46 protein-coding genes (1 of these 46 running past the window's edge) are annotated in these 57,671 nt (G+C 56.9%); 23 read left to right on the top strand and 23 right to left on the bottom strand.

Annotated elements, in window-relative coordinates:
- Positions 1–642, top strand: partial view of a ribonucleotide-diphosphate reductase subunit beta gene (locus FHS27_RS25295; RefSeq protein ID WP_184308303.1) — the 3' portion only. 405 nt of this gene lie to the left of the window's left edge; the window shows 642 of its 1,047 coding nt (coding positions 406–1,047); its start codon lies off the left edge, out of view; its stop codon occupies positions 640–642.
- Positions 643–991: 349 nt separating this feature from the next.
- Here the strand turns inward: FHS27_RS25295 and FHS27_RS25290 are convergent, their stop codons facing one another.
- The 7 genes from FHS27_RS25290 to FHS27_RS25265 all read right to left on the bottom strand — a co-directional run bounded on the left by FHS27_RS25290 (position 992) and on the right by FHS27_RS25265 (position 9,457).
- Positions 992–1,381 (bottom strand): hypothetical protein, encoded by a 390-nt coding sequence (locus tag FHS27_RS25290; protein WP_184308301.1) that lies wholly within the window; start codon positions 1,379–1,381, stop codon positions 992–994.
- A gap of 55 nt (positions 1,382–1,436) precedes the next feature.
- The gene (locus FHS27_RS25285; RefSeq protein ID WP_246420903.1) at positions 1,437–2,651 is read right to left on the bottom strand and encodes a hypothetical protein; all 1,215 of its coding nucleotides are present in this window, start codon (positions 2,649–2,651) and stop codon (positions 1,437–1,439) included.
- Between the two features lie 94 nt (positions 2,652–2,745).
- Positions 2,746–3,027 (bottom strand): hypothetical protein, encoded by a 282-nt coding sequence (locus tag FHS27_RS25280; RefSeq protein ID WP_184308299.1) that lies wholly within the window; start codon positions 3,025–3,027, stop codon positions 2,746–2,748.
- Between the two features lie 78 nt (positions 3,028–3,105).
- Positions 3,106–3,294, bottom strand: a complete 189-nt coding sequence (locus tag FHS27_RS30840) for a hypothetical protein (protein ID WP_221225384.1) — start codon at positions 3,292–3,294, stop codon at positions 3,106–3,108.
- 35 nt (positions 3,295–3,329) lie between these two features.
- Entirely contained in the window at positions 3,330–5,630 is a 2,301-nt protein-coding gene (locus tag FHS27_RS25275) for a peroxidase family protein (protein WP_184308297.1), read from the bottom strand.
- 750 nt (positions 5,631–6,380) lie between these two features.
- Entirely contained in the window at positions 6,381–7,862 is a 1,482-nt protein-coding gene (locus FHS27_RS25270) for a sulfatase family protein (RefSeq protein ID WP_246420901.1), read from the bottom strand.
- Positions 7,863–7,990: 128 nt separating this feature from the next.
- A complete protein-coding gene (locus FHS27_RS25265; protein ID WP_184308293.1) occupies positions 7,991–9,457 on the bottom strand; it encodes a sulfatase-like hydrolase/transferase in 1,467 nt (488 codons plus the stop codon).
- Positions 9,458–9,895: 438 nt separating this feature from the next.
- Here FHS27_RS25265 and FHS27_RS25260 point away from each other — a divergent pair, with 438 nt between their 5' ends.
- Positions 9,896–11,200 (top strand): prepilin peptidase, encoded by a 1,305-nt coding sequence (locus FHS27_RS25260; protein WP_184308291.1) that lies wholly within the window; start codon positions 9,896–9,898, stop codon positions 11,198–11,200.
- Between the two features lie 117 nt (positions 11,201–11,317).
- Here the strand turns inward: FHS27_RS25260 and FHS27_RS25255 are convergent, their stop codons facing one another.
- The gene (locus FHS27_RS25255; protein ID WP_221225383.1) at positions 11,318–11,839 is read right to left on the bottom strand and encodes a malate synthase; all 522 of its coding nucleotides are present in this window, start codon (positions 11,837–11,839) and stop codon (positions 11,318–11,320) included.
- Between the two features lie 298 nt (positions 11,840–12,137).
- On the opposite strand from FHS27_RS25255, the gene FHS27_RS25250 reads away from it, so the two are divergent.
- From FHS27_RS25250 to FHS27_RS25240, 3 genes are all read left to right on the top strand, one after another.
- Complete coding sequence (locus FHS27_RS25250) at positions 12,138–12,332, top strand: hypothetical protein (RefSeq protein ID WP_044254068.1); 195 nt, start codon at positions 12,138–12,140, stop codon at positions 12,330–12,332.
- A 10-nt stretch (positions 12,333–12,342) separates the two neighbouring features.
- Complete coding sequence (tsaE, locus tag FHS27_RS25245) at positions 12,343–12,966, top strand: tRNA (adenosine(37)-N6)-threonylcarbamoyltransferase complex ATPase subunit type 1 TsaE (RefSeq protein WP_184308287.1); 624 nt, start codon at positions 12,343–12,345, stop codon at positions 12,964–12,966.
- A 94-nt stretch (positions 12,967–13,060) separates the two neighbouring features.
- On the top strand, positions 13,061–13,393 hold the full coding sequence (locus FHS27_RS25240) for a hypothetical protein (RefSeq protein ID WP_009098780.1): 333 nt from the start codon (positions 13,061–13,063) through the stop codon (positions 13,391–13,393).
- 184 nt (positions 13,394–13,577) lie between these two features.
- Here the strand turns inward: FHS27_RS25240 and FHS27_RS25235 are convergent, their stop codons facing one another.
- Entirely contained in the window at positions 13,578–15,020 is a 1,443-nt protein-coding gene (locus FHS27_RS25235; RefSeq protein ID WP_221225388.1) for a VWA domain-containing protein, read from the bottom strand.
- Between the two features lie 303 nt (positions 15,021–15,323).
- On the opposite strand from FHS27_RS25235, the gene FHS27_RS25230 reads away from it, so the two are divergent.
- Positions 15,324–16,835: a nitronate monooxygenase gene (locus tag FHS27_RS25230; RefSeq protein WP_184308283.1), complete on the top strand. Its 1,512-nt coding sequence runs from the start codon at positions 15,324–15,326 to the stop codon at positions 16,833–16,835.
- A gap of 11 nt (positions 16,836–16,846) precedes the next feature.
- On the opposite strand, the gene prmC is transcribed toward FHS27_RS25230, so the two are convergent.
- Genes prmC through rpmE form a run of 3 tightly spaced genes read right to left on the bottom strand, consistent with a single transcriptional unit; the run spans position 16,847 to position 19,117 of the window.
- Positions 16,847–17,743: a peptide chain release factor N(5)-glutamine methyltransferase gene (gene prmC, locus FHS27_RS25225; protein WP_184308280.1), complete on the bottom strand. Its 897-nt coding sequence runs from the start codon at positions 17,741–17,743 to the stop codon at positions 16,847–16,849.
- Positions 17,744–17,789: 46 nt separating this feature from the next.
- Positions 17,790–18,872, bottom strand: a complete 1,083-nt coding sequence (prfA, locus tag FHS27_RS25220) for a peptide chain release factor 1 (RefSeq protein ID WP_184308278.1) — start codon at positions 18,870–18,872, stop codon at positions 17,790–17,792.
- Positions 18,869–19,117, bottom strand: a complete 249-nt coding sequence (rpmE, locus tag FHS27_RS25215; protein ID WP_184308276.1) for a 50S ribosomal protein L31 — start codon at positions 19,115–19,117, stop codon at positions 18,869–18,871. The genes prfA and rpmE overlap by 4 nt, the downstream gene beginning before the upstream one ends.
- Before the next feature lie 462 nt (positions 19,118–19,579).
- Between rpmE and lepA the strand changes: the two genes are divergently transcribed.
- From lepA to FHS27_RS25200, 3 genes are all read left to right on the top strand, one after another.
- Positions 19,580–21,376 carry a translation elongation factor 4 gene (gene lepA, locus FHS27_RS25210; RefSeq protein WP_184308274.1) on the top strand — a complete coding sequence of 599 codons (1,797 nt, stop codon included), beginning with the start codon at positions 19,580–19,582 and terminating at the stop codon, positions 21,374–21,376.
- Between the two features lie 300 nt (positions 21,377–21,676).
- Positions 21,677–22,975, top strand: a complete 1,299-nt coding sequence (locus FHS27_RS25205) for a TCR/Tet family MFS transporter (protein WP_184308272.1) — start codon at positions 21,677–21,679, stop codon at positions 22,973–22,975.
- Positions 22,976–22,978: 3 nt separating this feature from the next.
- Positions 22,979–23,962 carry an NAD-dependent epimerase/dehydratase family protein gene (locus tag FHS27_RS25200; RefSeq protein WP_184308270.1) on the top strand — a complete coding sequence of 328 codons (984 nt, stop codon included), beginning with the start codon at positions 22,979–22,981 and terminating at the stop codon, positions 23,960–23,962.
- Here the strand turns inward: FHS27_RS25200 and FHS27_RS25195 are convergent.
- From FHS27_RS25195 to FHS27_RS25185, 3 genes are all read right to left on the bottom strand, one after another.
- Positions 23,949–25,289 carry an ATPase, T2SS/T4P/T4SS family gene (locus FHS27_RS25195; RefSeq protein WP_184308268.1) on the bottom strand — a complete coding sequence of 447 codons (1,341 nt, stop codon included), beginning with the start codon at positions 25,287–25,289 and terminating at the stop codon, positions 23,949–23,951. The two genes, FHS27_RS25200 and FHS27_RS25195, sit on opposite strands and share 14 nt — an antisense overlap.
- On the bottom strand, positions 25,290–26,495 hold the full coding sequence (locus FHS27_RS25190; protein ID WP_184308266.1) for a type IV pilus twitching motility protein PilT: 1,206 nt from the start codon (positions 26,493–26,495) through the stop codon (positions 25,290–25,292).
- A 215-nt stretch (positions 26,496–26,710) separates the two neighbouring features.
- The gene (locus FHS27_RS25185; RefSeq protein WP_184308264.1) at positions 26,711–27,112 is read right to left on the bottom strand and encodes an AtpZ/AtpI family protein; all 402 of its coding nucleotides are present in this window, start codon (positions 27,110–27,112) and stop codon (positions 26,711–26,713) included.
- Positions 27,113–27,422: 310 nt separating this feature from the next.
- On the opposite strand from FHS27_RS25185, the gene FHS27_RS25180 reads away from it, so the two are divergent.
- From FHS27_RS25180 to FHS27_RS25160, 5 genes are all read left to right on the top strand, one after another.
- Positions 27,423–28,796 (top strand): DUF4912 domain-containing protein, encoded by a 1,374-nt coding sequence (locus FHS27_RS25180; protein ID WP_184308262.1) that lies wholly within the window; start codon positions 27,423–27,425, stop codon positions 28,794–28,796.
- Between the two features lie 281 nt (positions 28,797–29,077).
- The gene (locus FHS27_RS25175; RefSeq protein ID WP_184308260.1) at positions 29,078–29,872 is read left to right on the top strand and encodes a ThuA domain-containing protein; all 795 of its coding nucleotides are present in this window, start codon (positions 29,078–29,080) and stop codon (positions 29,870–29,872) included.
- A gap of 68 nt (positions 29,873–29,940) precedes the next feature.
- Positions 29,941–31,314 (top strand): dihydroorotase, encoded by a 1,374-nt coding sequence (locus FHS27_RS25170; RefSeq protein WP_184308258.1) that lies wholly within the window; start codon positions 29,941–29,943, stop codon positions 31,312–31,314.
- 305 nt (positions 31,315–31,619) lie between these two features.
- Positions 31,620–32,729 carry an efflux RND transporter periplasmic adaptor subunit gene (locus FHS27_RS25165; RefSeq protein ID WP_184308256.1) on the top strand — a complete coding sequence of 370 codons (1,110 nt, stop codon included), beginning with the start codon at positions 31,620–31,622 and terminating at the stop codon, positions 32,727–32,729.
- A 184-nt stretch (positions 32,730–32,913) separates the two neighbouring features.
- The gene (locus FHS27_RS25160; RefSeq protein WP_184308254.1) at positions 32,914–36,264 is read left to right on the top strand and encodes an efflux RND transporter permease subunit; all 3,351 of its coding nucleotides are present in this window, start codon (positions 32,914–32,916) and stop codon (positions 36,262–36,264) included.
- 1 nt (position 36,265) lies between these two features.
- On the opposite strand, the gene FHS27_RS25155 is transcribed toward FHS27_RS25160, so the two are convergent.
- Entirely contained in the window at positions 36,266–36,502 is a 237-nt protein-coding gene (locus FHS27_RS25155) for a thioredoxin family protein (protein ID WP_184308252.1), read from the bottom strand.
- Between the two features lie 152 nt (positions 36,503–36,654).
- Between FHS27_RS25155 and FHS27_RS25150 the strand changes: the two genes are divergently transcribed.
- The 4 genes from FHS27_RS25150 to cydB all read left to right on the top strand — a co-directional run bounded on the left by FHS27_RS25150 (position 36,655) and on the right by cydB (position 40,308).
- Positions 36,655–36,969 (top strand): winged helix-turn-helix transcriptional regulator, encoded by a 315-nt coding sequence (locus FHS27_RS25150; protein WP_221225382.1) that lies wholly within the window; start codon positions 36,655–36,657, stop codon positions 36,967–36,969.
- A 63-nt stretch (positions 36,970–37,032) separates the two neighbouring features.
- Positions 37,033–37,770 (top strand): class I SAM-dependent methyltransferase, encoded by a 738-nt coding sequence (locus FHS27_RS25145; protein ID WP_246420899.1) that lies wholly within the window; start codon positions 37,033–37,035, stop codon positions 37,768–37,770.
- Between the two features lie 40 nt (positions 37,771–37,810).
- Entirely contained in the window at positions 37,811–39,280 is a 1,470-nt protein-coding gene (locus FHS27_RS25140; protein ID WP_184308251.1) for a cytochrome ubiquinol oxidase subunit I, read from the top strand.
- Complete coding sequence (gene cydB, locus FHS27_RS25135) at positions 39,280–40,308, top strand: cytochrome d ubiquinol oxidase subunit II (RefSeq protein ID WP_184308249.1); 1,029 nt, start codon at positions 39,280–39,282, stop codon at positions 40,306–40,308. Before FHS27_RS25140 ends, cydB begins: the two co-directional genes overlap by 1 nt.
- A gap of 146 nt (positions 40,309–40,454) precedes the next feature.
- Here the strand turns inward: cydB and FHS27_RS25130 are convergent, their stop codons facing one another.
- Complete coding sequence (locus FHS27_RS25130; protein ID WP_184308247.1) at positions 40,455–42,818, bottom strand: protein kinase domain-containing protein; 2,364 nt, start codon at positions 42,816–42,818, stop codon at positions 40,455–40,457.
- Between the two features lie 186 nt (positions 42,819–43,004).
- Between FHS27_RS25130 and FHS27_RS25125 the strand changes: the two genes are divergently transcribed.
- Together FHS27_RS25125 and FHS27_RS25120 are read left to right on the top strand one after the other, a co-directional pair.
- Positions 43,005–43,730 (top strand): hypothetical protein, encoded by a 726-nt coding sequence (locus FHS27_RS25125; RefSeq protein ID WP_009098738.1) that lies wholly within the window; start codon positions 43,005–43,007, stop codon positions 43,728–43,730.
- A 65-nt stretch (positions 43,731–43,795) separates the two neighbouring features.
- A complete protein-coding gene (locus FHS27_RS25120; protein WP_184308412.1) occupies positions 43,796–45,184 on the top strand; it encodes an HD domain-containing protein in 1,389 nt (462 codons plus the stop codon).
- Positions 45,185–45,239: 55 nt separating this feature from the next.
- Here FHS27_RS25120 and FHS27_RS25115 read toward each other — a convergent pair whose 3' ends face one another.
- From FHS27_RS25115 to FHS27_RS25105, 3 genes are read right to left on the bottom strand one after another with little or no spacing between them, the layout of a single operon-like run.
- Positions 45,240–46,322 (bottom strand): DNA polymerase III subunit, encoded by a 1,083-nt coding sequence (locus tag FHS27_RS25115; RefSeq protein ID WP_246420895.1) that lies wholly within the window; start codon positions 46,320–46,322, stop codon positions 45,240–45,242.
- An 18-nt stretch (positions 46,323–46,340) separates the two neighbouring features.
- A complete protein-coding gene (gene rpiB / locus FHS27_RS25110) occupies positions 46,341–46,856 on the bottom strand; it encodes a ribose 5-phosphate isomerase B (protein WP_390854559.1) in 516 nt (171 codons plus the stop codon).
- An 8-nt stretch (positions 46,857–46,864) separates the two neighbouring features.
- Positions 46,865–48,193: an arsenate reductase/protein-tyrosine-phosphatase family protein gene (locus FHS27_RS25105; protein WP_184308245.1), complete on the bottom strand. Its 1,329-nt coding sequence runs from the start codon at positions 48,191–48,193 to the stop codon at positions 46,865–46,867.
- 95 nt (positions 48,194–48,288) lie between these two features.
- On the opposite strand from FHS27_RS25105, the gene FHS27_RS25100 reads away from it, so the two are divergent.
- Positions 48,289–49,293, top strand: a complete 1,005-nt coding sequence (locus FHS27_RS25100) for an NHL repeat-containing protein (RefSeq protein WP_246420893.1) — start codon at positions 48,289–48,291, stop codon at positions 49,291–49,293.
- A gap of 99 nt (positions 49,294–49,392) precedes the next feature.
- On the opposite strand, the gene FHS27_RS25095 is transcribed toward FHS27_RS25100, so the two are convergent.
- Both FHS27_RS25095 and FHS27_RS25090 read right to left on the bottom strand, forming a co-directional pair.
- On the bottom strand, positions 49,393–50,445 hold the full coding sequence (locus FHS27_RS25095) for a DUF502 domain-containing protein (RefSeq protein ID WP_184308243.1): 1,053 nt from the start codon (positions 50,443–50,445) through the stop codon (positions 49,393–49,395).
- 192 nt (positions 50,446–50,637) lie between these two features.
- Positions 50,638–51,750: a ComF family protein gene (locus FHS27_RS25090; RefSeq protein WP_184308241.1), complete on the bottom strand. Its 1,113-nt coding sequence runs from the start codon at positions 51,748–51,750 to the stop codon at positions 50,638–50,640.
- A gap of 308 nt (positions 51,751–52,058) precedes the next feature.
- Here FHS27_RS25090 and FHS27_RS25085 point away from each other — a divergent pair, with 308 nt between their 5' ends.
- Positions 52,059–52,439: a hypothetical protein gene (locus FHS27_RS25085; RefSeq protein WP_184308239.1), complete on the top strand. Its 381-nt coding sequence runs from the start codon at positions 52,059–52,061 to the stop codon at positions 52,437–52,439.
- Between the two features lie 378 nt (positions 52,440–52,817).
- The gene (locus FHS27_RS25080) at positions 52,818–53,483 is read left to right on the top strand and encodes an RNA polymerase sigma factor (RefSeq protein WP_246420889.1); all 666 of its coding nucleotides are present in this window, start codon (positions 52,818–52,820) and stop codon (positions 53,481–53,483) included.
- Positions 53,484–53,648: 165 nt separating this feature from the next.
- On the opposite strand, the gene FHS27_RS25075 is transcribed toward FHS27_RS25080, so the two are convergent.
- Entirely contained in the window at positions 53,649–57,593 is a 3,945-nt protein-coding gene (locus FHS27_RS25075; protein WP_246420887.1) for a tandem-95 repeat protein, read from the bottom strand.
- Between the last annotated feature and the right edge of the window lie 78 nt (positions 57,594–57,671).

Genomic DNA, 57,671 nt, shown 5'->3' with positions numbered 1-57,671 from the left:
GGGCTCGACGAAGGAGAAGTCTTCAACATGTACCACGAAGTCCCCTCGATTGCCCGCAAAGATGCGTTTGAAACCGAACTCACCGCTGAGGTGCTCGATCCCAACTTCACCACATCGACGGACGAAGGAGCACAAACGTTTCTCAAAAACTTGATCGGTTATTACCTAATCATGGAAGGCGTGTTCTTCTACACGGGATTCGTGATGATGCTGTCCTTTCACCGGCGGAACTTGATGACCGGGATCGGAGAACAATTTCAGTACATCCTTCGCGACGAAACCATTCACCTGAACTTTGGCATCGACCTGATCAACGGCATCAAAAGCGAGAACCCCGGCTTGTGGACCGAAGAATTCCAGGTCGCGATGATCGATCGAGTCAAACAAGCGGTCGAGTTAGAAATCGAGTACGCTGCCGATTGTTTGCCCGGTGGAATTTTAGGGCTCAACGAATCGATGTTCCGCGACTACGTCCAATATATCGCCGACCGCCGTCTAGAACGCATCGGATTGGCCAAGCAATATGAATCGCAAAATCCGTTTCCGTGGATGAGCGAAACGATGGATTTGGCAAAAGAGAAAAACTTCTTTGAAACCCGAGTCACGGAATACCAATCCGCAGGCAGCCTGAACTGGGACTGAACGATCCGTTCTCCTCAGACTGGCGGTCGGCCGCCTAGTGGTCTGTGACAACTCAATTTCCTGATAGAGGACGAGGTAACGAGTCCGATTGATGCGACGTATGCAAAGGACTCGCGTGGCCCCCAAAAACCAGGCCACCTCACCCACACCAGCGTCAACGGCACGACAAGCCTTAGCCATGGACGTAAGTCCATGGTGCAAACCACCCTCCGACACCACAAGTACCGAAGGCATGACACGCGTCATTAGGTTACGTCCTGTCGTCCGCGTTGGAACCGTGAATAAAACGTCTTGGCCTGTCGCCAAGCTCTCATCCATCGCCGCCTTGTAGACTAAAAGCGACTCCCTCTCAACGCGTTCGGACTCGGAGGGCGTTGGCCTGGATTCGTGCCGCGTTGGTGGTGGTTCGTGTCGTTTGCCTTTGCATCATCGTCCGTAACGCCACGAGTGCGTTTTGCAATTCGGTTTGATCGAGCGTCCCGCTCTCGTCAGCGTCGTAGTTCGCTAACATCATCACCGCGAGTTCCTCGATCGTCGGCATCGTAACGGTTGCAGCTTCCGCTTGGCTGGCCAATTGTGCAGATCGAAGCGAGGCCTGATCCGCCGTCATGTCGCTGGCAGCCTGCGCCGGTTGCGGTCCCATTGGGCCGCCACCGCGTGGTGGACGTTGGGCTTGCACGGGCAACAGTACTGTCATGGCGACGACCAAAACGAAAGTGGCGACGAGTGATTTTCTCATGGCGAAATTCCTTAAAGCATCCAAATGGGTAATGGGTTAATCAACATCGAATCTTCTAGCATTGTTTGGTTCGCGCGTTTCCTGAACGCCCATGGCGTCGTCCGGTTTCGTCACGCGTGGCTTGATCAGTGAGGCCGAGACTGGTTTCAACCGAAACGATCGTGTCGTCATCGAGTTCGTCTTCGTCGCTGGTGCTGATCAAAAACGAAGCGTTTTCGACCGTTTCGTCGACCGAGTCGGTTTCATCCAGCGAGTCCGTTTCGCCATCGCTGGCGACGTCGCTTCCCGCATCACTTTCATCCGTCGTCTCGCCGTCGGCGTGACTGCACTCGCCACTTTCGAGTTCTTCATTTCGCATGCCGGGTTCAGGTCGACCGTGGAAACCGATCAAGTTCTCACCGGCGGCTAGCCCTGCGCCCATATCGCTTCCGAGGCTGTCGTCGCAGGCAGCCTCCGAGCTTTCCTCGTCTGCGAACTCAGAGCCGATCAATTCGCCTTCCACGGCACCGTCGATGGTGGCCGTATTTTCGCCATCACCCAACGACGCATTAACATTCCCTGCAACGATTGCTTCCGCGAGGACGGTGAGCGTGTCGTCATCAACGCCGCCGCGAAGGTTCAAATCGCCCGCAATCTGGCCCGCAACGTCAACGAAATTCTCGCCATCACCCAAGCCGATTCGCACGTCGCCACCGATCTCGGACTGCACACCGATGGCGATCGAATCGTCTCCGTTGCCATTCCATGCGGCGAGATCCCCCTCAATATCACCGTCGACAGCGAGAGTGTTGTCACCCTCACCAAGAACGGCCTCGACGTTTCCTTGCACGGTGGCTTCTCCTCCGATCACCACGGCGTCGTTGCCCTCTTCGGTCGCGACCACCAGATCACCTGAGATCGTTCCGCCATCGAGACTAACGGTGTTGCGACCGCTCCCGAGGGCGGCGAAGATCGAGTCAACGGTGACCGAGTTTGCCGACAAGTCGATCGAAACGGCGTCGTCCGCCCCGACGCCACTCGGGTCGAGGTGAATCAGAATGTCATCACTGACCCCTTCCACGACCTCGACCAAATCCCCACCGTCGGTGCCCGCACCACTCTCGGTCACCTGCAGCGTCCCATCACCGAGGTCGACGATCGCGATCTCCCCTTCGGCGTCACCTTCAACCAACAAGGAACCGTCAACAACCGAAATCGCAGCCGCCAGAACACGCCTTGTTTCAAGGCCTTCAATTCCGCGCAACCGGCGTCGAGTCATTCTACGTTTCATAGCTGAGGTCCTTCGATGAGGGGAATGAGTTGTGGACCACGGATTGCGTGGTGGATGGTATCTCTTTCTAGAGTCCGAACCACGCCGCCCTTTGTCACACACCAAATGGTTTCAATCGCTCATGTTGACTCCTAGCCGGCACGCGTTCGCAATCGACGGAGGAGTCGTCATTGCAGAACAGCGCCAACGACTGATCGAGCCTCGCGAGAGCATTCTCAGGCCACAAAACATCGCTGTCTAACGGCTCGACATCCACCGGATCGATCCCCGACCCCAAAGAGGCGAACCAATCGTCACATGCCACAACGTATTCGTCATCGCACCGGCCACGTTGCGGGGGAACGCCGGAGTGATTCGGTTGAGTTTTCAGGGACATCACAAATCGCCAGAGAAGTAAGAAGAGTTGGAAAAGCGAACGCATCTCTGATGAGAGGACGATTTCCCGCGTCAAACGTCACACCCACGACACGCAGAACGTCACGAATCGCATGAGAACACGAATCGAAACAACGGACCGTTGCAGCGTGCAGATGCGCCACACCAACACGCCGAACGTTTGCCTCGCGCAGAAGCCGTCATCCTCAAAACGACGAATGCCGATGGCAGCACCACCGGCATATCTCGCGAGATTCTTGAGAAGCACCCGTCGTCATCCATGACGACGCCACGCCCTGCAGCCTAAACGCTCACTTTGAAATCCATCGTGTCGAGATGAACGTCGCCGCTGCTGACGAGCACCTCAATCGTTTCTTCACCGAGGACATCGACATCGGACGACGCCATTCGAATCGAATACACGCCCGTTCGATCGAAGGAATCAAATTCATACCGACCATCGCTATCCGTCACCGCGGTAGCCACCACGTTGCCGTCACTGTCGAGCAGTTCCATCTCCATTCCTTCCATCGCAACATTGGTCGTTTCGTTGTCGCTCGGACTTCCACTACGTCGGTTGTTGCGATTTTGATTGGTGGCCTGCTGAGCCACGACTTGATCGGACGTCACGGTTCCCGCAATCGTAGGCGTGAAGAAGAACACATTGGATTGCAACGATTCGTTGTTCGTATTGCGTTCAATGACATCCGCCAGTGTGGTGTTCTCGATCTCTCTGAGTTCGCTGCCTGAGAACGTATTCTCATAATAGAACCGATCACCGTCACGCAATCGTTCGAATTGATCAGCGATGATCGTTGTCGCCGTTTCGCCCAATGAACTGCCGGCGGCATGATCCTCAGCGAGCAACCCCACCCAAAGATCGATGTTGTTCACATCACCGTAGAGTGTCTCGAGTTTTTCCTGCAACTCAACGTCGCTCGTGATTTCGGCGAAGGAATCAAATGTTTCCAAACCATACGCCTCACGCACGGAATTGAAGTCAGCGAGCCCATGATCGCGGCCACGCTGAATATTCAGCGAAACGAGATCGAGTCCGCCCGAACCAGGGGCACCGAACAGGAAGTTCCGCAAACTATCAACGACTTCCAAATCCGTTTCCTGAGACAAGGTTGACGCCCCTGCCTTCAAGATCGAATCGATCCCGGTCTCCTCTAGCATGGACGAGTTGAAGAACGCTTGCGCCAATGAAACGGCGTCTTGAACATCCAATCCGTCGTTGCCATAAAAACCAAGGGTGTCATTCAACGTCGTGTGCCCGAACCGGAACGCGGCGGTCGAGAATTCGTTCGCGATCGAAGGATCCACGCTCGAGTCATAACCGCTGTAGCTGTCTAATGCGTCCTCACCCAATAGCGCCGGCAGGAACTCGTTGTAGGTAATTGACTGCAACTCGGCGATCACAATCTCACGTGCTTGCTGATAGATCTCTTCATCGGTCAGATCCGGATTATCAGCAGCGATTTCGTCCGCGAGGCGGTTATGTTCACGCAGAAAAAGTGCGTGCATTGATGTCAGACCGATGTTTTCCGCGGCGCGAATATCGCCGGCGAGCAAACTGCCGTTCTCGTCCGTGGGCACCAGCCCGTCTTCGGTGATCAGCATACGCCCGCCTTCGAACTCACGCAGCGAATTCGCCACGTCTTCGGAACTGCCATAGACCTGCGAACCGTCGATCCAAGCGGTAATCGCATTGACCTGTTCAGCGGGATTCTCGACGGAAGTGCCAGTGCCTTCGGCGATTTCAGAACGCGTCAGGTGAATCGTTACTTCACCCGTTACAAAGGGATCAAACAAGGGATCGCCGGTGGGAACCTCAATGTCAAAGGACTCCGCGTCGGCATCGTCTTCGGGTTCGAGAGACAAATCGATGTCGTGATCGAGAAATTGCCCCCACATGAAGACGAACGAACTCAAGTCACGCTCGCTGCTGGTCCCCTCGGGATCGGCGGCCGATAGCGTGTTGCTGATTTCACGTGCGCTCGGCCGATCCTCGCCACCAGGTTCCGATATTCCATCTGCGTAGTCGTTGTCGGCAACCCGCAACAAAGCCGTGTTGGCGGCACCGAGTTCTGTGTTCTCGAGGTTGTTGCCGGTGCCATCGATCGAACGCACCTCCGTTTCATCCGCAGGTGTGTCTTCACCGGGTCGGTCGTCTCCCTGGTTTCGCCCATCTCCTGGAAGTTGCCCCGACCCAGGTTGCTGTGACGGGGGATCGAAACGGCCTTGCTCGCGGTTGAGCCGGTTGATCACCATCAGGGCATCGAGAGCTGAGTCACGACCATCGTTGTTAACGTCCGTCATCCGCCCACGCCCGCGAGCCTGCAAACCTCCGCCGTCGATCGATTGCCCCTCCGCTGTCTGCGTGTTGATTTGATTGATAATGGTCAGCGCATCGACCGCGGAAACGATCCCGTCTTCATTGACATCCTCGGGCATCGCTTCGTTGTGAAAGATATTTGCCGCGAGCAATTGGCGTGCTTCGAGAGATTCTGGTCGCAACCTCCGGTTCTGTGTTTTACGTTTGCGGCTGGTGGAAGAATTCGAACGAGAGCGACCGATCCAGCGATTCCAAACGGCTGACATGGCATCACCTATGCTTTGTGCGTGGGGACAGAGAAGAGAAACCAAATTCGCAAATCGTGATGAGGATGGGTCACGATGCCTGCGAAGTCGGCTTACTACTCAAGTACGAATCCCCCCGATGAACGTCACGCGGCAAATCAAATTTCACCTCAAACATTTCCCCCGTCCGGCACACGAGAGCCAACGTGCAGACGTCCAAAGTGCCACGTTTACGCAAAGAAAAAACGTTGAAGGAATTCTTGGGTCCAGCGAATTCTCAAAAACAAAAGTATCTGCTTAGGCACGCCCCGATTGTGAGCGTAGCGAGAATTCAGTAAACAGAGGTCATGTCAAACGATCACGCACCACCGCCAAAGAAGCCGCTCACCGAGCTCGAGCGTCAACCCAGCACCTCTCCGCGTGCATGCACATCGGCACCCGCCTGCCCGGTATGCGGCGGCCATCTGATCGACATCCGTGGCAAACTGCAATGCACGGCGTGCCACCGAATTTGCGAAACCTGCTGCGAAGGCGGACGGGGTTGAAGCAATTTCCAAACAGGTTTCGCCAGGCTTCGCGAAACTGAATTCGAACAAATCCCGCTACAGTGAAGGGCACGTCTTGCCGTCGCTGCGGGAGAGACGGCAGGGAGTGATCAAGCAGCTGAATCGTGGAGAGACTCGTCCACATCATGATCACCTGATGCGTGATTCGGATTTGGACGTATCGGGTACGTATGGCAGGGAACATGCGACCGATCCCTCGCAAGCGTTAGTCTTTTTTCTTTCGCTTGGCTGCGTTTTGCTTTTTGTTTTCGCTTTTCCACAACACGATGTCAGACGTATCGTTCTGGGACGGTTCACCTTGGGTACTTCGACCTCGATTAACGTCTTGCTCGAGAAGTTTCAATAGTTGAGCAGCGACCTCGGGTTTCTCGGTGTAAAGATTGTGTTGCTCACCGATATCGGCATCCATGTCATAGAGCTGCGCGATCGGTGAACCGGCGGGCGCATTGGCTTCGTTTGGCGCACTCCATCCACCGGACGCTCTGGCGAGCAGCAGCTTCCATTTGCCTTGACGATATGCGAAATGCCCACTGAAAGAATGATGAATGACTCCATTTCGGGTCGACAGAATCGGATCACCGGACAACGCCGGCAGGAAACTGACACTGTCCTCGCCACTGCCCGACGGCATATCGATGCGAAGGATTTCGCACGTCGTCGCGAGTAGATCCGTCAAACAGATGAGGCTGTTGTTCTGCGACCCCGCCGCGACTTTACCTGGCCAGCGGACGATGAACGGGATCCGGTGGCCTCCGTCCCACAGATCAGCCTTCGAACCGCGAAGATGCGCCGACACGATATGTCCTTGCCCAGCAAGTTTGGGAATGCCGGCGGCTTTCGAACAACCGTTGTCACTGGTAAAGATCACGAGCGTGTTGTCGGCCATACCATTTCGCTCAAGGGCCGCAGTAATCTCACCGACGGCGTGGTCGGTTTGCATGACGAAGTCACCGTAATCACCTAACCCGCTTTTGCCCTTCCATTGATCGGTCGGCACGATCGGAGTGTGGGGTGAACCGAGCGGCACATAGAGAAAGAACGGCTGATCTTTCTGAGCTTGCGAATCGATCCACGCGGCGGCTTTCTCGGTCAAGCGAGGCAACATGTTGACGACCGCGTCATGCTCGATGACGCGGTCGTTCTCGATCACGGCTTCCATGTCGCGTGCGTGATGAAATCCATGGAAGTAATCAAACCCACGTTGCAGCGGACCGTCTGGAATCATCGCACCAACCGGTGGCTTTTTATACTTTTTGCGTGAGTAGATTTCGCCGGACTGGGGATCAGCGTACTGAAAGTTCAGATGCCACTTACCGACGATTCCAGTCGTGTAGCCTTGCGTCTTCAGAACACTCGCCACGGTCGGTCGATCTTCCGCGATCAGGTTCGGTGCAAACCCGGTAACAACGCCTTTTTGCAACGGTGTACGCCAACTGTAACGCCCCGTCATGATGCCATACCGTGTCGGAGTGCACACCGATGAACCACCATGTGCGTCGGTAAAAATCATGCCTTGCGCGGCCAAACGGTCGGCATGAGGCGTGGGGATTTTGCATGTTTCCGGAGCGAGACAGTGAACGTCCCCATATCCGAGATCATCGCAAATGATGTAAACGATGTTGGGTGGTTCGGCCGCGACCGAGAGCGGACTCATCGCGAGGACACAGAGCAAAAGAAGTGATTTCATAACGGGCAACGATCGTGCGGGGAGAAAGGTTGGGTTGGTGTTTCGCGTGAGTTCGCGTCCGCGAATGCACAGCCGACTGTGATCCCGTCGACTGCGCACTCGCATATTAAAAACCGATGCGTCGCGGATCAGTTGGCGACTGTCTTCTTCTTGCGTGGCGTTTTCACCGCAATCGGCTGAGCTTCGTCTTGGGGTTGATTCCAGAGACGGTACGGGTCATCGACACGACGCATTTCGTCGAGCAGAAGAACTTCCATCTCGGCGAGTTTGTCGGCGTACGCGGGATCTTCGGCAAGATCCTCTGTGAGGAACTCGTTCGGATTTTCGGCGAGATTAAAGAGCTGCGTTTCGCGGACTTTCCCGTCCAACACATCCCACTTGATCAGCTTCCAATCGCCCTTTTTGACCGCACGGATACCGGGCTTGGTGCCACCGGAATAGGTTCCATACAAGGTGTCACGCACCGTTTGTTTTTGGCCATAGATGACCGGTTTGAGACTGATACCTTCGACCGAATCAGGAATTTCAACGCCCGCGAGATCACAGATCGTCGGCAGTGTGTCGAGCAGATAATTGTTTCCCTGGACACGCCCGGGTTTGATGCCGGGTCCTTTGACGATGTAGGGCACACGCCACGTGTGCTGGTAAAGATTTTGTTTGCCTTGCAATCCGTGGCGTCCGATCGCCATACCGTGGTCGGCCGTGTAGATGACAAAAGTATTCTCGAGTTCGCCCATCGCTTCGAGCTTGGCGAGCACTTTGTTAATTTGTCGGTCGATGTTTTCGTTGCACGCGAATTCACGGCCGAGTTCGTTGCGGATGGTCGCTTCGTCTCGTCGCTCCCAAACCCCAGAAACGGAAGTCTCGTCACGCAACCCGGGATGACCGTGATGGAAGGGGTGCTCAGGGAGATAGTTCACCGGCAGTGGAGGTTGTTTTGGATTGAGCGCCGGCAGGGATTTTTTGTCTTTGTGATTGACGGCTCCGTACTTGGCGAGCAACTCAGGTGTGCCGTCTCGAGTGTCATGCGGGTGCGAGAAACCGAAATAGATCAAAAAAGGGTCACTGTCGTTTGAGGACTCGCGTTTTGCGAGATAATCGAGAACCTGCTTGCCGTGCCAGGCACTTCCAGACTCTTCGGTGCCGCCGCGTTTGGTCGCGTCATGCACGACGGTGAATTTTGAATTGGCGCTCGCGTAACTGTTGCCTTTCTTACAGGTTCGCATCGTGTCGTAACCCGCTCGGTTAAAGACTTCCGCCATCACGTTGTCGAGAATGTCCTCGGGACAGTTTTGGCTTTTGTTCCAGTTCGGCAAATGCCAGACCGTTCGCCCGGTCATGATCATGTGCCGCGACGGCGTGCAAACGGCGCCAGAAAAAGATCCCATCTGATAGGCACTATCGAAAACGACCCCTTCCGCGGCGAGACGGTCGATTGTCGGTGTGTCGCAAATCGAGTTCGGATCGTAAGCCTTCAAATCGAATGGAGATTGATCGTCGACGAGGATGAACAGAATGTTCGGCTTCTTCTCGGCGGCAGAGAGACTCAGAGTGGAGACGATCGCGAGGCAGAGAACAGGAAGGATTCGTTTCATGGGTGGGGAAGGGGGAAGGGGAGGGCAGGGGGAACAGACCTTGAATTTTAGTCGGTTTTGAACCGGGTGTGGTAACCAGAAAACAGACTCATTTGGTTGCGTGAGGCCGTGATACGAAGGGTGAAAATCGATGCAGGGCACAACGTCTGAGCTTTCGACGTCGCCGGAGGCGGGGGACACGAAGGCTACGACAGCCAGAGACGCGGGCGGACTTTGGGGGTTGCGTCAATTGGTTGCCGCCGACCACGGAAGATCGAATACCGCTCATTCACGGCGATATTTCTCGAAGCCGCTCAATACGTTAACCTTCGTTACCGACGAACTCACCGCGACGCATCGACCGAGGGTCCGCATCGTGTCGAGATTGATAGTCTGCCGAGAGAATGGTGGTGACGCCGCCAGCCCCTCGAAATTTCTTTTGCACACCGTATTTGATCTATGAATCTTGGCCCCTTCGACGCTCTCATCGCCGCTTGGCTGAGCCTTCCTCAACCGTTGATGCTCGTTGTGCTGGCAATCCTGGGCGTTTTATTGGGTGCGGTCGCGAATCATGTGATCACCACGTGGTGCTGGTATCCGCGTCCGATCTCGCCTTGGGTTCGGCTCGGAGACTGGAAAAGGGACGACGAACACCGCGTCCTCGCCGAGACGCTGCCACCGCGATCGTTCCTCGATCGCGTTCCCCTGTTGGGATGGCTACGCATGCGACGGGAATCGACGCTCCATGGACCCGGGTTCTGGGTGCGGCCGATGTTGATTGAACTCGGGCTCGCGATCGCGCTGCCGGTCATGCATCATTTCTGGTTAGCAGGCCAATTGCTGCCAACTGGAATGCCGGCCCCCGTGATTACGTCGTTCGCCCCATGGATGACGCTATTGTTTTTTGTTCATGCGATTTTGTTGGCCATGATGGTTGCCGCAACCTTCATTGATTTCGACGAGCGCACGATCCCCGACGCGATCACGATTCCGGGCACGATTTTGGCGTTAGTTCTGGCATCGATCACGCCATTCGTTTTCATGCCCGGACAATTGGCGGGAGGCATCGCCCCCGTGACGTTGCAACACCCTATCGGTTTGAACCCGAGTTGGATGTCCGGCGGTGGACTGCTGACATGTCTCTGCATATGGACGGTGTGGTGTTTCGCACTCGCGGATCGACGCGTGATCATGCGCCACGGCGTTGCCAAAGCAGTTGAGTATTTCCTCGCGAGACTAATACGCCACCCGAGCTGGAAGATACTGGCCGGGATCTGGATCATCGGAATGGTATCGATATCGATCGTTTATCAAATCAGTGGCGTCCACTGGCTGGGATTGGCCAGTTCGCTACTCGGACTGGCGGTCGGCGGCGGCATCGTCTGGTCGATCCGATTGGTCGGCAGTTGGGCGATGCAGATGGAAGCAATGGGATTTGGCGACGTGACGCTGATGGCAATGATCGGCGGCTACGTCGGCTGGCAAGCTTCGATCGCTGCGTTTTTCTTAGCACCGTTGGCGGCGATTGCGATCGTCATCGTGCAATTCTTAACGACGCGTGACCGTGCGACGCCGTTCGGGCCCTATTTGTGTGCAGGCACGGTCCTCACGCTGATCTTTTGGGACGAAGTCTACAATGCCCGTTTGAGAACAACGATCGCGTTGATGGGCGATCTGTTGCTGTGGCTTGGACTCGTCTTGCTAGGGCTACTCGGCGGAATGCTGATGATTTCGCGATGGATCAAACAGCGACTCTACGCCTAACGGGTGTCCGAAGTAAACGAACCCCGACATCGCCTTCAACATGAACTCACGCCAACGTGCAACGCAAAGGCGAAGCCATTCCAAACCGTTGAAGGCGGAATCAAGAGACAAAATGATTCAGGGAACCAAGACATAGAACGGAACAACGTACCGCGGTCCCGTTGGGTACCGACTCGAGGTCATCGGGTCCGCTGCCCACGTTGGTCGCAATGTCGGACGCAGTCCCCAACGTGCCGCTTCGAGGCGAGCGATCCGTGCACGCGTTTCTTCAAGTGCCCGAGCTTGGCGAAGCTCCATCGCGGTCGGCTTGTACGGTTCCATGTGTGAACCCGAGGTGTTCTCCAATCGCAGGTCCGATGGACTCGGCACAACCGGATCACCGCTGCGAGGCCGCATCGTTGTACCAGTTCGCGTTGATGCGGGGATGGTCGAGGGACGAGAAAGATAACCCGTAGGCGCCGCATAATCGTTACTGCTTTCCTCATCCGACATCTCGTACTGCGTATCCGCGGGACGAGCGAAGAGATCATCAAGCCCTTGAGCGTTCACACCCGCTGTCGCGGAGAACGAACAACAAGAAATCACGAGAGCACCAACCCACAGCTGTGTTGGCCGAACCAAATACAGACGATTATTCATCACAATGAAACCCGATAGAAGTTGTCCAGTACGCTCGACGTATCGTCTGACTCCTCCTCACCGGTGAAGGGACACCGTTGGATTTCCCGTCCCACCTGCCACAATGATACCAGTCGTTCTCAACACGTAGACTTTGCGGGCATTTCAATTCAGAAAGTCACAAGAAAATTTGACCGGTGGGTGCAAAATTAACAGACTCTGTTAATCTTAATATTCGACGTGGATGCTTGGCTCACTGGCGTTGCCCATTGCCTCGCAGTTCCTTCAACACCTCCCTTTTGAAGTACGAGAGAATCCCATGACCAAGAGAATCACTTACAGCGTTTTCGCGTTGGCTCTTTTGACAACAACGGTCGGATGCCCACCACCAGCAGCGCCGAAGGGCGACGACGTGGACATCAGCACCGACGCTCCTGCTGAAGTCAGCGACAACACCACTGCGGTCACCGAAGTTCCTTCGGACAACATGACCACGGGCAGCGAAACCCCGTAGTTTTGAAAACATGCGTTTGTCAGGCGTCGGCATCGAGCAAATTGCCCAGTTAGCCGACGCTTTGATTGCGGCGGAACGCTGCGTCACGTTGACGCAGCAACCAGCCCCACCACGCTGTTTCGGATTCGTTGGCACACTCGGCGCCGGAAAAACTCGGCTGTGCCAAGAGATTGCCAGGGCATGTGGCGTTGACCCGTCTGAGGTCACCAGCCCCACCTTCACGCTGCTAAAGAGTTACCAGTGTGCCGATCAGGCGGATTCTCCGCAGGCACCGCAGCGTCTTCATCATCTCGACTGGTATCGAATTACCGACGAAGACGAGTTATGGGAACTCGGCATTGATGAACTCTGGGAAACTCCCGGTGATTGGACCCTCATCGAATGGGCGGATCGATTCAAAGAGGCCATGCCCTCCGATACGATTTGGGTTCAGATTGGCGTGACGGATCAAACGGAAATTCTCGCTTCCTCTGAAGCGACCAGCATCACGGAATCAAACGTAGGCAGCGAACACGATGCCTCATATCGCGAGATCGAATTTCGAGTGACCGGCCGAGAACATCTCCGCTGGTTGGATGAGGTTCAAACCCAACTGAACCGAATCGGTTTTACCGGCACGATCGAACCAGCGTGAACTCAGCCGCTGCCTTGGCCGCGAAAGTCGACAGGAACGCTCAAAAATCAGAGGGCCAGACTGGCCTCAGAGCGAACGCGACCTAGGTTTGCGTATGAAATGTCATGAGCTTGCCGAACATCTCAGTCGCGAACGACCGGACCTCCCGGCGATCGAGATCGCACGTCTGTGCCTCATCCTGCTCAACGCGGAAGATAGCGCCGAGCAACTCGCGGATTCGCAGAAGCGAATGGCCGCGTGGCAGCATGCAAGCTTCCGCTTCGAAGCAGCAACCGATCAGTACGCCGCCGTGGTCGATGAACTCGATCAACTCTTCGGCGACGAACCGATTCAATTTCGACCCGACCAACTGTGGACGCTGCTACGCGCTGTGAAAGTACAGAGCCAGATGCTGGAACTCTACACCAATGAAATGGCGTTGGCGTAACCGGATTGACGCTGTGCATTTCGAACCGGCTACGCAGCCCGCTTAAAATGCATTGTGATCGCAGGAGCAGTTCTGCGAGCGACGTTGCTTCTTGATGGGTAGTTACGCTCTCTCGAACGTGGTCCACGATCTCGCGGCGGCAGCGACAGCGAAATGAAGGCGACTTCGCAAAAGCCTGACGCGATCATTCCACTTCGCGAAATTCACCGCCGGTTTGCTCAGCCAATGTCTTCAGAAACTCACCCGTCATCGGACTGACGCCAACACCGATCGTGTGGAACTTCAAGTGCCGCATCCGATTGCGTCCCACAATGTCTTGAAGGATCGCGTCGGGACGCATGACTTTCCCAAACGTCGGCTGACCATCGGTGAGCACAAACACGACTTCGAGCTGGTCGTGAAAACTCAACGCGTCTGACAAGACTCCATGCGTGTTCGTCTTGTCACCCAGCGCAATCCGCTCAACAAACGCAATCGCTTGCCGTTTATTGTCATCGGATGCAGGCAACAAATCCTTTTTCCATGCTTGAATGTAAGTGTCGAACAACATGATCGAGAATTCCGCATCTGGAGACAGTCCCTCGATCACTCGAATCAACTCACGCTTCGCACTCTGCAACCGTGTCTCGTACCGTGCCACGTTCTTCATACTGCCGGAACGGTCGATCACAAACAACATGCGTCCCGCGTTGAGATCAATACCGTAGTAGTGGCTCTTGCTCAACTTCAGCCCACCGGTCGATTCCGATGCCACGTCCTGCAACGTCAACCGACCGGGCACTTCGGGCTCCACCTCCTCCGCCACAAAACTGACCGGACGAATCATTGATTCCGCGGGATGCTCTTTGCAGTAGTTCGCATAGGCCTCACGATCGCCACCGAAATCCCGCAAATCAACCGTTTCCAATCGATTGGTAATTTCGTGACGGAGTTGTCCCTGGAGTTGCTTCTGTAGTTTATGAAGTAACTCGACACTTCGCGGACAATGCAACTGCGCCATCGCACGCACCAACGCGAAGCGATACGCGTATTGCTTTTCGAACTCGGAACGCATGATTTGATCTTGCAGGCCTTCCACTGCCGCGTTGATTTCGCACTGACCGGCAACATCCATCGCGATCATCGAGATGCGTTCATCGGGATGCCCCATCGCTTCGATAACAACGCCGTGCGCATCAGAACTCGGACTGCCACCGAGTACAGCGAGCAATTGGCTGATGCTCTCGGGAACCGGCACGCGATCGGCCACGAACATTTTATCGTTGTCCTCATCTTCGTCCGCCCCGTGCTGCTGCAGCAGTTCACGCGTCGCATCGACGACAACGTCGAGATTTTGGTGCAACAGATCGGGCTGTAGCCGTAACATCGCCACAGTCTTCAGCCGTGCGGGTTCACTGCGACCGGTTATCAATCGCGACATCCGCCGCTGGGCGGCCGTTTCGATTCCCTTTTCCGCTCCGTGCGTCGGCGCGTGCCCCCATCCGAAGGCCAACACAAAGCTGGCCATCACAAACCACTTGCCCATCACCCAAATCCCCCAAAGTACGCAATGCAATCGGTCCGTGCTCGACCGACTCAAGGTTCCCATCGATTCTAGCGAAATATCGCGGCGGTGGTAGAAAAACATCTCTTTCACGAACGTTCATTTGCGAGAGAAACGAACGCGGTCAATTGTCCCAGGCGGGCGATCGCGGAGCCTGCTCACCCCTGAAAACACGGGCTTTTTGAAACACGCAAGCTTCCGTCACAGAACATTTACACTGCGTTGACGCGGCGCGCAGACGACAGACGACAAGACACTCGTAGACTTACGGCAGAACGCCTCGCGAGTGATTGGCCGGCGGCTGCGATATCGATCGCAGCCTGATCGCAATCGAAGAATCTCGGCGCGGCGTGGTATCGCACTCACCAACGCAAGGAACATTGCACAATGTCACACACGGAATTCTCACCCGCCGCCGCGTCTGAAGCGACTCACCGAACTCCCACCATCATCCAGGGCGGAATGGGAGTCGCCGTATCGGATTGGCGCCTGGCTCGCTCGGTCGCGCTCACCGGCCAAATGGGTGTCGTGTCGGGAACGGCGATGGATACCGTTCTCGTTCGCCGACTGCAATTGGGTGACGCCGATGGAAAAATGCGTCATGCCCTTTCGGAGTTCCCATACCCGGCGATGGCAAAGCGGATTGTCGACCGCTATTTCATTGAAGGCGGTAAGGCAACAGACGCGCCCTTTGCGGCCACCCCTGTCGTTTCGGAAAAACCCACGCAAGCTCAATTGGAATTGGTCGTTGCTGCGAACTTCGTCGAAGTGTTTCTCGCCAAGGAAGACCACGACGGTTTGGTGGGAGTAAACTTTCTCGAGAAGATCCAAACACCCACACTCGCGTCTCTCTTCGGCGCCATGCTCGCGGGTGTTGACTATGTCTTGATGGGCGCGGGGATCCCACGTCATATCCCAGGCGTGCTCGATCGTCTCGCCGAAGGACAATCGGTCGAATATCCCCTGTATGTACTCGACGCACCGACCGACGAACCGGTCGTCACCACTTTTGATCCGATGGAGTTCGGCGGCGGAGAAATCCCATGGCTCAACCGCCCTCGATTCCTCGCGATCGTCAGCTCCGCAACCCTGGCGAGTATGCTGGCCAAACGCTCCAACGGACGTGTCGACGGGTTCATCGTGGAAGGTGCTTCCGCGGGCGGGCACAACGCGCCACCTCGAGGCAAAATGCAACTCAACGAACGCGGAGAACCGATCTACGGAAAACGCGACGCCGTGGACCTCAAAGCGATTGAGGCAATCGGGCTGCCGTTCTGGCTGGCTGGCTCATACGGAACGCCTGAAGCGGTGCGGCAAGCACTTGAGACCGGTGCCTCCGGTGTTCAAGTTGGTACCGCGTTCGCGTTCAGCAATGAATCAGGCTTACTCGGCTCGATCAAAACGGAAGTCATCCAACGCTGCAAATCCGGAACGCTCGACGTGGTGACCGACCCGTTGGCTTCCCCCACCGGATTCCCGTTTAAGGTGTTGCAAATGGAAGGCACGGTGTCCGAAGACGCCGTCTATCAACAGCGCCGCCGCGTTTGCGACCTTGGCTTCCTACGTCAGGCGTACCGCAGACCCGATGGAAAGACCGGATGGCGATGTCCCGGCGAACCCACGCAAAGTTACGTCGCCAAGGGAGGTGAGCTGGCACACTGCGAAGGACGCAAATGCGTCTGCAACGGATTGGTTGCCAACATTGGGTTGGCACAGACTCGCCGTGACGGCACCACTGAACCTGCCATCGTCACGTGCGGCGATGACGTCGAGACGATCCTTCAGTTCCTTCCGTCAGCGACGGCAACGGCCTACTCCGCCCCGGATGTTGTCCGCCATCTGCTGAGCGGCGTGACCGAGCAAGAAACCTCGCAATCGCCATCGATGGTTGCGGTGTAATCGAGAGGAGGCTAGGCCTTCAATCCGAGCGAGAGCGTTCGCTGCAAACCGGCGAGGTCACGAATCCGTTTGATCTCGCCGTACTGCCCCGTGGCTTCCGCCATCGCTTTGCACGCGTCCGCGATCATCGGGCTGTACTCGAGAATCAAGCGACCACCGGGAGAGAGCCGTGCGGGAGCGTCGGAGAGGATCCGTTCGATAATCTCTGTCCCCTTATCACCAGACAACAGCGCACCACGTGGTTCGTGCTCGCGGACCGTCGCGGGCAATTCGTCGTACTCGCTCTGACTGATGTAAGGCGGGTTGCTGCAGATCACATCGAATTTCGCCCCTTCATCGATCGAATCAAAAAGATCGCTCTGCAGGAGAGTGATCCGTTCGGTGAGACCGAGTTTTTCGACGTTCCACCGGGCGATGTCTAGCGCAGGCAGAGACACGTCGACGGCCGTTACTTCCGCCTCAGGAAGGTTCTTGGCAATGGCGATCGCGATCGCTCCGCTGCCTGTTCCGATATCGAGGATTCGCAGCGGTCGATCTTGGATAGAAGTTGCGAGCAACTTCGCCTGATCAATCGCCTCGACGACGAGATGCTCGGTTTCCGGGCGAGGAACGAGGACGTTTTCGTCTACGCGGATGGGGATCGAATAGAATTCACGAAACCCGACCAACTGAGCGACCGGCGCGCCTTCACCGCGACGACGGACGAGTTCGCGAAACGCGATTCGTTGTTCGTCAGTGGGGACTTCAGCGAACGCGGTGTACAGCTCGATCCGCTCGCAATCACGAGCGTGGGCGAGCAGGATTTCCGCGTCCAAACGAGGCGATTCACTGCCGCGTGATTTGAAGAAATCAGCAGTCCACTGCAACAACCGCAGCACGGTCCACGGTTCGGTGCTGGGAGTAGTCATGACGAGCGCATCCGTTGCCGAAAAATAGAAATTCCCTCGATCAGTCTCAGTCGATCATGTCGCCGCGAAGCTGATCGCGATCATATTCAATGAGGGCTTCGGTGACAGGATTCAGATCGCCACCAATAATTTGATCGAGCTTGTACAAGGTCAGGTTAATGCGGTGATCAGTCAGACGGTTCTGCGGGAAGTTGTAGGTCCGGATCCGTTGACTCCGATCGCCCGATCCGATCAATCCCTTGCGTGCCTCGGCTTGTTTGGCGTTCTCTTCTTCCCGCTTCTTTTCATAGATGCGAGCTTTGAGAACACGGAGAGCTTTGGCCAGGTTCTTGTGCTGGCTCTTCTCATCCTGGCACTGGACAACGATTCCGGTTTCGTAGTGAGTCAACCGGATCGCCGATTCCGTTTTATTAACGTGCTGGCCACCGGGTCCACTGGCGCAGAACTTATCGACGCGGTAGTCATCCCCTTTCAGGTTAACTTCCACATCTTCGGGTTCGGGCATGACCGCGACGGTCGCAGCCGAGGTATGAACGCGACCTTGGGTTTCGGTCTCCGGCACACGTTGGACGCGATGGCCACCGGATTCGTACTGCAGGTCGCGAAAGACGTTTTCGCCTTCCACCGTCAGCATGATTTCTTTGAATCCGCCCATTTCCGTCGGGCTGGCGTCCATCACTTCGGTCTTCCAACCGACTTGTTCCGCGTGCCGACGATACATTTCGAAGAGGTCACGAGCGAACAGGGCGGCCTCGTCCCCACCGGTGCCGGCGCGGATTTCCATCACGCAACGGGTTCGGTGTGAATCATCACCGCCGACGGTGTAGGTCAGCAAATCCTCCCAGAGAGATTCACGCTGCGCTCGCAGCGATTTGATCTCGGCCTCGGCCATTTCGCGTTCTTCGAAATCGTCGGTCGCCTCTGCCATTTCCTGGCAGTCCTGGATCTCTTCGCTGAGCCGTTTGAATTCGCGGTACTTGCCCACGACTTTGGCCAACCCACCATGCTCGCGAGCGGTCGCACTCATGCGAGCACCATCGCCGAGCACATCCGGGTCGGACATGTCGCGTTCGAGTTTCAGAAATCGCGCTAGCTTTTCTTCGAGATTGTCGCGGATTGATCCGCTCATTTGGTGGCTTTCTTAGCCTTTTTCGGCTTTTGCAAACTGCCATAGGTACCGGCGGCAAATTTCTTCTGGAACTTATCGATCCGCCCTGCGGTGTCGACGTATTTCAGTTTGCCGGTATAGAACGGGTGACAATCGCTGCAAATGTCGATTTTGAGCTCTGGCCGAACGCTTCGCGTTTGGAAGGTGTTTCCACAACCACACGTGACGGTGGTCTCTTGATAATTCGGGTGGATGCCGTCTTTCATGACTGTTTACACAAAAAAATGGGCTGATAGGGGCGCGTCGCTCAGCTGAGAACGCGAAGTGATCGGTATTTCGAATCGCAGATAGTACGCGACAAATGCCTTTGAGTTCAAGGGCTGCCGTGTCCGGATCAGCGGTAATCCCATTATGAAACGACGACAAGGTGGGGATGGAGGGGCGTGAGAGGCAAACCTCGAGAGTGCGTGAGCGGGAAACCGGCGAGGGCGGTCGTGAGGGGAGTGCGAGAGCAGGGGGGACCGAGCGAGCCCGGGGGGCGAGAGTGGCCGAACGGAGTGTGACGAGCGAAGAATCCGGTATGCGGAGGACAGTATGTGACGCCGCCGGGTTGCGGTTGGTTGCTGTTCGTACGGGTTTGGCAATGGCCACCGGAAACCGGATTGGATAGGATTCACCTGTCGATCGGCTTTCGCACGGTTATCTCCTTATTCATCAAACCCCGACGTATGAAACACATTCGGAACTTTTGCATTATCGCCCACATCGACCACGGCAAATCGACGCTCGCGGATCGCTTGATCCAAGCCTGCGGGGGAGTGACCCAGCGTGAGTTCCACGACCAGATGCTCGATTCGATGGACATCGAGCGTGAACGTGGGATTACGATCAAAAGCAACACCGTCACGCTGACGTACACGGCCAAAGATGGTCAGGAATATCAATTCAACTTGATCGACACGCCCGGCCACGTGGATTTTTCCCACGAAGTCCGCCGCTCACTGATGGCCTGCGAGGGTGCCCTGATGGTTGTCGATGCCTCCCAGGGTGTCGAAGCTCAAACGGTCGCCAACCTTTACCTGGCTCTCGAATACGACCTCGAACTATTGCCGGTGATCAACAAAATTGACCTGCCGGCGGCCGACGTCGATCGCGTGCGTGAAGAGATTGACTCCGACCTCGGACTGGACCCGTTCGCGGCGATTCCTGTATCGGCCAAAACCGGGCAGGGCATCGAAGACGTTCTCGAAGGCATCGCCACACACCTGCCGCCTCCCAAAGGCGATCCCGAGGCCCCGTTGAAGGCACTGATTTTTGACGCTTTCTTCGACAAGTATCGCGGCGTGATTCTGCAGTGCCGTGTCATGGAGGGGACCCTGAAGCCGAAAGACACGATTCACTTCATGCACGCCGATCGCGACTTCCTGGTCGACGAGCTCGGATACAACCAATTCAAACTCGTCCCGAAGAAACAGCTCACCGCGGGCGAAGTCGGCTACATCGTCGCCGGCGTCAAGAGCGTCCAGGACATCGAGATCGGCGACACGATCACGTCGGCGAACCGCCCCGCCTCCGAACCGATCCCCGGCTACCAACCCGCTCGACAAGTCGTCTTTTCATCGGTCTACCCGATGAGCACCGACGAATACCAAGACCTCACCAAAGCACTCGAGAAACTCTCGATCAATGATGCCGCGTTGACATACGAGAAGGACTCGTCGGCGGCTCTCGGTTTTGGGTTCCGATGCGGCTTCCTCGGACTGTTGCACCTCGACGTCATTCAGGAGCGGCTGCAGCGAGAATTTGACATCGGGCTGGTCATCTCAGCCCCGTCGGTGAAATACAAACTGACGCTGAAGGACGGTTCGACCATCGACATCGACAACCCGAGCTATTGGCCCGACCCGTCGACCATCGACTCGGCCAGCGAACCGTACATCAAAGCCCAGATCCTCACGCCTGAGGAATTCGTCGGCTCGGTCATGGAACTGTGCCGCGAACACCGCAGCGAAAGCCAAACGATGAACTACCTCTCGGCCGGCCGCGTCGAAGTGGTCAGCGAGATGCCGCTGGGCGAAGTCCTCTTCGACTTCTATGGCAAGCTGAAGATGATCACCCGCGGATACGGATCGTTCGACTACGTGCCGATCGAGTACCGTAAAACCGACATCGTCAAAGTCGATATTTTGGTTAACAAAGAACCCGTCGACGCGCTGGCGTACCTCGTCCACCGCGAAAAATCGCGTGCCCGGGCTCTGCACTACTGCGAACAACTCGCCGAAGAGATCCCGCGTCACCAATTTAAAATCCCGATCCAAGGTGCCATCGGCGGGACCGTGATCGCCCGCTCGACCATCCAAGCGGTTCGCAAAGACGTGACGGCGAAGTGCTATGGCGGTGACATTTCGCGGAAGAAAAAACTGCTCGAAAAGCAGCGGAAGGGCAAAGCCAAAATGAAACAATTTGGCAGCGTTAACATTCCGCAAAAAGCGTTCGTTTCCGTCCTCCGCGCGGACAAAAAATAACCTCACGCGGCAGGACTGCGGCATGAAAACAGCGACACGCAATAAGATGGCGTCACGCGTCGGGATCAAGACGCCGAGACGGCAGCCTCACGACGCGGCCCAATCTGCCGCGGGCATTGCCTAGCGACCCAACTGCCGAGCGACCCAACTCGGCTTCGCAGCCAACCGCGGTCTGAAAACGCGATCGCGTCACGCGCCCGCCACCTAGGCGAGTGCATCTTGCTCCCACCCTGTGAAAAAAAATCGTCTGGGCTAATCTAGGGCTCCTGCCGATCCGTTCCCCCACAAGAGTCTTCCGTTTTGATCACGCCCCCGCATCAGAAACACGCTGCGGCGATGGCGTTCATCCTGTTGACGCTATTCATCGACATCCTGGCGATCGGGATCATCATTCCGGTATTGCCGGAATTGGTGAAGGAGTTCGTCGGCGGGGACGAGTCGATGGCGGGGTGGTACGTCGGAATCATCGCAGCGACGTTTTCGCTGATGCAGTTTTTCTTTGCCCCGGTATTGGGTGCACTCTCGGACCGATTCGGTCGCCGTCCTGTGATCCTTGGTTCGCTGTTTGGCCTCGGCATCGACTTCATCATCACGGGGCTGGCGACGTCCGTCAGCTGGCTGTTCCTCGGACGGTTTATCGCCGGTGTAATGGGAGCGAGCTTTTCGACCAGCAACGCGTACATCGCAGACATCTCGACGAGCGAAAACCGGGCGAGGAATTTCGGGTTGGTCGGGATGATGTTCGGCCTCGGTTTTATCATTGGCCCGGCGCTCGGCGGTCTCCTCGGCGGGATCTCATTGCGGTTGCCGTTCTTTGCCGCGGCGGGTTTGTCGCTGGTCAATTGGCTCTACGGCTACTTCATCTTGCCGGAATCGCTGCCACCGGAGAAACGCAGCTCCACGATCACACTTCGCAGCATGAACCCATTCGGAACAATCACGCGACTGCGTGCCTACCCGATGGTCCTCGGGCTCGCCGCCGCGTTTGTCTTCAGCTCGCTCGCACAACGCGGACTCGAAAACGTTTGGGTGCTGTCGATGGGATTCCGCTTCGGATGGGAGGAACAAACCAACGGATGGATGCTCGCGTTGGTGGGGTTGATGGCGGTGGTCGTTCAGGGCGGAATGGTTCGCCCCGTAATCCGCCGATTTGGTGAACGACGAACCGTGATGATGGCGATGACCGTCTCGTGTGTTTCGTTTCTATTTTACGGCCTAGCGACCAACGGATGGATGATCCCGTGCATCATCATCTTTGGCTCACTCAGCGGCCTGTCCGGGCCCGCGATCCAAAGCCTGATCACCAGCACCGTCGACCCAGCCGAACAAGGACGCGTTCAGGGGGCGCTGACTTCGCTGCTGAGCCTCACCAACATTCTCGCGCCACTGATCTTCACGGCGGGCCTGTTCCGATACTTCACACACGAAAACACGCCGTTTCGCTACAACGGCGAACCGTTCGCGGGTGCCCCGTTCGTGTTCGGATCCTTCCTGCTACTCATCGCGTTGTGCATTCTTTATCGCGTCCTGAAACGATTCCCGGCCAAGGTATCGGCCGAAGGGCCTGCGATTCCCGCTACCCAAGAACCCGCCAACTGACCCATGCGAATCCTCGTCACCGGTTGCAGCGGTTTTCTAGGCAGCGAAATCGTTCGTCAATTGATCGACCGAGGCGATGAAGTCGTCGGTCTGTCGCGACGCGAAACGCCAGACCTCGTACGTCGTGGGATGCAACATCACCGCGGTGACCTCTCCGATAAAGCCTACGTGGAGCGAACGATCAGGGACGTCGACGCAGTCATCCACACCGCGGCAGTTGCGGGCGTCTGGGGACCGTGGAAACACTTCTACGTAAACAACGTGGTCGCAACCCGCAACGTGCTCGCCGCCTGCAAATCCTCCGGTGCAACGCAGTGCATCTACACGAGCAGCCCGAGCGTGACGTTTGCCGGCGGACACCAAAGCGGCATCGACGAGTCGGTCGGGTATCCGGAAAAGTGGCTCTGCTATTACCCACAGACGAAGGCGATCGCCGAGCGTGAGGTGATCGCCGCGGACACCCCCGGCGGTCTTCGCACGGTTTCACTGCGTCCGCATTTGATCTGGGGCGACGACGACCCACACCTCCTGCCACGCCTGCTCGACCGCGCCCGTTCGGGCCGCCTACGGATCATCGGCGACGGACAGAATCGAATCGACACGGTGCATGTCACCAATGCTGCGGCGGCCCATGTGAGTGCAACGACCGCACTTTCCGATAACCCAGACTCCGCTGCGGGGCGGTCCTACTTCATCGCGCAAGACGAACCCGTTCTGTGTTGGGAATGGATCTCTCGCCTGTGCCAAAAATTTGATGCCCCACCTCCGACACGGCACATTTCTTACCGGTCTGCCTACGCGATCGGGGCAACGTGCGAAACCGTCTACAAAACACTGCGGCGCCGCGAAGAACCGCCGATGACGCGTTTTGTCGCCGCGCAGCTAGCCAAAGACCACTACTTCGACATCACCGCCGCGAAAGAGCGACTGGGTTATCGCCCCACGGTCTCCATGGACGACGGGCTCGCCGCACTCAGCCGCGTCTAGAAAACACTCGCTTGAGTTCGTCGATGCTGGTCAGACCCCGAGCAACCGACAGAACGGCTTCGGCCTGGATCCCGCGATGGCCCTCTGCCCGCGCGATCGCGAACAACTGACTCGCATCGCTGGTCTTGGCCAACGCCTCACGGAACTGCGGTCCAGGCCGCAGCATCTCGAACACGCCGATCCGTCCGAAATAACCACGGCCGCCACAAATGTGACAAGGCGTGATTGGAGCGGGCCGGCCGTTCTCATCGACCTGTTCTTCAATCGGTGGCGGAATGAAAGGCTGATACATGACCGGCACACGCCCGGCGGGAATCCCGAGTTGAGCGAGCAGTTGCGGCGGCGGTTCGAAGCCGACCTTGCAGTTCTCGCATAACCGCCGTATCAAGCGCTGGTGCAACACAGCACCGAGTTTTTCCGCGATCATTTTGCGCGATTCGGGGTATCGCCCCACAAAAGTCAGCAGGACTTCGATCGCACTTTCGCCCGCGGCACGGTGGATCACCTGACGGTCTTCTTCGAAAACCTTTTCCATGCAAACTTGCAAGGACTCCGCTTCAGGAGGGTTCGGGAACAGGAGCACGTCGGGCTCCCGCAGCACCATCCGCTGCACGACTTCGAGTTCCGTTTTACCCGTATCACCACCGAAGAAGTTCGAGGTGATGTTAATGATTTCCGGCTCCGGCGCTTCGGCTGGTTCAAACGATTGGAAGTCACGAATCAAACGGTCGGCGGCGTGGATTGCCACGTTCCAAAGTGTCGTGACGCCTTCGCTCTTCTTGGCCGAGATCAAGACAACGTTACCGTGCCCGTTGAGCTGCTCCTTGAACTGCTCGATCATTTTGTCTCGCATGCCCATGTCACTGAGATTGCTGAAGGGCACCTTCTCCGCATCGATCCGGCAAATCACGCGTTCACCCGTCGGAACGCCCTGCGACTGAACGGTCAACTCGAACTTGTCTTTGTTGACCTTCAATCCCATGGCCCCTTTTTGGGCACCACGGCGATCGGCCGGGTTCATCAGACAGAGCTGCTTCAGCGCGTACAGCATCGCGTCGCCGGACTCGCGATCGAGCGGCGGGAGTTGTTCCCAGTTACCGTCGATCTGATATCGAATCGCAGTCGCGTTTTGCGAAAAGTCCAGCAGCATGCGGGTCGCCCGCGACTGAATCGCATGCCCCAATTGCCCAGCCACGATGAGGTAACCGGCGCCTTGCCGCGTCGTGATCAACAATGCTTGCGCGTCGGTACGTGACTCCACATGCGGAACGAATTCCACGGGAGCCACGGTTTGCCATAGTTGAATTTCTTCGGGTGCCTGTGCCACTTAGATAATCCCTGGAGCTTTGACATCGATGCCCTTGAGCGACATCTTCAGTGCGTCTTTGTTTGGAGCGACAGCGAATGCCGTCGGACGATCGATCAGGTCGTCGTCAATCAGTTGTTTCAAACTCATGGTGAAGTCTTGCATGCCGTCCTCGGCACCGATCCGAATCGCGTCGGGCAGTTTACTGTCATGCCCCTCGAGAACGAGCTTACGAATCATCGGGGTGAACGTCATCACTTCGCAGGTCGGCACACGAGAGACCCCCGGGCGGATACTGCGAAGCAATTTCTGAGCCACGATCCCTTTCATATTCATCGCGATTGCCCCGCGAATCGCGCGGTGCATTTCCTCGGGAAAAAGGTCGAGGATCCGCCCGATGCAGGTCGACGCACTCGCCGCGTGAATGGTACCGAACACGAGGTGACCGGTCTCGGCCGCGTGAATCGCCGTCATGAACGTCTCCTCATCGCGAAGCTCACCGACCAGGATGATGTCGGGGTCTTCCCGCACCGCGTGTTTCATTCCGACCGAGAAATCAACCACGTCCTGGCCGATCTCTCGCTGGTTAATCAGCGATTTGTCTTCGGTAAAAATGAATTCGATCGGATCTTCGAGCGTCAGGATGTGTTTGCGATAGATGCTGTTGATGTAATTCAGCATCGAACCGATCGTGGTACTTTTCCCCGACCCCGTCACCCCCGCGAGCAGCACCATGCCCTGTTCATAGTGACATAGATTTTCGATCGAATCGGGCAAAAACAGGCCACGAAAGTCAGGAATGAAGTTACTGATTCGACGAGCCACCAATCCGATGTTGCCGAGCGACTTGAGCATGTTGATCCGGAACCGCCAACGCACATCGTCGACCTGACATTGGTATGAGAAGTCGGCACCGCCCTCTTCCTCGAAAATGATCAGGTTACGTTCATCCATCATCGGCAACAGCAGCCGGACCATCTCTTCGGCATCAATCGGGCCTCGGTTGAGAGGCTTGAGTTCACCACCAACACGGACCATCGGTGGCTGGCCGACTTTCATGTGAAGGTCAGAGCCCTCGAGTTTGACCAACGCGCGGAAAATCTTGTCGACCTCGAGTTCCCTCTTTTCTTGAAGCAGCGAACTCTTTAATCGAGCGGCGACCGCATCGGCAGACATATCGCGAGCCGGCCCAGCAGGGGCCGCTTTGGCAGGTTTTCCGTGTGACATGTTTTACGTATGACCCGACGAAAGGGGGCGAAAGAGAGAAGACGTGCTACTTTAGTTGATTGTAGGAGGACTGCGAGGGGAAAGTAGGAGGCACCCTGCTCAGAAAGCCGCTCCAGCGTCCTGGACGCCGCCCTCGCTCGCAAGCGCCGAAGGTGAGTCCGAAATGCCCGCATCGTCTCCAAAGGTGCACGATCGTCAAACGGGCACCGAATGGTTCAGCCCATTTTGCTGGCGAGAACGATCAATCGATAAAACCCGAGCGAAAAGCCGAGCAGCAACCCCGCGATGGCGAAGTAGGGCGTTGAGTTACCGAGCCAGTGATCGACGCCGTAACCGGCCCCACCGAGAATCAACGAGAAGCTCGCCAACTCAAACCCGGCCGACGCGAGGTGCATCAGAGCGTGACGTTCGCCGGCTGTCTGCGGCGGCATCGCGCGGGGCACAAGGCGGGGCACCGAAGTGTTCGTTTGGCCATCGCCCGCACCGCGCCGATGGCGGCCATCGCCCGCCTCGTGGATGTTCGCCCCGCTCGCCTGAGCGTTTCCATCTGGCGCAGTGTCCCCGTCAGGGTGGTTCTGTTCAGGTTCGGACTTGTCTTCGTCCGGCTCGCTTGGCATTCGGGCGGATCCTCAAAAAAAAAGCTGGCGTTTGCGACTAGCGTGTCTAGGTTGAGATTACGGGAAAAATCGGTTTTGGAACGTTGCTAACAACACTTTTTGGACCGAAATGTACAATTTAATCACCTAGCCCTAGAACCATTGGTGGTCCCTTGCCATAATGCTTTGGCAGTGAATTCCCCCTTTACCGGATCCTTTCGGGACAATCCTGGTATTTGAGGTCGGTCGCCCCAATGGGAGGGTTTCCTGCATGACAACTTTTGCACAAGCCCTGAGCCCGGTTTCAGGTCGAACTGACGAGGAATCCTCCATGATCACCAACGCAGACCTCAGTTCTCAAACACGCCGGGAACTTGCCGAGCTGGCAAAGAACTACGGTATCGCAGGCTGGCACTCGATGCGGAAGGATGATTTGGTCAGCGAGATCACCAAAATCCAACGTCGTCTTCGCCGCCAAGTCGCCGCGGCAAAGAAAGACGCGGCAAGCGACGCAACGCCCGCAACTAAATCAAAACGCGGTGGCGACGTCATCAGCCGCCGAAGCACGTCGGGTTCAACGACCAAACGCGCCACACCGGCCTCAGCGAGCAAGGCTGACTCTTCCAAAAAACTCAAAAAACCGACCGTCACAACCAGTGCCCTTTCCGGGGCAGCTTCCTCCTCGGGAAGCTCGAGCAAATCGACCGGACGGACCAAAACCCGCAAAACCAGCTCCCGCAACGATGTGCCGTTGCCCGAACTGAGCGAACCCAAGGTTTCCGCCAAAACGCTCCGCATTCGAGCCGAAATGCGACGCCGGCGTGAATTGATTCAGAAACGTAAAGACCTCTCGACCAGCACGCTCGTCGCCGGATCCGCCGTGACCGATGGCGCCGAACGTCATCGCACCAACACGCCACACCGCGACCGGATCGTGTTGCTGGTTCGTGATTCGTTTTGGTTGCAAGCGAGCTGGGAAATCACGCAAAGCAGCGTGCAACGTGCTCAATCCGCGTTGGCCGAACGATGGCACACGGCCGTTCCCACCGTTCGACTGCTGAGCGTCGGGGATGTGTCGAGCAACCGCGCCGAAACCGTCAGCCGCGATATCGCGGTTCATGGTGGCGTGAGCACGTGGTACATCGACGTCCAAGACCCACCATCGCGTTACCGCGTCGCAATCGGTTACCTCGCCGACAATGGCGAATTCCACTGCCTGTGCCGCAGCAACGTGGTCGAAACCCCTGTTCCGGGCGACTGCGAACGCCTCGACGAACACTGGCAGGACATCGCCGAAGACTACGAACGAATCTACGCCCTCAGCGGTGGACTCGAATCGGGCAGCGGCGAACTTCGCGACGCGTTCGAAGATCGCCTGCAACGCCGCATGCCACACCCCGCCGACTCGGGCAGCATGACAGGCGACCCGTCGCTGTTACGCCAATCGAAACTGCGATTGGATGTCGAAGCCGAGCTGATCGTCTTCGGAAAAACCGACCCCACCGCTTCGGTGATGGTTTCCGGTCATCCCGTCAAACTGCAGAAAGACGGTGCCTTCACCGTCCGCTTGGATTTCCCTGACAAACGCCAAGTCCTACCGATCACGGCGGAAACCCGCGACGGACTTCGCCAACGCACCACGGTGCTGGCTGTCGAGCGGAACACCAAAGTGATGGACACCGTCGAACTGCAAGAAAACAACTAGGTCTTCGCCCCTCGAACCTCGCGATTCTTCCACGACGCGAACGGTTCGGAGTAACATCAACACGAGCATGCCGAAGTCCCACACGGGACTTCGGTTTTCTTTTGCCCCATCGCGCCCGGCAAACTCCCTTCCCAACACAAAGAACACCAATCGGTTTTCGATAAATTCGCCGCAGTGAGATTCTGACGATAAACTGATTGCTGGCCCTGTATTAAAATCACACACCCGGCCCTACGTTCACTGCCCCCACCCCGCTCCCTCCATTCTGCGATCCCTCAACGATGATGCCATCCCTCCGTCCTTTTGCCCTCCGTCGTCTCGCAAACACGTCACTCGCACTGGTTCTTTCGCTATGCCTTCTGCCGAGCCTCGTTCGAGGCGACGAACCGACAACCTCCGATAACGCCCCCATCAACGTTCTGTTGATCACGAGTGGTTGCTGCCACGACTACGACTTCCAGTCAAAATCACTGCAATTGGCTGCGGAAAAAGCGGGGGTAAAAATCGTGTGGACCGTCGTCTCCGAAGGCGGCAAGGGAACCGATGCGGAGATCGACTTCTACGACAACCCTGACTGGGCCAGCGGTTTCGATGTCGTCGTCCACAACGAATGCTTCGCATCAACCACAACGCCCGAATACATCCGAAAAATCACGACTGCGCATCAGAAAGGCGTCCCCGCCGTCGTCATTCACTGCGCGATGCACACCTACCGCGATGCGAAAATCGACGATTGGCGGGAATTCCTAGGCGTGACGAGCCGCCGGCACGAACACCAGGCGCACTACGGGGTCGAAGTCGTTAACGCGGAACATTCCGTGATGCGTGAATTTCCTGAACCCTACGCCACGCCGATGGACGAACTCTACGTGATCGAAAAGGTCTGGCCGAACACAACCGTCTTGGCAAAATCGAAGAGCCAAGTCACCGATCAATGGCATCCCGTTGTGTGGACCAACCAATACGGTGACGCGCGCGTCTTCGGAACGACATACGGTCACTCGCGAGAAACCTTCGAAGACGAAACCTACCTCGCGATGCTCGTTCGCGGAATGGTTTGGGCCGCCGGTCGGTAGCTCGATTGATCACGGGTGGGCAGTTCGGATAAGCTACGCGGTTTTCTCAACCGCTGGAAACTTCGCTCATGCCTCGCACCCTCATTCGCAACGCGTCCATTGTCCTGCCCGGTGACGGGCTGCGTTCCGCCTCTGGTGAAGTTCGTATCGGAAACGTGCTGTTGGGCGAAGGACGCATCCTCGACGTCGATGCGTCGGATACCGCATCCTGCGACGATGCGATCGACGCGTCGGGACTACATCTTTTGCCCGGTGTGATCGATGACCAAGTCCACTTCCGTGAGCCAGGCCTGACGCACAAGGAAGACCTCTCGACGGCGAGTCATGCGTGTGCCGCCGGAGGTGTGACCTCGTTTCTCGAAATGCCCAACACGAAACCGCCCGCGATCACGATCGAAGGCGTTCGCGCCAAAGAACGACTCGCGGCGGAAAAGTCGCTAGTCAACTTTGGTTTCTACATCGGCGCCACGCCTGACAACGTTGCCGAACTGGCGAAGGCGACGGACGTCCCAGGAATCAAAATCTTCATCGGCAGCAGCACCGGAAACCTGCTCGTTGACGAACAAGAAGCACTCGAGCGGATTTTTGGTGAGACGACGCTGCCGATCTGTTCGCACTGCGAAGATGAAACCACGGTACGCGCAAACACCGAACGCTATCGCGGGACCAACGACATCGCCGACCACTCGCGCATCCGCGACGAAAAAGCCGCGATGATCGCAACGGAACGAGCGACTGATTTGGCGCGGCGTCACAAACACCGATTCCATGTGCTGCACGTGTCGACCGCGGCCGAGCTGGTGTACTTGGCCGATCCTTCGCCTTACCTCACCGCAGAAGTGTGCCCACACCATCTCTTCTTCAACGTCGATGACTACGCTCGGCTGGGCAGTCGGATTCAGATGAACCCGTCGATCAAATCGAGCGCCGACAACGCGGGTCTGTGGCAGGCGTTGCTCGACGACGTCGTGCAAGTGATCGCGACCGACCACGCGCCTCACACGCTCGACGAAAAGGCACAACCTTACCCGAACAGTCCGTCAGGTCTGCCCGCCGTGGAAAACTCACTCGCGTTGATGCTCAACCAAGCTCATCACGGCAAAGTCAACGTTGTTCAAATCGCACACTGGATGAGCGACGCCCCCGCTCGGGTTTGGGGAATGACCGCCAAGGGACGAATTGCCGAAGGATACGACGCCGATCTAGTGCTCGTTGACTTAAACGAATCCCGAACCATCCGCGACGCGGAACAACACACCAAGAACCGATGGAGCCCCTGGGACGGCGAAACATTGACCGGTTGGCCGGTAAGGACCTACGTCGGCGGCCATCAAGTTTGGTCCATCGACGCGGGATTCGATGAATCGGCCCGCGGGACGAAACCCACGTTCGATCATAGCCGAGGCGGATACTGGGCCACGACCGACGGCATCGGCGTTTGAGCAACCATGATCGAGCATCAAGCCGATCGAATGTGGCACCACTGATTCCCCGCAACGTGTCCTTGTCGCTTCGGCCTCCAATCGCATCAACGCCGCCTATCACCCACGGTTTATTAAATTGACATATCGTGAGTTGACGATACAATTTCGGGAGCGGTGTGATTGCTTGTCTCTGCAGAGGTTTCCCACACTGAAAACGGGAAACTTCGATCGAAAACAGCCACCGAAAGTCGCCGTCTTTTTGCCGAAAAGCATCGCAACCACGCGACATAACGACGCACCGAACCATCAACAGGTGACAGGCGATGAAAATCAAATCTTTGCAAAATTGGCTTCGCCACAGCGTGCGATTGATTTCGATCGTCGTCGCCATGGTCGTGCTGGTCGGCTCGATCGCGTGGCTGTCGGGAATGTTCGAAAGCAAGATCGAGCCCGGATGGACGCTAGCGAGCGGAACCGAACTCACCGACCAACCCACCGACGTCGTGCACGAAGTCGAAAAATCCTATGTCGAGGAAGCCGTCGGCACACTCAAGGCGTCTAGCCGAATGATCGTCAGCTCGAAGTTACTGGCGACGATCGACCAAATCACGGTCTCCGCGGGTGACGAAGTCGACAAAGGTCAGGTCCTGATTCGTCTCGACGACAAGGAATACCAAAGCCGATTGGCGCAGGCCAACCGGGCTCTCGAAGCGGCTACGGCGAACCGCGAGCAAGCCGAAAAACAATTCACGCGAATGCAAACGTTGGTCAAACAGAATGCCGCCTCGCGTTCGGACTTCGACAACGCGAGCCGCGACCTTCAAGTCACGATCGCCGATGAAGCGAAAACGAAGCAGGCGGTCCGTGAAGCAGAAGTCATGCTGTCCTACACCACGATCGTCGCGGCAAAGAGGGGACGGATCGTCGACCGTACCGCCGAACCCGGCGACATCGCACAACCGGGGCAGCCGATCCTGACACTCTACGACTCAACGTCGTTGCGTTTGGAAGCCCCGGTCATGGAACACCTCGCGGTCAAATTGCACGCCGGTGACGAACTGAACGTGCATGTCGATGCGCTGGATCGTACATTTCCGGCAATCGTCGATGAGATCGTTCCCCAAGCCGACGCTCCGAGTCGCTCGTTTCTGGTCAAAGCCAGCGTGCCGAAATCCGACGATCTTTACGAGGGAATGTTCGGACGATTGCTCGTTCCCGCGGGAGAACGACGCCACCTGTGCCTCGCATCCGATGCCGTCGTCAAGATCGGACAACTCGAGTTCGTCGACGTCGTGCTACCGGACAACAACATCGAACGTCGTTTGATCAAGAGCGGACAACTCGGAATGCCTGGTCGACAAGAAGTACTCAGCGGAGTCGACGTTGGCGAACGCGTGGTCCTGCATCAACCGGCCGACGTCTCTAACGAATAGTTCCCCCAAACATTCCATCATTTGCATCAACACAATTCATCCCGAACGTACACCGTGATCAACGAGGGAGAGCCTGAATCGCGGCATCGACTTTCACACCGCGGTGCATACACTGCAAACGCCCCGCCGCCCCACCACGTCCCGGACTGATCACCAAACCAACTGCATCGAGGCGTCTGAACCGATGGACCAACAAGATCAATCGCCGATCCTGACTCGCATCGTCGAAGTCTTCCTGCGTGGCGACGTCGCAATCATGCTGATCGCTTTATCGCTGATGTTGGGCGCCGCTGCGTTGGTACTGACGCCTCGTGAAGAGGAACCACAAATCGTTGTGCCGATGGCCGACGTGATGATCAATGCTCCCGGTTTGTCCGCTTGGGAAGTCGAGCGGCAGGTCACCGACCGGATCGAAAAACTGCTCTACCAGATCGACGGTGTTGAATACGTTTATTCAATGTCGCGTCCCGGTTCGAGCATTGTGACCGTACGGTTCTACGTCGGCGAAGATCGCGAAGACTCGCTGGTCAAACTCTATAACAAAATCAACTCTTCGACCGACTCGATCCCACCAGCCGTTGAGTCTTGGGTGGTCAAGCCGATTGAAGTGGACGACGTTCCGATCGTGATCGCGACGTTGTGGTCCGAACAAACCGATCGCTACGGCGACCACGAACTGCGACGGATCGCCGAAGAACTGCAACACGAACTGCAGTCGATCCCAAACACCAACCGCGTCGAAGTGATCGGCGGACGGCCTCGCCGAATCAACGTTCAGCTCGACGCGCAGCGTATGGCGGCTCATCAAACGTCACCGTTGCAAATCGCCAACGCGTTGCAACTCAGCAACGTGACGCGTCGTAACGGAAGCTTTGAACAACAAAACCAATCCTTTAACGTCGAGACGGGCACGTTCATCCGGGGCGTTGCCGACCTGAACGAAATCGTGGTCGGCGTCAACGGCAGCCGACCGGTCTACCTGAAGAACGTCGCCACCGTGGTCGACGGACCTGCGGAAGCGGAAAGCTACAGTTGGATCGGCTTTGGCCCGGCCGACGAGACACCGCGACCCGATGCCTCTCGTTCGGTCGCAGAAAACTTCCCAGCAGTAAACATTTCCGTTGCCAAACGCAAAGGCACCAACGCGGTTCACGTCGCCGAAGCGGTTGACGCGAAAATGCAACAACTCGCCGCCTCGCACCTGCCGTCCGGTGTGCAATACCGCATCACGCGTGACTATGGCGAAACGGCCAACGACAAGGTCAACGAATTGGTTGAAGGACTCGTCGTGGCGGTACTGACGGTGATCGGATTGATCGGCCTGACGATGGGATGGCGTCCTGCACTCGTGATCGCCTTAGCGATCCCGGTTTGTTACAGCCTCACGCTATTTATCAATCTGATGGTGGGCTATTCGATCAACCGCGTGACCATGTTCGCCCTCATCCTTTCTCTCGGCCTGCTCGTTGACGATCCGATCACTGATGTTGAAAACATCGCTCGCTATTTCACGATGAAAATATTGCCGCCACGTCAATCAGTTTTGCGTGCCGTTCAAGAAGTTCGCCCCGCGTTGCTGTTGTCGACCCTGGCCATCATCGCGAGCTTCCTACCGCTCGCGTTCATCACGGGAATGATGGGTCCTTATATGGGACCGATGGCATTAAACGTTCCTCTGACCGTGACGATTTCGACGCTGGTCGCGTTTGTCATCACGCCGTGGTTGGCGATGGTTTCGCTCAAACAACTCAACGACTCACACTCGGAATCGGACGAATACGACCTCACCCGAACACCACTTTATCGGTTATCGAGGCTCGTCCTGTCGCCGATTCTACGAGGTCGCGCAGCCGCCTGGGGTGTGTTGGTCGGCATCGGCATTCTGCTGGTCGCGGCGATGCTGCTACCGATGCTGAGAATGGTCCCCGTCAAGATGCTGCCCTACGACAATAAGAACGAATTCCAGGTCGTCATCGACATGCCCGAGAGCACGACGCTCGAACGCACCGACGCCGTCGCTCGGCGTCTCGGGACGTACATCGGCGGACTTTCGGAAGTGAAAGACTACGAAATCTTCGTGGGGTTGGGGTCACCCATCGATTTCAACGGCCTCGTGCGTCACTACTTTCTGCGTCAAGGCAATCATGTCGCCGACATTCGCGTCAATCTGGTCGACAAAGATCATCGAGTCCAGCAATCCCATGAGTTGATATTACGGATTCGCAATGACATCACCGCCCTTGCCGAATCGATGGGTGCCAACGTCAAACTCGTCGAGGTCCCTCCCGGGCCTCCGGTTCTGGCATCGATCACGGCCGAAGTCTACGGACCGCCCGAAGGCCGCTACGACGAACAGATTGCGTTAGCGAGACGAGTTCGAAATCGGATGGCTGTCGAACCGGGACTGGTCGACCTGGACGTGAGTGCCGAAGACGACCAAGTGCGATACATCTTCGACACCGACAAACCCAAGGCCGCTCTGTCTGGAATCTCTACCAAAACGATTGCCGACACCGTTGCTGCGGTACTAAGCGGAAGCCAAGCGACGGTGCTGCACTTGCCCAACGAGGTCGAACCGTTGTGGGTGGAATTGAGGTTGCCACCGGAGAATCGTTCCGCACTCGATAACCTCGAAGAAATTTACGTCCAGGGCGACAGCGGTCAGATCGTCCAACTCGGATCGTTAGGCGAGTTTCGCTCGGCGGTGGAAGACAAAACGATCTATCACAAAAATCTCAAACGAGTCGTTTACGTCTACGCCGAAGTCGCCGGTCGTCCACCGGCTGACGCGATCATGGACATGCAGTTTGACCGAATCGACGGCGTCTCCGACACGACCGCGACCGAGAAATCTCTTACGAAGCCCACCCCCTCGATCATCCCACTGTCGCAGAGGTCATGGTTGTTGATGGGTGGCGGTGTGCCGTGGACCGTTCCCGAAGGGTACTCGGTTGTATGGTCGGGCGAAGGCGAATGGGATATCACCCTCGACGTGTTCCGGGATCTTGGGATTGCATTCGGTGCCGCCCTGCTCGGCATCTTCGTGATCCTAATGTTCCAAACCGGGTCGCGGATCCTTCCTGTCCTGATCATGTTGGCGATCCCGTTAACCATGATCGGAATCATGCCAGGTTTCTGGTTATTGAACGTGCTCACCGACAAACCGATTGGCGGACACCCCAACCCGGTTTTCTTCACCGCGACAGCCATGATCGGAATGATCACATTGGCGGGTATCGTGGTTCGCAACTCGGTCGTGCTCATCGACTTCATTCACCTCGCTCAAGCCGAAGGGCACGACTTGCGTGAATGCATCATCCGATCGGTCGCCGTACGAACCCGACCGATTCTATTGACCGCGGGCACAACCTTATTGGCAAACTGGGTCATCACGCTGGATCCCGTTTTCTCAGGACTCGCGTGGGCGATCATCTTCGGCATTCTGACATCAACGGGCTTCACGTTGGTTGTCATCCCAGCAGCCTACTGGCTGCTGTACCAAAACAAAGAAGGCTCCACACAGCCGACGCATTGAGCTATTTCAAAGCCGACAAATCCGCACCGTGGTTGATATGAAAGACCTGTTGATCGATCACCAATGCCGGTACCGATTGGACTCCTGCGGCTTCCGCTTCCACAAGCCGCTGCGTCGATTGGCCGAGATGCACCACCTCGACATCGAACCTCGCCGGGTCGAGCGCGCCTGCGACAGTTTGTTCCGCGCTAATGCAGACGGGACACCCCGCGTGATAGAATCGTGCTTGCGTTTTCATCGTTTTTTTCCTTTTCGAATTGAGTCCGCCCGCCCTCGTTAGCGGACGCGTGAGGACTCAAAATCTAGATGTAAAAACGTCATGGACTAGCACTTACCTTTCGGTACCCTACTTACCGAGTGGTAACAATTTGGAAATGCGGGAGTATTTTTTTGAGTGAATCTTCTCAGTCCATCGACGTGGCCACGATTCTGCAAAACGTGTTGGGATGCAAATGGACACTGCACATCCTCGCGGAAGTTCGAAGTGGAGTGAATCGACCCGGCGAATTGGTGCGATCGGCCGATGGATTAACGACGAAGGTTCTTAATGAACGGTTGGTCAAACTCGTCCGTTTCGGAATCCTGCAAAAGACAAGTTTCCCCGAAGTGCCGCCCCGTGTTGAATACGAATTAACCGATTTCGGGAAGCGTTTCTCGAGACTTCTCGATGAAGTCGATCGCCTTCAAGCCGAAGGTCAGGACTGAGTATCGCCGATCGCGTGCATCGGCCCCATCGAACCCGTTCACCTATAAGAACCAACTAACGTGATGAAGAAACATCGATTTGGCATCCAGTATCGCGTCGCTCTCCTACCGATGCTCGCGATCACGTGGGCGCTGGCCGCACCACAACACGCCGTCGGTCAAGATAAATCGCCCACGATCGTCCCGGCAGGCATCAATGATAAATTCAAAGATCCCGAACTCAACGTTGACGAGTGGCTGGCACGATTCGAAGTCGAAAGCCGCGAGGTGTACGCGGCACGTGATGCCGTCCTAGACGCGTGTGCAATCAAATCCGGCGAACGGATCGCCGACGTCGGCGCGGGCACCGGTTTCTACAGTCGCCTGTTCGCTCGCACGACGGGATGGGATGGTTGGGTGTACAGCGTTGATATCTCGCCCAACTTTCTTCAACACATCGCTGCTCGTGCTTCGGCCGATGGGATCGAAAACCTCACTCCCGTACTCGGCACGGATGTCTCAATCCGAATGCCAACCGAATCGGTCGACCTGGTGTTCATCTGTGATACCTACCACCACTTTGAACAACCATCCGCATCGTTGGCATCGATCTACCGCGCCGTGAAACCAGGCGGGCGTCTAATCTTGATCGACTTCAACCGGATCCCCGGCAAGTCACGAGACTTCATTTTGGGACACGTCCGAGCGGGGAAAGAAGTATTCTGTGACGAGATCAAACTGGCGGGATTTCAGTTCATCGATGAAGTGAACGTTGACGCGTTCGAAGAAAACTATCTCTTGCGATTCCGCAAACCCGAATAGCAACCCATCTTCTCGTCACCGACTCGGAAGGGAACAGGCAATGGACGTTGAGATCCTGAGTCGCCTGCAATTTGCCGGCACAATCATGTTTCACTATCTGTTTCCCCCGTTGTCGATCGGGCTGGGGTTACAACTGTTCCTATGCGAGTTAGCGTACTTTCGAACCAAGGATCTCGCCTGGGAAGCCGCGGCACGGTTCTGGACCCGAGTGTTCGCGGTCAACTTTGCGATGGGTGTCGCGACCGGGATCGTGATGGAGTTCGAATTCGGCACCAACTGGGCCGCCTATTCAAGGTTCGTTGGTGACGTGTTCGGTTCAGCTCTCGCGGCCGAAGGGATTTTCGCATTTTTCCTCGAGAGCGGATTCCTGGCGGTGCTCGTCTTCGGTTGGGACCGAGTCGGACCGAAGATGCACCTCCTCAGCACCCTGATGGTCTTTTTGGGATCGGTATTCAGTGCGGTATGGATCGTCGTCGCCAACAGTTGGCAACAAACGCCCTCCGGTTACCACATCGTGTGGCACGACGTTCAAGGCGAGATGATGCCGCGTGCCGAGGTGACTGATTTCTGGGCGATGGTGTTTAATCCGTCTTCGGTCGATCGTCTGACTCACACGCTCATCGGTGCGTTTGTGTTGGGTGCGTTTTTCGTCGCATCGGTTTGTTCGTTTTATCTGCTGAAAAATCGACATCTCGAAATTTCGAAACGCTGTCTTTCGATCGCCCTACCGACGGCGTTGTTGTTCACGCTCCTCGCCGCGGCGACCGGACACGATTCCGCCCAAAAACTCGCTGAAACACAACCCGCCAAACTCGCCGCGATGGAAGGCCACTTTCATACAACGGACGAACCCACCGGGCTCAACCTCTTCGGCTGGCCCGACGCTGAAAACGAAACAGTTCATTTCGGCGTTCAATTGCCGTATCTACTGAGCTTCATGGTCTACAACGACCCGACACGGCCCGTTCCGGGAATGGATCAAATTCCCGAGGACCAACGACCGCCGGTTTGGCTCCCCTTTCAAACGTTCCACCTGATGGTCGGGTTGGGAACACTGATGATTTTGGTCGCCATGTATGCGTGTTGGACATGGTACCGCGGAACATTTGATCAACGTCGATGGCTGCTTTGGACGATCGTCGCCATGCCAGTCGTTGCGATGACGGCGAACCAAGCGGGATGGATCACGGCAGAGGTCGGTCGCCAACCCTGGATCGTTTATCCATCCGTTCAAGAAGGTGTCGAGATGATGGGTCTACGCACGGCCGACGGTCTGAGTGAATCGGTGACCGCGGAACAAGTCCTCAGTTCGATCATTTTGTTCGGCATCATTTATTCGATGCTGTTCGCGGTTTGGATTTTTGTGCTCAATCACAAAATCCAACACGGCCCCGAATCGCCCGAAGAACTTGCCGAATACAAACGAAAACTTCAAACAGATTCAATGAGCGAAGCGTTCGGACACCACGGCACGTCACGCGGTGGCGGAATGATGGAGGATGGAACCTGATGAGCTACGAATTACTAACGTTGATCTGGTTTGGGTTGCTCGGCGTGTTGCTGTGCGGTTACGCGATCCTCGACGGATTTGATTTGGGTGTCGGCATTCTGCATCCGTTCATCGCCAAGGACGATCACGAGCGACGCCTCGTGATGAATTCGATCGGCCCCTTGTGGGACGGAAACGAGGTATGGTTGGTGACCTTCGGCGGAGCACTGTTCGCAGCCTTTCCTGTGGCCTATGCGACGGTATTCAGCAGTTTCTACACGGCGTTCTTTTTGCTGCTGACGTGCTTGATCGGACGCGCGGTGAGTCTGGAATTTCGATCAAAGGTCAAAAGCTCAACATGGCGTCGCCTCTGGGACTGGGCGTTTTTTCTCTCCTCGTTCACCGCAGCACTGTTGCTCGGCATCGCCGGCGGTAACGTGATGGCGGGCATGGAACTGGGTCCGAAGTACCGGTACGAAGGCAGCCTTCTTAGCCAAGTTTATTGGTACCCATTGTTAGTGGGTGGTTTGACGGTTTCGCTGTTCGCGTTGCACGGCGCGATCTATCTCTATTTGAAAACCGAAGACGAGCTACAAACTCGGGTGCGCCGCGTGATTACGCCGTTGTTTTTCGTCTTCGCCGGCCTGTATCTCGTCGTGACACTGGCGACATGGTGGCATGTACCTCATGCGACCGAAAACCTGTCCGCTCACCCCTGGTTGTGGATCGTTCCGGTGCTCAACGCACTCGCGGTTCTCAACATTCCGCGCGCGATGCATTGGGGACGCCCGGGCTACGCGTTCTTCAGTTCATCGATGGTAATCCTAGCGTTGGCGACTTTGTTCAGCGTCGAGATTTTTCCCAACTTCATGCTATCAACCATCGATCCCGCCTACAGCGTCACGTTGCAGAACGCACGCAGCAGTCGCAACACTCTCCAAACGATGCTGATCATCGCGGGAATCGGAATTCCCTGCGTACTCAGCTACACCGTAATCATCTACTGGATTTTCCGAGGCAAGGTAAAACTCGACCCACACAGCTATTAACTGCGACGATTTACTGCCACACAGTATCGATCGTCTACGTCGGAGTGCATGTCAACGCATCTCCGCAAAAGATGCCGCCCAACCTCAGGGGAATGCAATCTGGTGGATTCAGCGTTTGTGAACGGGCAACTCTCAATTTGAATGAGTTAGGCAACCGTCATGGTTTCGACATCGTTGGGCGTCTTTTCACTTTCTTCACCGCCGAGTTGACCGCCGGTTGTGTCATCGTCACCGATACGTCGCACCACCCACCACAACACAAACGTGACCAGCAGGATCGAGGCGATCGCGGCGAGCCCTTCGCGAAACAGCGAACTGCGGAGTTGTCCAACGGGACCGAGCACCTCGGACAAACGGTATTGAACGAGCACGAGCAGGTCCGTGGATCGTTTCGGTTTGCGATTCCCTTCCACCTCGTTTTGCTCGTCCGACAAAGGGGACAACGCCATTTCGTCATCGTCTTCTTGAGCGACCGCAGATTGGCTCGGGGCGTCGGGTAAAGTGACTGGCTGCATCGCAGCGATCCACTGCCCGGCGTACGATTGCCCACACGCAGCCGAGGCCATCGGATCTCGGTAATCGACATCGCCACCTTCGAGCAATTCCTCGATGAGTTCGGGTGCCACCTGATAACGTTCTTCTGACAACGTGACACCCTGACGTTGCTGTTCATCCATCAACGGGTGCTGCAAAACAGTGCCACGCAATTGGCCCTTGCGAGCTTCGACCAAGACTGCCACTTGGCTTCCCGACCGTCCGTTGGGTGCCGCACCGTTTTCACGCAGCAATTCAAAGTCGCCGAGATTGATCGTCGCCACGAACACCGCATCCACTTTGCCCGGCGCCGTCTCGGGATTCAATCGTACGGGAGTGCTGATCGCGATCTTCCATAACCCCGTCGCGGTACTCTGGAACGCGGATGACAAATGCGTCTTCTGCAACGGCGAAACACTCGAGATGGTCAGCTCACCGGGCGAGTAATCTCGTTCCCCGTTGAAATACGCACGGTAGGCGTAGTTCCGACCGGCACTATTTTGTTCCCGCGCGACAGGCCTTCCGTAGGCGATTGAAAAAATCGTTCCCGAAGAGTCGACGACAAACAGCGAGGCGAGTCGTTGGCGATGAGTCGACAACCCTTGTTCGGAGGTGTAGATCCGTAATCGCCGCTCGAGGTAGGCGTTGAGCTTTTCGCGTACGGGCGAATCAAGAATCGCTTCACGAGCGTCCGTTTTTTCAAGAGCCGCTTCCGGTGTTTCCGAAGACGCGATCTCTTCCAACGACGATTCCATGACCGGGTCGCTCAACGTTTCCCGCAACAGCTTTTCGAAGCCATCGCGTCTGGCTTCGCTTTCGGTCAACTGGAAGTATCGTTCGATCTCCGTCTCGAGTGTTTGCGCGGCAAACCGTGCGGCGAGTTGATTACTGCCGAACGCTTCGGTGCGAAGGGCCGTGGTGGCGGCTTCGGTGGCGCGGTTGATACTGCGAATGGCGAAAACACATGTCGCCAAGAGCAACAAAATCGGGCCAACAATTCCCAACAACATTAATGGGCGACGACGTTGTTTGTCTTCACGCTGTTGCAGGTCGCCGAGCACCTGTTGCATGTTGGCGTAACGTTTTTTTGGATCGACCTGCAACGACTTTTCGAGGATCCGGCGCAGCGGTCGGTCGATACCACGACGCGACAGCGAATCGACTGCGGAGGGCGCCGCGGCGATGGCTTCGCGATAACGGGCCAGTCGTCCTGGCAAGGATCCTGCTGTATCGAGTTGCGAGAGCAGCGATTGATCGCGATGCGGTGCATTACCGGCAAGCATCCGGTACAACAACGCGCCGGCGGCATACACGTCCCACCGACTGTCGGGTGTGGAGTTCAGATCAGCTTGTTCGGGTGCCATGTAAAACAGCGTTCCCATCGCGGGCGTCTGATCGTGCGACATCCGACTCTGCCCGAAGTCGGCCAACCTCGGTTCGTTGTCGGCGGCGAGCAGGATGTTGGCTGGCTTAACGTCGCAGTGCAAAACGCCTTTTCCGTGACAATGATTCAGCCCGACGCAGATCTTTTGAAACAGCTCGACCGCTTCGCTGACCGGTAGACGGCCGCGTTGCAGCAGCATCTCTTCGAGCGAACCGCCTTCGACGAGTTCCATCACGTAATACGGCGGGTCGGCATCCCAACCGACCTCGAGCACCTGCACGACGTGTCGGTTTGCGGACAACTGAACGAGGTTCTTTACCTCACGCGACAGCAGCGACCAATTCACGCCGCTGCGATGCAGATAGAACTTCACCGCGACACCGCGGCCGGTATTGAGATCGCGACCGATCCAAACTTGGCCGAACGCACCGGCCCCCAGAAATCGCTCAACCCGGACGCCCGGAACGTCGGCAGGAGGCATCGTCGCCTGCATTGACAACCGACGAGCCGCCGCTTGGCCGATCGCACCCTGGTCCTCGGTGCGATCCGGCTCAGGTTTTTGGGGGGAATTCGGCGGGGAGGATTCAGTCACCCTGTTGTCACCCTGGGGTAGACGGGGAATTGCGGAGGCTCTGATGATATCATTGGATGATGATAGGCGATGACGCAAGCCCGGCGACGAACAGGATTCGTTGAGTTAAACTGCTGGGACACCCGAGGGTCGAACCGACCACTCGCCTGCCCATCTCTTTTCATCTCTTCCGCCCTGCGAGTCGCGATGTCGATTCAAGTCACCTGCCCGCATTGCTACAAACGGTTTCAAGTCAGCGATAAGTTCGCGGGCAAATCGGGGCCATGCCCGGCGTGCAAAAAAACAATCAAGGTTCCTGAACTCAGTGAACAGGTCGTCGTCCATGCTCCCGTCGACGATTCACCCAAGGATTCGCAGGGCCGCAGCGTCCTAAAACCGATCACCGCAAAAGACCCCGAGTTGACCAACCGGATGTTGTTCATCGCGGTCGGTTGCGTCGTCGGGCTGTTCGCCATTGCACTCGGTTTTCGTTTCACCGGCGGCACACCGCTTTGGGCACAAATTCTCGGCGTGATTTTATTGGCGCCTCCGTTGACCAGAATCGGATACAGTTTTGTCCACGATCGGGAATTGGCACCGTACACCGGCATTGAACTTCGCAACCGCGTGCTGATTTGTTCGGCTCTGTTTGCGGCAACGTGGATCATTTACGCGTTCGTCCCCGCGTATGTGTTCGAACTGGATTCACCGATTGAAATGTCATGGACGATTGCGGGAATCACGTTTTGCGTGATGGTGGTTCTCGGGGCATTCGCGTCGGTCGCGTGTTTCGAGCTCGAATTCCCTAACGGCTTGACGCACGCTGGGTTCTACTTCGCCGTCGTGATCATTTTGGCGTTGGTGGCGGGCGTCACGTTGGCCGGTGCCGAACCACCGGACCGGTTTGCGATGCTGACGAGCCTGATCCGGTGAGCAGTACTCTCCCGGAAATCACCGCCCTTCGACGAGGGGCATCGCGCGTTCGCATCCCGCCGTCAATGGATGTGCCGATGACGCAGCGCGTCCGCCGAATCGTGGACACCTCGCCGATTCGCCACTTGGCGGCAATCAGTCAGCTCGGTCTGGTGTCGCTCGTTTATCCGGGGGCAACACACAGCCGTCTGGAACATTCACTCGGCGTCTACGCCAACGGGCTACGGTTACTCGATCACCTCGCGTCGTTGGATCGCCCGATGAACGAGGTCGCCCAAGAAGCGTTCCTCGTTGCGGCGTTGGTGCACGATGCGGGACATTGGCCGTTCTGCCACCCGATCGAAGACATGGGTGACTTCTCGCGACGTGAAACGGACTCGCCAGGCGGGTCACCGATCAAGCATGAGGATCGCGTTGATTCGATCTTGCGTCACTCGGAAATTGCCAGTTGCCTCGACGACGATTGGACCTGTAACGCCGACGACGTGATGTCGATTTTGCGACCAAAGTCGATGAAACAACGCACCGGTTGCCAGCTCTCTCAATCGGACGTGTCGTTTTACGCGAGTTGCTTGAGTGGCCCGATCGACATCGACAAACTCGATTATCTACAACGCGACAGCCTTCACGCGGGCGTTCCCTACGGCAGGAATTTTGACGCCGAACGAATCGTATCGTCTCTTTGTGTTCACCCCCGCGAACCCAAACTCGCGATCGGTGAGAAGGGACGAACTGCGGCCGAAATGATGGTGTTCGGACGTTACGTCATGTTCAGCGAAGTGTATTGGCATCACACGGTTCGCGCCGCGACCGCGATGTTGCAGCGGACACTGTTTTCACTGCGACACGAAATCAATGCAAATTCAAACCCCGCCACGCTAGACACCTCAACGTGGTCAAACCTATCGGAAGCCGAATGGATCGAACGGCTCCGAGAATCAGCGAAGCGTTCGTTCGATGTAAACGCCGCATCACTGTCGTCTAACGCGTGTGCCCAACTCGCCGAAGGTCTGTTCGGCTCGACACGCGGGTTGTTTAAGCGGGCCGCTGAATTCAATGTCGAATCGGGCAAAGAAGTCCACTCGATGCTCGCACGGCGTCCGTACTGGTGGTTGGTAGCCTGTTCGCGGCAATTAGCTCAATCGATCAGCCGCGTGATCGGACGCGATGTCGACCCGGCGCTCGTGCTGATCGACGCACCTCCAGTTAAGCTCGAAGTCGATATCAACATTGATGTCGTCGGCAGGAACGGCGACGTGATGGCGCTCGGCGATGTCTCACCGGTTGCCTCGGTGCTCGCAAACCGCCAATTCGACAATCACGTCAAACGGGTTCGTGTGTTTGTCCCCGAAGACGTGCGAAACGAACTGCGTCGCCGCAATGAGAACTCCCATGCATCGATGCAGGATTGGTTAATCGAAGCGGTCAATGCGATGGAAGATGAGATCGCCTAACCTCGTCCGAGCTCGGTCGCGTTATCGCGTTATCGCGTTGATCGCTCGAAACGCGTTAGCCGATCGCTCCGCGGTCACCGGTTGTCGCGAGAGTGAGATCCGCGGCGTAACAATCGATGAGGGTGCTCAGGTTCGCACTCCGGTCGATCTCGCGAAAAACGCGAAGGGTCCGGTCGAGACGTTGAGCACAATCGTTGTCGAATTGTCCTTGGCGAGCCGCCAATCGCAACTTGCTCCGGTAATGCTGCACCGCGATCGAACACAGATCTCGCAGCGCCGCTCTTCGCAGCGGAGCCTCTTTCTTACTGATCTCGTTGAGATGATCGTTGATGCAGCGGGCGACGATGACCGGATCGGGAACCGGTGTGTCGAGTTGAGCGAGCAGCTTGCCACGAATCTCACCGCTCTGCCCACTGGCCAAACGGGTCGCCACTTGCATATCTCCGGCTGCCAATTCGATCGCCTCGTCGAGCGTCTCGTCACTGAAGGTGCGAGGCGTTTGTCCTTCCTCGGTCAATCGCTCCAAATGGCCACGCAATAACTCGCGACCCTCGGCCCCGACCGGGCTGTTGAAACGCATCGTCTGGCATCGTGATCGGATTGTCGGCAATTGTCGCTGCTCGCTGGTTCCGATCAGGATGATGACCGCGTCGGACGGGGGTTCTTCGAGCGTTTTCAGAAGACAGTTCGCGCCTTCTTCGTTGAGGAAATCGGCATCGTGCAAGATCGCGACTTTGCGTTCACCTTGCATCGGTCGCAAATGCACGTCGTGGCAGAACCCTTGTTGCAATCGGGCTTCCACGGGACCAATCAACGCCTCGAGTGGGATGAGGGTACGGTCCGTCGGTTTGGCAACCTGGATCAAATCCGGATGAGTGGCCGCGCGGACCTGAGCACAGTCAGGACACTGGCCACACGGGTTCATGTCCGACGATGAGTTGCGTCGGCAGAGCACCGTCTGTGCGAGCAACAACGCGGCGGATGTCTTGCCGACGCCGGGCGGTCCGACAAACAGCAAACTGCCGCCGAGCCGCCGTTTTCCGATGGCGGTCGAAACGGCGGCGCGGATCCGTTCGTGTCCGATCAACTCGTCCCAGGACCGGGGGAACGCGTGAGATTCAATGCGAGGAGATGCCAAGACGGTCGATGCCCCAGCTCAGGACGCACGAGAGGAAACGGATGCATCGGGCGCTGGCGTGCAGTTCGCCGAACGGTCCCCCGACGTGTTTACGGTCGATTCGAGGGTCGAAATTTTGTCGACTCGGGTCCCGTGTCGACCGGCTTCGAATTCGGTTCGCAGCCACATCAGCACGAGATCATCGATCGGACGCTCCCCGATCAAGTCGCCGGGAAGACACAAAACATTGACGTCATTATGCCGCCGAGAAATCTCGACCATGACCTCGTCGTAGCACAGCGCGGCCCGGACACCTGGAAATTTGTTGGCGACGATTGACATACCGATCCCGGTGCCACAGATCAAAATCCCGCGATCGAGATCGCCCTCGGAAATCCGCCCGGCCACTTTCATCGCGTAATCTGGGTAGTCGACCGGTTCCGCCGAATCGGTTCCCTCGTCGGAGACCTCGAAACCTGCCGATGTCAATGTTTGCAGCAATCTCGCCTTGATATGCACCCCGCGGTGATCGCTTGCTATCCCAACTCTCAAAATAATCCTCCTCAGGAATTGCTCGTTTCGTCCATGCTGTCGGGCCCATTATGGCCCTCGAGAGATTCAGTGTCAGATGTTTTTGGGAAAAAATCGTCATCTAATGCGTCGAGCCACTTCTCCAACTCGTCGCGAATCTGGTCCGCACACTGCTCGTAGACGTCCACGGGCATGCCGACAGGGTCACTGACATCCCCCCCGTCACGACGAAGGGTGAAAATTCGGTCTTTTCGGTTCGGCCACGCCGCCAGGATCGCGTCTCGGTGCCTTCGGGTGAGCGTCAGCACGAGATCTGCCATCGACATCAGGGGATCGTCGAGCGGTTGGCTGCAGTGCCCCGTCAGGTCCAATCCTCGCCGCCCCATCACCTCGACCGACTGCGGGCTCGCCCCACTGCCTCGTTGGGCGGCCACACCAGCGGACAGCACCCGAGCGACGTCTTCGCGGCCAAACCGGCGGTGCAGAAGGTCGCGCAAGAGAGTTTCCGCCATCGGGCTTCGGCACGTATTGCCGGTACACACGATCACGATCACTGGTTTGACAAACTGGTTCATGGCGGCTCGCTGGATTACCCCTTCGCGAAGGATATGCCAAGAATTTCCTGACACTCGAACAATCGTACCTGCCCCACCATAGCGACTGACACCGTCGTCGAGCAGGACCGGTAACGGATTGTCACCCATCACTGTCGCAAGATGAGTGTCCAGTTGCTCCGCAGTGGAAATCGCGTCCCCCCCCGGAGTCGAAAATTCTCCCCACACCAACGGTGCCGATAAATATCGATGGATGTGGCTGAGCAGCCGGTGATTGGAGACCCGAAACGCGATGTCGGTCATGGAATCCGGTTGCGGCTCCGCCTCGAGATCGCCGTCCTGCTCCCCGTCCAGCCCGTTTCCGGCAAACCGCTGCAGAATCGCCAAGACGGATCGCGGCAACATACCCACCGCCGAAATTCCGCCGTCACAGGGCGAAATCAGCGTCAGCGGGCCCGGGAAGCAGCGTTCGCTCAGCCGACGTGCCAGTTTCGTCCGCGGAACGAGATAATCCCCCGCCGCGTCACTGCTGCGTAGACAAAGTGCGACCTGCCCAGGCGTGATCACGCCCTTTCCGCTGCCGCTCGAATCGGCCGTTTTTTCAGACTTTTGCTCTTTTCCTGCATACTTATTGGCGGCGTCAACCATCGCCGCAACACGCTCCACCGCTTCGGGACACAACGCACTCGCGACTACCCCATAGACCGTTTCGCTCGGCAACCCGATCACGTCACCTTCGACGAGTGCCTGGACGCTGCGGTGGACGATATCTCGGGGGTCGTCGGTTTGCTGCAGGTCGTAGATCATTCGCGGGTTTGGCAGGAGGCAAAAATGCGGACAGCTCATTTTTGAAATGAACTTTTTCGGTTCGGCTCGGTCGGTAGGAGCCGGTCGGTTATCCTATGTCGATGAGTAAAGCCGATCCAGTACGCGAAGAATGTCCCGACCGCCGAAAGTGCTTGGCGATGCTGGCTGCGGCCGTATCGGCTCCGTTGGTGATGTCAGCGAGTGGTTGCGTCGCGACGGGCGGCCCCAGCCCTGTCGACCACGTGTGGGGACGTCGAGGGCTCAGCGACGGACGTTTTCTCAAACCACGCGCGATCACGATCGATCCCGACGACCAGTTGTACATCGTGGACACGACCGGCCGTATCCAAGTTTTCGATGTCGATGGCACCCATCTTCGAACATGGAAAGTTCCCGACACCGCCAACGGGCGTCCGACAGGACTGTCGTTCGATAGCCGCCCCGAGAATCCAACGACGCCACGGTTACTCGTTGCCGACACGCATTACTACCGAATGCTGGTGTTCGATCCCGATGGCGAATTAAAAACCGATCAACAGATCGGCGGCAAGAGCGGATCGGCTGATGGCGAATTTGCGTTCGTCACCGATGCCGTTTGCGATGCCGAAGGCAATGTGTACGTCGGCGAGTACGGCGCGTCCGATCGAATCCAGAAGTTCTCCCCTGACGGGCAATTCGTTGCCTCATGGGGTGGAACCGGCGAAGCCCCCGGCCGATTCCTTCGTCCACAAAGTCTCGTCGTTGATGGCCAGACATTATGGATCGCCGACGCGTGCAACCATCGCATCGTCCGATACGACCTCGCTCACCAAACGCCGCAAATGATCGGGCAATGGGGAACCGAGGGCACGGCGCCGGGACAACTGCATTACCCGTATGACCTCGCCGTCGATCGTGACGGCTCCATCGTGGTGTGCGAATACGGCAACCAACGTCTCCAACGTTTTACCGAAGACGGAGTGTGCCTCGGCATTTGGGGATCACCCGGCCACGAACCGGGGCAGTTGTATCAACCTTGGGGAATCGTGATCGATTCGTCCGGTCGAGTGCATGTCCTCGACAGCAACAATCACCGAGTGCAACGGGTCACCGCGATCTAGCTTGCGGCGATCGAACGAGTCACGCCAATCGAGCCTCGCTCAAACAAACAAAGATCAAACCAACCACTCGGCGTCCAACGTTTCGATCAAACGAGCGGTTTATTGAGGTTGGCGTGTGGCCATGCCGGCGTTCACGCTGGCTCCGTTGACGACGGGTTTGCCTGCCAATTCTTTGGTGGGTACATCAACGCGTTGTTGAGGCGGAACAACCACCCCGCAACTGACCACGAACTGAATCGCTTCATCAATCGTCAGGTCCAAATCGATCGCTTCGCTACGCCGGACCGTGACCGTGAACCCGGTCATCGGCATCGGACTGGTCGGCATCAGAACGCTGAGCATCGGTTCGCCCGCGGCTTCCGAAATTTCTCGCATGCTGTTTCCGGTCACAAACCCGAGCGACCAAATGCCTTCGCGTGGATACTGAATCGCGACGACACGGTTGAACTCAATTTGCCGATCATCGAATGCGAAATCGGTAATCTGTTTAACACTGCCGTAAACCTTATTGACAATCGGGATACGCAGAATCGTCGCGTCGAAGGTGCTTAAGAACCATCGTCCGATCCCACCGGCAAACAAACGTCCGAGGAAGTACAACAACGACAAAAATACAATCAAGAAGACCGGCACCACGACCGAACGCGGCATGTATCTCAATTGCACATAGCGGTCCCAATACGCCGCCGCCGAATTAGGTGCGACCGCGCCGAGGCCGAACTCACCGATCTCGTTATCGACTTCTTGAACGACGTAGCCCGGCAGGAATCGGCGGCCCGTCGGGTCAGGAACGTAGTACAGACCTTGATAGGTGAAGCCACGACCCTTGTTATTGTTGGCGTCCTTGAATTCCGGCAACGGGTCCCGCAGTGCTCCCTGAGGAACGGTCTCACGGATATCCGCGAGGCTCCACACGAGTGTTTGGCGGATGCCCGACTCGACCGGAGCCAACACGTAGTTTTCGATCGCGTTCCATGCCCAAATCAACACCACAATCGTCAACAGCGGTGGCAGGACGACGCCGAGTCCACGAAGCACCGCACGCCGAGCGCCGCCCATCGCCGTTGGCGGCGCGGCAACCAGCAGCGCCTCTTCCGATGCCTCGGTAGAGTGCGATTCGCCGTTTGTGGGCGGGTCGTGAGGTTTCGTCATGGAGTCAGCCGGGAGGGGGTGGCTCGGTGGTGAATAGAATTCGCGGTCAAATCGGGGTGGAGAAGAGATCCGGGATCAAACGGTCCGGACCACCCCACTATTTGGCCATCTGGAAAACTGTAGCACGTGAATACGGATGTAAAAGCGATAACGCCGACAAAGTCGGCACGGTTAGCTCGAATTTCCGCTTTTTTAGTTTTCACGCAAGGCCATTGCCACGACGGCAAGTGAGACTTTGCTCGCTCCCGCGTCCAGCAACACCCCTGCGATCTCATCCGCCGTGGCTCCCGTGGTCATCACGTCATCGACCAGAATGACCTCGCGACCCGATATTTTTTTGTCCGATCCCCTGCAGACACGAAAGGCGCCGCTGACATTGGCCCGTCGCCCATCATCGTCAAGCAACGCCTGTTTGGAGATTTGCCGGCACGTCCGCAGTAGGGACACGTAGGGCAGCCCCAGATGCAGGGCAGTGTACTGCGAAAGCAACCGCGTTCCGCTGCCCCCCCGACGGACCTGGCGAATCCAGGGGCTCGGCACGCTCGTGATCATTGGACCGTCGCCTGCCTGATTCAGCCGATTCCCGTCACGCAGCGGATTAATCCCCGAGAGCGACCAGCCGCGACGACTCTTTCCACCCGAAAGCACCGCCTCCTGTTCGGCAACCAAATCAGTCCAACGTTCGAGACAACGAACCGCCAACCGGATCGCCAATTCGCGGGCAACCACGGAATTATGGGGATATTTCGCCGCCACGACCGCATCCCGCGCGGCATCGTGATAACGGTACAACGGCGTGATTCGGTTGAATCGGTGCGGCGTCTTCCTCGCATGACACCGGGCACAGGGTAAAACGTCATCTCCACGTCCCCCCTCACCCCACATTGCGAAATTCTCATCAAGGCTCGACTCCGCTCCCGAGCCAACCGAACCGGCTCGCGGCGTGCGGGCGCCTCGGGGCCATCCACACTCCTCACATGCCGTTCGCATCATCGGCGAGGATTGAATCAATGACGTTTCGCAGGTTCGGCAGAACGTCTCATATTGTCGTTGAGGAAAACGGCGGCGTTGCGATGATTCGCCAGCGACCTCTCCGCCGATCGCAGGAGTCGGCTCGGTCGCGTCTCCGCACAGCACGCACACCGGCGGGAAAACCAACGGAGCGACCGATTCCCAGGAATGCGAAAGAAAATTCGACGTCGTCGTGCTCCTGCTGATCAAACCTGCCTCCTTCCAATCTCGCTCAATCTTTGACGCCCATTTTGGCTTGAGCGGGTTCGCTTCGTCCGCCGGAAAACTCCTCACCGCCCCAAATATCCGCACCATAACCGTGCTGATCCCTCAATCGCGTGCGAACCGAGCCAAACTCGTCAAACACCGCGTTTTCATTGGTTTTAGCGTGATTAGGCCGCACGGGACGAAAACATATTTGAGAATTTTACAAGTTTTCCTGGTAGCCGCGCGAACCTTCTGCTGAAATAGTCTTCTAATTCAACATCTCACCGACGGCCCTTTTTAGGGGGTGGCTTGGCAAACGATGCAAAGCCGCGTGAGGTAAATTTCCAATTTGTGCTCCAAAACCGCACCATCCGAAATGGTGCCGGGAGGATCCGATGCGAACTCTGATTTCCAAACTGAATGTCATTCGTGCGACCCGCGTCAGCGGCATCTTGTGCAATGGTTTCGACGGAATGGTGACACGCGTCGCAGTCCTTACCGAGAGACTCGCGGACGCGGTCTGGCGGGCCTATATGGTCCATCATTCCGAACGCCCCGAGCTGTTTAGGAAGCCTCTGTATGCCAGTGTCGGCAGTACCGCTGCCGCCATAGGACGCGAGAAACATTCAGCGTTCTCGCGTGGGACGGACCTAACGTGTCCGTCACAGTCGCGATGTTGGGGACATCCCCAATCGATGGAATTCAAAGGTCATTCGGTGACATCCACCGCGAAACCGGCGAATTCAGCAGGCACGGGTTTCAACCCGGCAGGCTAACGCCTGACCAACCGAACCCGCGCTCTTTGACTCGATCGATTTCATCGGCCCGAACATGATCGACGCTGCCTCCTCGCAGCCTCTCTTGATCGTTCCAACCGCTGATTCCGCGTCGGTCAACCAAGACGAAATTCGCACAGCCCGCTAGGCCCGTCAGCCTATCCGGCGCCCCCAAATCGCTACCTTCAGGCCCAGTGACTGTTAACCAGTCGCTTCACCCACGAAGGCAGATTGAGGGCACCGATAGCGAGACATCCCTAGCAAGCATGTGAAGATTTTCGCCTGAGTCGATCGCGATTCCTGAAACGAATCTTTGAAAAATCTCACTGGCAGTTTGAAAAATTGGAACGCCCCGCCGCCTCTGGGGAGGAACCCATCATGACGATTACCCTCGATACGAAATCACAAACCTCCATCTTGCCGATTAACACCGTCGTGGACGATGCTCCATTGACGGTCGCTCAACTCGTTGTCAAAGCGCAAGCGGGCGACCGCGATGCGTTCGGTGAACTGTTCGAACGATACCGGCCTGCCATCGTCGCATTGGCAATGCAACGGGTCCGAAACGCTCACGAAGCCGAAGAACTCGCTCAAGACGTTTTCATCCAAGCGATGCAGAAGGTCGATCAGTTGCGAGTCCCGGAAGCATTCGGCGGATGGTTGCGACAAATCGTTCACCGCATGGCCATCAACCGCGTGACACGTGGTCGGTTGTCGGTGGCGTGCGATCCAGAAACTCTGGAAGCCACCTGCGCCGATGACGCATCGCCACAAACGGCGGCCGAAGCCCAAGAACGTGACGACGCCGTTCGGGTCGGTTTGACTCGCCTCGGTGACATGGATCAACAAACTTTGCGGGCGTTCTACCTGCAAGGACAATCGTTGATCGAAATGAGTGATCGATTCGACGCTCCCGTCGGAACGATCAAACGACGGTTGCACACCGCACGAAAACGACTCGCCGAAACCATGCGGTCGGACTTCCCGACGACGGTACCGATGCACCTTCCCGTTCGGGAGGTCGCGGTTTGCCAAGCCGTTTAGTACCGATCGTTCGGAAGAAGCGTGTCCCATCGGGCGTCCCCGTTCGTTCACCGTAAACACAAAAAAACACCCCCTCGGTTTTTACAAAGCCGAGGGGGTGTTGTCGTTGATGGCCGCCTACGTGAATCGCTTCTACGTATCCGGCAGCCTCACCAGGTCGTGATCTTAAAACAGATCGGCGATCGCGGCATCCAAGTTCGCTTCGAGTGATCCGTCGCCATCCGAATCCGATCCGCCACCGGCGGCATCGATCGCAATCAAGTCGAGCAGATCGCTCTCGCCATCAAACTCGGATCCACCGACAACCTTCGATCCGCCCGACTCAACGGACGATACCGTTGCGGCGACGCCCGTCGTGGCTGCCACCGCGTCATCCGCTCCCAACGCTTGCGGTGCGATCGGCTCACTGCCGGCCAGACCTGCGTCCTGAGCATTCAAGGCGTTGATCACCCGTAGTGCGTCGACCTCCGTCACGAAGCCGTCATCGTTGACGTCGTAGTAACTGTCGTCGCCTGCGGGAATCGCCGAGATCGGGATACCGCCTGAGGTGCCACCGAGCCCGCTGTTCAACAGGTTGATGATCATCAGAGCGTCGAGTGCGGTTACGAATCCATTGCGATTCACGTCCGTCGGCTCGCTCGGGTTCGTACGCTCATTACTCGTCGTGTTGAACTGAACAACGACATCACCGCTCTTCACTCCGTTAACGTCTTCGACCTCGATCGTTACGGTGTCTTCGCCAGTGTGACCGGGGTTCGGCGTGTATACCAATTGCCCGGCCGCGTTGATGACCGCAACACCGTTTTGGCCATTGATCTTGATCACCGTCTTGGCGAGATCGAGCCCATCGACCGAAACGAACAAGTTATCGAGGTCAACAACCGCCGTTCCCGTACCGCTCGCGTTGTTAAACGTACCGGTTCGAATCGGATCGACCGTCGGTGTGGGTCGGGTAACGATGTGAACGGTCGCCGGAGCACTCGGTTGGCCCGAGACGATTCCGCCGGCATCATTGAGCGTGTACTCAAAGCTGTCTTGGCGGTTGCCTTCGGTCAAGAAGTTTGCGCCCGGCAGGTAGGTCACTTCGCCCGTCACAGCGTCTTGTCGAAGTTCACCGTACTGCGGCTGGATCGTTACCGTGAACGTCAACGGTTGGATCGTTTCGCCTTCATCGATATCGAAATCGTTATCGAAGATGGAGTTACCTGGGATCGTCACGGACTTGGCAATCGGTGCACCCGAGGCGTTTTCTTCGTAAGTGAAACCGATCACGTCGTCGCCCAAGATCGGAGCATCGTTCGCACCGGAAATCGTCAAACGGACGGTTGCAAAATTACTCAACTCGCCCTCCGAATCACTGACCTGATATTGGAACGAATCGACGACCGAGGTTCCCGGACGCAGTTTCTGAATCTCGGATGCTCCGAGCGGATTGTAGGTGATCAAACCGCCCGTCGAATTGATGTTGACCGTGGCTCCGAGTTCCGTGATCAACGTTCCCGTTTGCACCAACGTCAAACTATCACCGACGTCGATGTCGGTATCATTGCCGAGCAGATCATTCACCGTGAACGTAAGGAGGTTGTCTTCCGTCGTCGTGAAATTATTGTCGTTCGCAATCGGCGCGTCGTTGACCGGAGTGATGCTGATCGTCAGCAGGACTTCCGGTGACGTCAACGCAGGCAATCCATCGCTGGTCAACAACTGACCGTCATTTGGATCCGCGTCATCGGTCAGGGAGACTCCCAACACGGTACTACCGTTGGCGTCTTCCTTGAACTGGAATGTGATTTCACCGGTCGCATCGATTGTCGGCAGAACCTCGAACAAGTCCTCGTCACCGGCGGGGACGTTCACGATAAAGCGAGACGTCTGCCCGGTGTCTCCCGCCGAAACGTTGTCGGCCCAATTCTCGATGTAAAGCGGGTCGCCTTCGACCACCGTGATCGGATTATCCCCAACGACATCAAAGGACGGCACATCGTTTGAGGAATCAATGGTGATCGTCAAGATCGTGCTCGCCACGCCGACGTTCGGTGCGTCATTGGCACCATCATCGGTGACGGTCACTTCAAACGTTGCCACGCCCGCCGCACCCGGCAGTACATCGAAGACGAGTGTGTTGCCTTCCAATCGAACAACCGAGTCGAGATCACCATCGGTGAACTGGAACAGATCGCGATAACGATCATCGGTCGCAACCGGTCGAATCGTAATCGAATCGAACGACTGTGCCGGGATCGCTCCCAAACCATCGATCTCGTCGTTGGCGCGTCCGGCACCCGACGAATCTCCGGCAGGTCCAACCGTCACACCTGCAAACCAATCGTCGATACGAACGGCCCCGATGTCCTCAGGCAACCCAACCATCAGGTCGAGCGAACCGAGGTCAGGTGCGTCGTTGACCGGAGTCACGTTGATCAACCAAGTCCCCGGAACATTCGGAGAATCCGGAGTCGCGGTATCGCTGATTTGATAAACCACCGTATCCACGCCCGCGAAATTCAGGGCTGGCGTGTACGTGAACGTCGAACCGGTACGCGTGATCGTACCACCGCCGGTCGTCGTCAACGCGGGTCCACCAACGGTAGGCAGTCCCGAGAAGATGACGAGTCCTTGGGTCGACTCGTCGATCGCGCCACTGCCCGCCGGTGCGGTTGGTCCACCTTGGAATTCCGCCAACAACTCCGATTCGGTGATGGTGGTCGAACCTTCCTCGGCGATCGTATCGGACACGATTCCATCTTCACCCGCTTTGACTTCAGGCGGGTCGTTCACCGGAGTGATCGAGATCGTAAACGGAACCAATGCCGAGGTATTAATGTCGCCACGTCCGGTCGGATCATTCGCACCATTGTCCATCGCAAAGATGTTAAAGACAAAGTTGCCGGAAATCTCGGCGCCGGCTGCGAATGTCAAACGTCCGAGAGCATCGACCGAAGGCGGTGTGGTGAACACGCCTGGATAGTCGACGGCAGGGTCCGGAGTAATGTGGTAAGTCACCGTTTGTCCATTGACGGGATCCGTCTCGTCGGTGGCCGTTGCAGGTCCCGCGGCGCGGTTCGCAATGAGATTAAACGTCACACCCGCCGGTGCTCCCTCCGTCACCGTGACGGTCACGTTGCCACTACCGTCCACTCGAGCCGGATCAATTGTGAACTGAGGAGCATCATTGACCGGATTGAGAACCAACCGAACTCGTCCCATTGAGCTCAACGGATTGCTCTGAAGTACTCCGGACTCAAAACTGGTCGACCCCAGAGTATACGTTTGCCCGTCGTCTTGGACCGTATACAAGAACAAGTCGTTGCCGACGGTATTGATATTCTGATGCGATCGCGGGGTATAGTCGAGATACTCACGACCGTCGACACCCGGTTCAACACCACGCACGAGCGTTCCACCCTGCGTGGTCGTCGCGGGGAAGTTGGTCAGTTGCAGAGACTGAGCGATCGCGGTCGTGGTCGGATTGCCAACGACATTTTGTCCGCCATTGATTTCATCACTCGGTCCGCTCACGAACAGATCCAACAATCCAGGACGTTCCGTGCTGCTGTCTCGCTCGAGATAGATTCGATACGTTCCACCACCATTGATCTGATTGTCTTCCGTCATCGTGATGACCAAAGTCCCGTCCGATTCAACACGGTAACGATCATCCACACTCGCGGAATTATCAACCGGCGTTGGAACAAACTGTGGATTCAAACGCGGTGCGTCGTTAACCGGTTGCACGTGCACGGTCGTTGTGACCTGCACAAACTTGGATACAAACCCGGCTTCGCCTGAGAGCGAGTAATCCAACACATTAAACACGAGCGTTGCGGTACCAACTGCATCGACCGAAGTCGTCAGCAGCAGCGTTCCGGCCTCGGTAACCGCGGGAGCGGTTTCGAACAGTCCGGCTGGAATATTTGACAAACCCGCCTGCAGTTCAAAACGCACACCTTGCGTGGCCAGCTCATCCAATGCCGTCGATTCGCTCGGCAAAATGTCGCTCGCCCAATTGGTGATACTCCGTACCGCGAGGTCATCTCGTTCAAGGATGAACACACTATCATTAAAATCAAACCGCGGAGCATCGTTGACCGAACGGGTCGTCAACGTCATCTGTTTCGGTTCCGAACGGTTGTTCGTGCTCGTGTAATCGATCGAGCCAGTCGCGTCAGGATCAGGGATTTCTGAACC

This window comes from Aporhodopirellula rubra (assembly GCF_014192335.1).
Taxonomy (GTDB): Bacteria; Planctomycetota; Planctomycetia; order Pirellulales; family Pirellulaceae; genus Rhodopirellula; species Rhodopirellula rubra.
Note: the sequence above shows the minus strand (reverse complement) of the source record. Positions and strands in the feature narration are given on the sequence as shown.

Coding starts and splice junctions, on each gene's coding strand:
- FHS27_RS25290 (WP_184308301.1), bottom strand. CDS start 1,381: ATGAGAAAATCACTCGTCGCCACTTTCGTTTTGGTCGTCGCCATGACA.
- FHS27_RS25285 (WP_246420903.1), bottom strand. CDS start 2,651: ATGAAACGTAGAATGACTCGACGCCGGTTGCGCGGAATTGAAGGCCTT.
- FHS27_RS25280 (WP_184308299.1), bottom strand. CDS start 3,027: ATGTCCCTGAAAACTCAACCGAATCACTCCGGCGTTCCCCCGCAACGT.
- FHS27_RS25275 (WP_184308297.1), bottom strand. CDS start 5,630: ATGTCAGCCGTTTGGAATCGCTGGATCGGTCGCTCTCGTTCGAATTCT.
- FHS27_RS25270 (WP_246420901.1), bottom strand. CDS start 7,862: ATGAAATCACTTCTTTTGCTCTGTGTCCTCGCGATGAGTCCGCTCTCG.
- FHS27_RS25265 (WP_184308293.1), bottom strand. CDS start 9,457: ATGAAACGAATCCTTCCTGTTCTCTGCCTCGCGATCGTCTCCACTCTG.
- FHS27_RS25260 (WP_184308291.1), top strand. CDS start 9,896: ATGAATCTTGGCCCCTTCGACGCTCTCATCGCCGCTTGGCTGAGCCTT.
- FHS27_RS25255 (WP_221225383.1), bottom strand. CDS start 11,839: ATGAATAATCGTCTGTATTTGGTTCGGCCAACACAGCTGTGGGTTGGT.
- FHS27_RS25250 (WP_044254068.1), top strand. CDS start 12,138: ATGACCAAGAGAATCACTTACAGCGTTTTCGCGTTGGCTCTTTTGACA.
- tsaE (WP_184308287.1), top strand. CDS start 12,343: ATGCGTTTGTCAGGCGTCGGCATCGAGCAAATTGCCCAGTTAGCCGAC.
- FHS27_RS25240 (WP_009098780.1), top strand. CDS start 13,061: ATGAAATGTCATGAGCTTGCCGAACATCTCAGTCGCGAACGACCGGAC.
- FHS27_RS25235 (WP_221225388.1), bottom strand. CDS start 15,020: ATGTTTTTCTACCACCGCCGCGATATTTCGCTAGAATCGATGGGAACC.
- FHS27_RS25230 (WP_184308283.1), top strand. CDS start 15,324: ATGTCACACACGGAATTCTCACCCGCCGCCGCGTCTGAAGCGACTCAC.
- prmC (WP_184308280.1), bottom strand. CDS start 17,743: ATGACTACTCCCAGCACCGAACCGTGGACCGTGCTGCGGTTGTTGCAG.
- prfA (WP_184308278.1), bottom strand. CDS start 18,872: ATGAGCGGATCAATCCGCGACAATCTCGAAGAAAAGCTAGCGCGATTT.
- rpmE (WP_184308276.1), bottom strand. CDS start 19,117: ATGAAAGACGGCATCCACCCGAATTATCAAGAGACCACCGTCACGTGT.
- lepA (WP_184308274.1), top strand. CDS start 19,580: ATGAAACACATTCGGAACTTTTGCATTATCGCCCACATCGACCACGGC.
- FHS27_RS25200 (WP_184308270.1), top strand. CDS start 22,979: ATGCGAATCCTCGTCACCGGTTGCAGCGGTTTTCTAGGCAGCGAAATC.
- FHS27_RS25190 (WP_184308266.1), bottom strand. CDS start 26,495: ATGTCACACGGAAAACCTGCCAAAGCGGCCCCTGCTGGGCCGGCTCGC.
- FHS27_RS25185 (WP_184308264.1), bottom strand. CDS start 27,112: ATGCCAAGCGAGCCGGACGAAGACAAGTCCGAACCTGAACAGAACCAC.
- FHS27_RS25180 (WP_184308262.1), top strand. CDS start 27,423: ATGATCACCAACGCAGACCTCAGTTCTCAAACACGCCGGGAACTTGCC.
- FHS27_RS25175 (WP_184308260.1), top strand. CDS start 29,078: ATGATGCCATCCCTCCGTCCTTTTGCCCTCCGTCGTCTCGCAAACACG.
- FHS27_RS25170 (WP_184308258.1), top strand. CDS start 29,941: ATGCCTCGCACCCTCATTCGCAACGCGTCCATTGTCCTGCCCGGTGAC.
- FHS27_RS25165 (WP_184308256.1), top strand. CDS start 31,620: ATGAAAATCAAATCTTTGCAAAATTGGCTTCGCCACAGCGTGCGATTG.
- FHS27_RS25160 (WP_184308254.1), top strand. CDS start 32,914: ATGGACCAACAAGATCAATCGCCGATCCTGACTCGCATCGTCGAAGTC.
- FHS27_RS25155 (WP_184308252.1), bottom strand. CDS start 36,502: ATGAAAACGCAAGCACGATTCTATCACGCGGGGTGTCCCGTCTGCATT.
- FHS27_RS25145 (WP_246420899.1), top strand. CDS start 37,033: ATGAAGAAACATCGATTTGGCATCCAGTATCGCGTCGCTCTCCTACCG.
- FHS27_RS25140 (WP_184308251.1), top strand. CDS start 37,811: ATGGACGTTGAGATCCTGAGTCGCCTGCAATTTGCCGGCACAATCATG.
- cydB (WP_184308249.1), top strand. CDS start 39,280: ATGAGCTACGAATTACTAACGTTGATCTGGTTTGGGTTGCTCGGCGTG.
- FHS27_RS25125 (WP_009098738.1), top strand. CDS start 43,005: ATGTCGATTCAAGTCACCTGCCCGCATTGCTACAAACGGTTTCAAGTC.
- FHS27_RS25120 (WP_184308412.1), top strand. CDS start 43,796: ATGGATGTGCCGATGACGCAGCGCGTCCGCCGAATCGTGGACACCTCG.
- FHS27_RS25105 (WP_184308245.1), bottom strand. CDS start 48,193: ATGATCTACGACCTGCAGCAAACCGACGACCCCCGAGATATCGTCCAC.
- FHS27_RS25100 (WP_246420893.1), top strand. CDS start 48,289: ATGTCGATGAGTAAAGCCGATCCAGTACGCGAAGAATGTCCCGACCGC.
- FHS27_RS25095 (WP_184308243.1), bottom strand. CDS start 50,445: ATGACGAAACCTCACGACCCGCCCACAAACGGCGAATCGCACTCTACC.
- FHS27_RS25085 (WP_184308239.1), top strand. CDS start 52,059: ATGCGAACTCTGATTTCCAAACTGAATGTCATTCGTGCGACCCGCGTC.
- FHS27_RS25080 (WP_246420889.1), top strand. CDS start 52,818: ATGACGATTACCCTCGATACGAAATCACAAACCTCCATCTTGCCGATT.
- FHS27_RS25075 (WP_246420887.1), bottom strand. CDS start 57,593: ATGACGTTGACGACCCGTTCGGTCAACGATGCTCCGCGGTTTGATTTT.